The 56739-nt window shown below is 71.4% G+C and carries 50 protein-coding genes and 2 pseudogenes (1 of these 52 running past the window's edge); 23 read left to right on the plus strand and 29 right to left on the minus strand.

Annotated elements, in window-relative coordinates:
• Positions 1 to 570, minus strand: a pseudogene (locus tag AB0J66_RS15130) (hypothetical protein); the annotation flags it as partial.
• 52 nt (positions 571 to 622) lie between these two features.
• Here AB0J66_RS15130 and AB0J66_RS15135 point away from each other — a divergent pair.
• Positions 623 to 1228, plus strand: coding sequence for a TetR/AcrR family transcriptional regulator C-terminal domain-containing protein (locus AB0J66_RS15135; protein WP_364660062.1), 606 nt, complete (start codon positions 623 to 625; stop codon positions 1226 to 1228).
• A gap of 4 nt (positions 1229 to 1232) precedes the next feature.
• Here AB0J66_RS15135 and AB0J66_RS15140 read toward each other — a convergent pair whose 3' ends face one another.
• Entirely contained in the window at positions 1233 to 6167 is a 4935-nt protein-coding gene (locus tag AB0J66_RS15140) for an NAD-glutamate dehydrogenase (protein ID WP_364660064.1), read from the minus strand.
• A 211-nt stretch (positions 6168 to 6378) separates the two neighbouring features.
• Here AB0J66_RS15140 and AB0J66_RS15145 point away from each other — a divergent pair, with 211 nt between their 5' ends.
• Positions 6379 to 8289, plus strand: a complete 1911-nt coding sequence (locus AB0J66_RS15145; RefSeq protein ID WP_364660066.1) for a penicillin-binding transpeptidase domain-containing protein — start codon at positions 6379 to 6381, stop codon at positions 8287 to 8289.
• Between the two features lie 385 nt (positions 8290 to 8674).
• Here the strand turns inward: AB0J66_RS15145 and AB0J66_RS15150 are convergent.
• A pseudogene (locus AB0J66_RS15150) lies at positions 8675 to 9790 on the minus strand (arginase family protein); the annotation flags it as partial.
• 15 nt (positions 9791 to 9805) lie between these two features.
• On the minus strand, positions 9806 to 10753 hold the full coding sequence (locus AB0J66_RS15155; RefSeq protein ID WP_364660068.1) for a tetratricopeptide repeat protein: 948 nt from the start codon (positions 10751 to 10753) through the stop codon (positions 9806 to 9808).
• A gap of 96 nt (positions 10754 to 10849) precedes the next feature.
• Here AB0J66_RS15155 and AB0J66_RS15160 point away from each other — a divergent pair, with 96 nt between their 5' ends.
• On the plus strand, positions 10850 to 11425 hold the full coding sequence (locus AB0J66_RS15160; RefSeq protein ID WP_364660070.1) for a TetR family transcriptional regulator: 576 nt from the start codon (positions 10850 to 10852) through the stop codon (positions 11423 to 11425).
• Here the strand turns inward: AB0J66_RS15160 and AB0J66_RS15165 are convergent.
• Positions 11401 to 13074: a methylmalonyl-CoA mutase family protein gene (locus AB0J66_RS15165; RefSeq protein ID WP_364660072.1), complete on the minus strand. Its 1674-nt coding sequence runs from the start codon at positions 13072 to 13074 to the stop codon at positions 11401 to 11403. The genes AB0J66_RS15160 and AB0J66_RS15165 overlap by 25 nt on opposite strands.
• 31 nt (positions 13075 to 13105) lie before the next feature.
• Positions 13106 to 14278 carry an FAD-dependent monooxygenase gene (locus tag AB0J66_RS15170; RefSeq protein ID WP_364660074.1) on the minus strand — a complete coding sequence of 391 codons (1173 nt, stop codon included), beginning with the start codon at positions 14276 to 14278 and terminating at the stop codon, positions 13106 to 13108.
• A gap of 53 nt (positions 14279 to 14331) precedes the next feature.
• Between AB0J66_RS15170 and AB0J66_RS15175 the strand changes: the two genes are divergently transcribed.
• Positions 14332 to 14937 (plus strand): PadR family transcriptional regulator, encoded by a 606-nt coding sequence (locus tag AB0J66_RS15175; RefSeq protein ID WP_364660076.1) that lies wholly within the window; start codon positions 14332 to 14334, stop codon positions 14935 to 14937.
• Positions 14938 to 15674: 737 nt separating this feature from the next.
• Here AB0J66_RS15175 and AB0J66_RS15180 read toward each other — a convergent pair.
• The 3 genes from AB0J66_RS15180 to AB0J66_RS15190 form a co-directional block, all read right to left on the minus strand.
• Entirely contained in the window at positions 15675 to 16130 is a 456-nt protein-coding gene (locus AB0J66_RS15180; protein ID WP_364660078.1) for a hypothetical protein, read from the minus strand.
• Positions 16131 to 16414: 284 nt separating this feature from the next.
• Complete coding sequence (meaB, locus tag AB0J66_RS15185) at positions 16415 to 17368, minus strand: methylmalonyl Co-A mutase-associated GTPase MeaB (protein ID WP_364660080.1); 954 nt, start codon at positions 17366 to 17368, stop codon at positions 16415 to 16417.
• On the minus strand, positions 17365 to 18546 hold the full coding sequence (locus AB0J66_RS15190) for an acetyl-CoA C-acetyltransferase (RefSeq protein ID WP_364660082.1): 1182 nt from the start codon (positions 18544 to 18546) through the stop codon (positions 17365 to 17367). Before AB0J66_RS15190 ends, meaB begins: the two co-directional genes overlap by 4 nt.
• Positions 18547 to 18618: 72 nt before the next feature.
• On the opposite strand from AB0J66_RS15190, the gene mce reads away from it, so the two are divergent.
• The 5 genes from mce to AB0J66_RS15215 all read left to right on the plus strand — a co-directional run bounded on the left by mce (position 18619) and on the right by AB0J66_RS15215 (position 24741).
• Positions 18619 to 19107 (plus strand): methylmalonyl-CoA epimerase, encoded by a 489-nt coding sequence (gene mce, locus AB0J66_RS15195; protein ID WP_364660084.1) that lies wholly within the window; start codon positions 18619 to 18621, stop codon positions 19105 to 19107.
• Between the two features lie 180 nt (positions 19108 to 19287).
• The gene (locus AB0J66_RS15200) at positions 19288 to 20622 is read left to right on the plus strand and encodes a DivIVA domain-containing protein (RefSeq protein WP_364660086.1); all 1335 of its coding nucleotides are present in this window, start codon (positions 19288 to 19290) and stop codon (positions 20620 to 20622) included.
• A 253-nt stretch (positions 20623 to 20875) separates the two neighbouring features.
• Positions 20876 to 22279 carry a Laminin subunit beta-1 gene (locus tag AB0J66_RS15205; RefSeq protein WP_364660087.1) on the plus strand — a complete coding sequence of 468 codons (1404 nt, stop codon included), beginning with the start codon at positions 20876 to 20878 and terminating at the stop codon, positions 22277 to 22279.
• Between the two features lie 124 nt (positions 22280 to 22403).
• The gene (locus AB0J66_RS15210) at positions 22404 to 23495 is read left to right on the plus strand and encodes an AI-2E family transporter (RefSeq protein ID WP_364660089.1); all 1092 of its coding nucleotides are present in this window, start codon (positions 22404 to 22406) and stop codon (positions 23493 to 23495) included.
• A 52-nt stretch (positions 23496 to 23547) separates the two neighbouring features.
• On the plus strand, positions 23548 to 24741 hold the full coding sequence (locus AB0J66_RS15215) for a helix-turn-helix transcriptional regulator (protein WP_364660091.1): 1194 nt from the start codon (positions 23548 to 23550) through the stop codon (positions 24739 to 24741).
• Here AB0J66_RS15215 and AB0J66_RS15220 read toward each other — a convergent pair.
• Positions 24738 to 25535 (minus strand): alpha/beta hydrolase, encoded by a 798-nt coding sequence (locus tag AB0J66_RS15220; protein ID WP_364660093.1) that lies wholly within the window; start codon positions 25533 to 25535, stop codon positions 24738 to 24740. The genes AB0J66_RS15215 and AB0J66_RS15220 overlap by 4 nt on opposite strands.
• Before the next feature lie 50 nt (positions 25536 to 25585).
• Positions 25586 to 25924, minus strand: a complete 339-nt coding sequence (locus AB0J66_RS15225) for a hypothetical protein (RefSeq protein WP_364660094.1) — start codon at positions 25922 to 25924, stop codon at positions 25586 to 25588.
• A gap of 59 nt (positions 25925 to 25983) precedes the next feature.
• On the opposite strand from AB0J66_RS15225, the gene AB0J66_RS15230 reads away from it, so the two are divergent.
• Genes AB0J66_RS15230 through AB0J66_RS15240 form a run of 3 tightly spaced genes read left to right on the plus strand, consistent with a single transcriptional unit; the run spans position 25984 to position 29621 of the window.
• Entirely contained in the window at positions 25984 to 27474 is a 1491-nt protein-coding gene (locus tag AB0J66_RS15230) for an aldehyde dehydrogenase family protein (RefSeq protein WP_364660096.1), read from the plus strand.
• Between the two features lie 15 nt (positions 27475 to 27489).
• A complete protein-coding gene (locus tag AB0J66_RS15235; protein WP_364660098.1) occupies positions 27490 to 28128 on the plus strand; it encodes an ABC transporter ATP-binding protein in 639 nt (212 codons plus the stop codon).
• Positions 28125 to 29621 carry a DUF6297 family protein gene (locus AB0J66_RS15240; RefSeq protein ID WP_364660100.1) on the plus strand — a complete coding sequence of 499 codons (1497 nt, stop codon included), beginning with the start codon at positions 28125 to 28127 and terminating at the stop codon, positions 29619 to 29621. Before AB0J66_RS15235 ends, AB0J66_RS15240 begins: the two co-directional genes overlap by 4 nt.
• Positions 29622 to 30181: 560 nt before the next feature.
• Here AB0J66_RS15240 and nucS read toward each other — a convergent pair.
• The gene (nucS, locus tag AB0J66_RS15245) at positions 30182 to 30841 is read right to left on the minus strand and encodes an endonuclease NucS (RefSeq protein WP_364660102.1); all 660 of its coding nucleotides are present in this window, start codon (positions 30839 to 30841) and stop codon (positions 30182 to 30184) included.
• 52 nt (positions 30842 to 30893) lie between these two features.
• On the opposite strand from nucS, the gene AB0J66_RS15250 reads away from it, so the two are divergent.
• The 5 genes from AB0J66_RS15250 to AB0J66_RS15270 are packed head-to-tail and all read left to right on the plus strand — an operon-like array spanning position 30894 to position 37561.
• Positions 30894 to 31520: a DUF4126 domain-containing protein gene (locus AB0J66_RS15250; RefSeq protein WP_364660104.1), complete on the plus strand. Its 627-nt coding sequence runs from the start codon at positions 30894 to 30896 to the stop codon at positions 31518 to 31520.
• 9 nt (positions 31521 to 31529) lie between these two features.
• Positions 31530 to 32855, plus strand: a complete 1326-nt coding sequence (locus tag AB0J66_RS15255) for a hypothetical protein (RefSeq protein ID WP_364660106.1) — start codon at positions 31530 to 31532, stop codon at positions 32853 to 32855.
• Positions 32856 to 32913: 58 nt separating this feature from the next.
• Positions 32914 to 35514 (plus strand): FtsK/SpoIIIE domain-containing protein, encoded by a 2601-nt coding sequence (locus AB0J66_RS15260; protein ID WP_364660108.1) that lies wholly within the window; start codon positions 32914 to 32916, stop codon positions 35512 to 35514.
• Complete coding sequence (locus AB0J66_RS15265; protein ID WP_364660110.1) at positions 35501 to 36238, plus strand: hypothetical protein; 738 nt, start codon at positions 35501 to 35503, stop codon at positions 36236 to 36238. Before AB0J66_RS15260 ends, AB0J66_RS15265 begins: the two co-directional genes overlap by 14 nt.
• Before the next feature lie 36 nt (positions 36239 to 36274).
• A complete protein-coding gene (locus AB0J66_RS15270) occupies positions 36275 to 37561 on the plus strand; it encodes a hemolysin family protein (RefSeq protein WP_364660112.1) in 1287 nt (428 codons plus the stop codon).
• Here the strand turns inward: AB0J66_RS15270 and AB0J66_RS15275 are convergent.
• Together AB0J66_RS15275 and AB0J66_RS15280 are read right to left on the minus strand one after the other, a co-directional pair.
• Complete coding sequence (locus AB0J66_RS15275) at positions 37509 to 37865, minus strand: hypothetical protein (protein ID WP_364660114.1); 357 nt, start codon at positions 37863 to 37865, stop codon at positions 37509 to 37511. The two genes, AB0J66_RS15270 and AB0J66_RS15275, sit on opposite strands and share 53 nt — an antisense overlap.
• Before the next feature lie 49 nt (positions 37866 to 37914).
• Positions 37915 to 38763 carry a 3-hydroxyacyl-CoA dehydrogenase family protein gene (locus AB0J66_RS15280; RefSeq protein ID WP_364660116.1) on the minus strand — a complete coding sequence of 283 codons (849 nt, stop codon included), beginning with the start codon at positions 38761 to 38763 and terminating at the stop codon, positions 37915 to 37917.
• A gap of 127 nt (positions 38764 to 38890) precedes the next feature.
• On the opposite strand from AB0J66_RS15280, the gene AB0J66_RS15285 reads away from it, so the two are divergent.
• Positions 38891 to 39250, plus strand: coding sequence for a hypothetical protein (locus tag AB0J66_RS15285; protein WP_364660118.1), 360 nt, complete (start codon positions 38891 to 38893; stop codon positions 39248 to 39250).
• On the opposite strand, the gene murA is transcribed toward AB0J66_RS15285, so the two are convergent.
• Complete coding sequence (gene murA, locus AB0J66_RS15290) at positions 39247 to 40533, minus strand: UDP-N-acetylglucosamine 1-carboxyvinyltransferase (protein ID WP_364660120.1); 1287 nt, start codon at positions 40531 to 40533, stop codon at positions 39247 to 39249. The two genes, AB0J66_RS15285 and murA, sit on opposite strands and share 4 nt — an antisense overlap.
• 42 nt (positions 40534 to 40575) lie before the next feature.
• On the opposite strand from murA, the gene AB0J66_RS15295 reads away from it, so the two are divergent.
• The 3 genes from AB0J66_RS15295 to AB0J66_RS15305 all read left to right on the plus strand — a co-directional run bounded on the left by AB0J66_RS15295 (position 40576) and on the right by AB0J66_RS15305 (position 43071).
• A complete protein-coding gene (locus tag AB0J66_RS15295) occupies positions 40576 to 41154 on the plus strand; it encodes a cob(I)yrinic acid a,c-diamide adenosyltransferase (RefSeq protein WP_364660121.1) in 579 nt (192 codons plus the stop codon).
• A 2-nt stretch (positions 41155 to 41156) separates the two neighbouring features.
• Positions 41157 to 41546 (plus strand): VOC family protein, encoded by a 390-nt coding sequence (locus AB0J66_RS15300; protein ID WP_364660123.1) that lies wholly within the window; start codon positions 41157 to 41159, stop codon positions 41544 to 41546.
• Positions 41547 to 41712: 166 nt separating this feature from the next.
• Positions 41713 to 43071 carry a hypothetical protein gene (locus AB0J66_RS15305; protein WP_364660124.1) on the plus strand — a complete coding sequence of 453 codons (1359 nt, stop codon included), beginning with the start codon at positions 41713 to 41715 and terminating at the stop codon, positions 43069 to 43071.
• Here the strand turns inward: AB0J66_RS15305 and AB0J66_RS15310 are convergent.
• Positions 42987 to 43793 (minus strand): PhzF family phenazine biosynthesis protein, encoded by an 807-nt coding sequence (locus tag AB0J66_RS15310; RefSeq protein WP_364660126.1) that lies wholly within the window; start codon positions 43791 to 43793, stop codon positions 42987 to 42989. The two genes, AB0J66_RS15305 and AB0J66_RS15310, sit on opposite strands and share 85 nt — an antisense overlap.
• 76 nt (positions 43794 to 43869) lie before the next feature.
• On the opposite strand from AB0J66_RS15310, the gene AB0J66_RS15315 reads away from it, so the two are divergent.
• Positions 43870 to 44862 (plus strand): aldo/keto reductase family protein, encoded by a 993-nt coding sequence (locus AB0J66_RS15315; protein WP_364660128.1) that lies wholly within the window; start codon positions 43870 to 43872, stop codon positions 44860 to 44862.
• A gap of 1 nt (position 44863) precedes the next feature.
• Here AB0J66_RS15315 and AB0J66_RS15320 read toward each other — a convergent pair whose 3' ends face one another.
• The 13 genes from AB0J66_RS15320 to glyA all read right to left on the minus strand — a co-directional run bounded on the left by AB0J66_RS15320 (position 44864) and on the right by glyA (position 55846).
• Positions 44864 to 45328, minus strand: coding sequence for a DUF2550 domain-containing protein (locus AB0J66_RS15320; RefSeq protein ID WP_364660130.1), 465 nt, complete (start codon positions 45326 to 45328; stop codon positions 44864 to 44866).
• Positions 45329 to 45337: 9 nt separating this feature from the next.
• A complete protein-coding gene (locus tag AB0J66_RS15325; RefSeq protein ID WP_364660132.1) occupies positions 45338 to 45619 on the minus strand; it encodes a F0F1 ATP synthase subunit epsilon in 282 nt (93 codons plus the stop codon).
• A gap of 74 nt (positions 45620 to 45693) precedes the next feature.
• The gene (locus AB0J66_RS15330) at positions 45694 to 46788 is read right to left on the minus strand and encodes an LCP family protein (protein WP_364660134.1); all 1095 of its coding nucleotides are present in this window, start codon (positions 46786 to 46788) and stop codon (positions 45694 to 45696) included.
• A 197-nt stretch (positions 46789 to 46985) separates the two neighbouring features.
• Positions 46986 to 48428, minus strand: a complete 1443-nt coding sequence (gene atpD / locus AB0J66_RS15335) for a F0F1 ATP synthase subunit beta (protein WP_364660136.1) — start codon at positions 48426 to 48428, stop codon at positions 46986 to 46988.
• Entirely contained in the window at positions 48428 to 49357 is a 930-nt protein-coding gene (locus AB0J66_RS15340; protein WP_364660138.1) for a F0F1 ATP synthase subunit gamma, read from the minus strand. The genes atpD and AB0J66_RS15340 overlap by 1 nt, the downstream gene beginning before the upstream one ends.
• A gap of 2 nt (positions 49358 to 49359) precedes the next feature.
• Positions 49360 to 51009 carry a F0F1 ATP synthase subunit alpha gene (gene atpA / locus AB0J66_RS15345; protein WP_364660139.1) on the minus strand — a complete coding sequence of 550 codons (1650 nt, stop codon included), beginning with the start codon at positions 51007 to 51009 and terminating at the stop codon, positions 49360 to 49362.
• A gap of 88 nt (positions 51010 to 51097) precedes the next feature.
• Positions 51098 to 51919, minus strand: coding sequence for a F0F1 ATP synthase subunit delta (locus tag AB0J66_RS15350; RefSeq protein WP_364660141.1), 822 nt, complete (start codon positions 51917 to 51919; stop codon positions 51098 to 51100).
• Positions 51919 to 52479 (minus strand): F0F1 ATP synthase subunit B, encoded by a 561-nt coding sequence (locus tag AB0J66_RS15355; RefSeq protein ID WP_364660143.1) that lies wholly within the window; start codon positions 52477 to 52479, stop codon positions 51919 to 51921. The genes AB0J66_RS15350 and AB0J66_RS15355 overlap by 1 nt, the downstream gene beginning before the upstream one ends.
• Positions 52480 to 52508: 29 nt before the next feature.
• Positions 52509 to 52745: an ATP synthase F0 subunit C gene (locus AB0J66_RS15360; protein WP_364660145.1), complete on the minus strand. Its 237-nt coding sequence runs from the start codon at positions 52743 to 52745 to the stop codon at positions 52509 to 52511.
• Between the two features lie 67 nt (positions 52746 to 52812).
• On the minus strand, positions 52813 to 53607 hold the full coding sequence (gene atpB, locus AB0J66_RS15365; protein ID WP_364660147.1) for a F0F1 ATP synthase subunit A: 795 nt from the start codon (positions 53605 to 53607) through the stop codon (positions 52813 to 52815).
• 15 nt (positions 53608 to 53622) lie between these two features.
• Positions 53623 to 53856: a hypothetical protein gene (locus AB0J66_RS15370; protein ID WP_364660149.1), complete on the minus strand. Its 234-nt coding sequence runs from the start codon at positions 53854 to 53856 to the stop codon at positions 53623 to 53625.
• 209 nt (positions 53857 to 54065) lie between these two features.
• A complete protein-coding gene (locus AB0J66_RS15375; protein ID WP_364660151.1) occupies positions 54066 to 54560 on the minus strand; it encodes a hypothetical protein in 495 nt (164 codons plus the stop codon).
• A complete protein-coding gene (glyA, locus tag AB0J66_RS15380; RefSeq protein ID WP_364660153.1) occupies positions 54557 to 55846 on the minus strand; it encodes a serine hydroxymethyltransferase in 1290 nt (429 codons plus the stop codon). Before glyA ends, AB0J66_RS15375 begins: the two co-directional genes overlap by 4 nt.
• Positions 55847 to 55925: 79 nt before the next feature.
• Here glyA and AB0J66_RS15385 point away from each other — a divergent pair, with 79 nt between their 5' ends.
• Positions 55926 to 56739 carry the 5' portion of an SDR family oxidoreductase gene (locus AB0J66_RS15385; RefSeq protein WP_364660155.1) on the plus strand. Its footprint extends 644 nt past the window's final position, so only the first 814 of its 1458 coding nucleotides appear in the window; its start codon is at positions 55926 to 55928; the stop codon falls past the right edge of the window.

The following is a 56739-nucleotide window of genomic DNA, read 5'->3' on the forward strand; positions in this document are numbered from 1 at the left end:
GGAGGCGAGGGCCGCCGGAGAGGCGAGGGCCGCCGGAGAGGCGAGGGCCGCCGGAGAGGCGAGGGCCGCCGGAGAGGCGAGGGCCGCCGGAGAGGCGAGGGCCGCCGGAGAGGCGAGGGCCGCCGGAGAGGCCGAACTGGCCGGAGCGGCGGAGCCGGTTGCAGCCGCTGGAGAGCTGGCCGGAGCGGCGGAGCCGGTTGCAGCCGCTGGAGAGCTGGCCGGAGCGGCGGAGCCGGTTGCAGCCGCTGGAGTGGCTGAGCCGGCCGGGATGGTCCGGCTGGCCGGAGTCGAGCCGGTCGGAGCGGGCGAGCTGGTCGAGGCCGCTGCACCCGCTGCGGCCGCGTTGGTCGAGGGGGTGTGGCTGAGGGCGAGCGCGGCCTCGCGAACCTCGGCCACCTCGTCGGCGATGGTCACCTTGCGCGGCACATCGAGCCGATACTGCCGGCGGTGCAGCCGCACCGTGCGGAAGTGATCGCGCAGCCGGTCGGTCACCCGGGCCCAGCTGGTGAGATTTCCCATGCCGCCGTGCAGCACCAGGATCGGGCGACCCCGTCCCTCATCGATCATCATCGCATCCCCCTTAGCACCGTTAAGGAGAACTTAGCACTGCTAAGGTAGACCCGTGAAGGGCCTGTCGCGAGAAGTGCTGATCGATGCCGGTCTACGGCTGCTGGACGAGGTGGGTTTAGACGGCCTGTCCGTGCGGAAGTTGGCGGCCTCGCTCGATGTGCAGTCACCCGCGCTCTACTGGCACTTCAAGACCAAGCAGGAGCTGCTCGACGGGATGGCGAGCGCGGTCATCCAGCGCGCCGGGATGGGCCCGCCTCACGACAATGAGCCCTGGCCCGAGTGGCTTCGGCGGCGCGCCCGGGCGTACCGCCGATCGCTTCTCTCCCACCGCGACGGCGCCCGCCTGATCACCTCGGCCCGGCGGGCGCCGGATGCTCTGCACGGCTTCGAGGAGGAGCTGGCCGCCATGGTCCGGCTGGGTTTCACCCCGGCCGGCGCCCTCCTCACGATCATGACGATCGCCGACTACACGAACGGCTTCGTCCTGCAGGAGCAGGCCACCGTCGGGCCGCCGGGCGAGGCCGAGGTTTCGGCTCTCGCCCAGCTGCCCACTCTCACCGCGGCCTTCCAGTCGGGCGGCTACCAGCGGCCGGACGACGCTTTCGAGCACGGATTGGCCGTTCTCGTGGCCGGCACGGAAGCCGTCCTGGCGAAATAACGGGTCAGGCGGCCGAAGACGTCTTGACCAGGGTGCGGATCTGGCGGAGCAGGACAGACAGTGCCGCCAGCTCGGCCGGGGTGTCGCCCACGTCGCCCATGGCGTTGGCGGCCCGGGCGATGGAAGCTGCGTTGACACGTTCCCATTGCGACACCCGGTCGTCGGCCGAGGCGTCGGCCGGGGTCGACTGCAGGACCTCGGCGGTCAGGGCGGCCAGCGCCGCGTACAGGTCGTAGCGCAGCGCCATCCGGGCCAGCGTCTGCCAGCGGTCCCCGCGTGGGAGCTTGGAGATGTGCGACAGCAGCTGGTCGATGTGGAAGCGCTCGGACAGCACGTAGTAGACCGGGGCCACCTGTTCCGGGTCGCAGCCGGTGGCCACGCCCGTCTCCAGGATGTCGAGCAGGCCGAAGCCGTAGTTGACCAGCGTGACCCGCTCGGCCAGCTCCATCGGGACGCCCTTGTCGACCAGCCAGGCGATGTGCTCGTCCATCGACAGGCGCTCGTTGCCCTTGAGCGCGGCCGACATCCGCGGCATGAGCTCGCGCACGCCGGGGCCCAGCCGGGCCACCTCGCCGGCCACGTCGATCGGCGAGCGCCGGGTGCTGACCAGCCAGCGGACGGCCCGGTCGAGCAGCCGGCGCGACTCGAGGAAGACCAGGGTCTGGGCCGGCGTCGGCACCTGGTTGTCCAGGGCCTCGGCGTCGGCCCAGATCTCGGCCAGGCCGTACGTGTCGCGGATGACCACGTAGGCCCGGATGACGTCGGCCGCCGACGCGCCGCTCTCCTCCATGGCCCGGAAGATGAACGACGTGCCGCCCCGGTTGACCACCTCGTTGACCAGGGCCGTCGTGATGATCTCGCGGCGCAGCCGGTGACCGGCCATCCGGGTCGCGAAGCGTTCGCGCAGCGGCGTCGGGAAGTACTTGTGCAGCACCGACGTCGTCCACGGCTCGTCGACCAGCTCGTCGGCCAAGACCTCCCGTTCCGCGGCGATCTTGACGTAGGCCAGCAGCACCGCGAACTCGGGCGCGGTCAGGCCTTCGCCGTTCTCGTAGCGGGTGGCCAGCTCGGCGTCGCTGGGCAGGGCCTCCAGCTCGCGGTTGAGCTGGCCGCTCTCCTCGAGCCAGGTGAGCATGCGGCGGTGCACCGGCAGCAGCGAGTGGGCTTGCGACCGGGCGTTGCCCAGGGCCTGGGCCTGCTCGTAGTTGTCCCGCAGGACCAGCGCCGCGACCTCGTCGGTCATGGCCGCCAGCAACTCGTCCCGCTCGGGCAGGGTCAGCTCGCCGTCGGTGACGGCGCCGCCCAGCAGGATCTTGATGTTGACCTCGTGGTCGGAGCAGTCGACACCGGCGGTGTTGTCGATGAAGTCGGTGTAGATGCGGCCGCCGGTGCGGGCGAACTCGATGCGGCCGCGCTGGGTCAGGCCCAGGTTGCCGCCCTCGCCCACGACCCGGACCCGCAGCTGGCCGCCGTTGATCCGGATGGCGTCGTTGGTCTTGTCGCCGACGTCCGCGTGCGTCTCCGAGGCGGCCTTGACGTAGGTGCCGATGCCGCCGTTCCAGAGCAGGTCGACCGGCGCCCGCAGGATGGCCCGCATCAGCTCGGTCGGGCTGATCGCGGCGGCGTCGTCGAGCTCGAGCGCCGCCCGGATCTCCGGCGAGACCGGGATCGACTTCGCCGTACGCGGGTAGACCCCACCACCCGCCGAGATCAGCGACTTGTCGTAATCGTCCCAGGAGGAGCGCGGCAGATCGAAGAGCCGTTGCCGTTCCGCGAAGGACGCGGCGGCGTCGGGCGCCGGGTCGAGGAAGATGTGCCGGTGGTCGAAGGCCGCCACCAGCCGGATGTGCGGTGACAGCAGCATGCCGTTGCCGAACACGTCGCCGCTCATGTCACCCACGCCGACCACGGTGAAGTCCTGCGTCTGGGTGTCGACGCCGAGGTCGCGGAAGTGCTTCTTGACCGACTCCCAGGCGCCGCGGGCCGTGATGCCCATCTTCTTGTGGTCGTAGCCGGCCGAGCCGCCGCTGGCGAACGCGTCGCCCATCCAGAAGTCCTTGGCCACGGAGATCTCGTTGGCGATGTCCGAGAACGTCGCCGTGCCCTTGTCCGCCGCGACCACGAGGTACGGGTCGTCGCCGTCGTGCCGGACCACGTCGTCCGGCGGCACGATCTTGCCACTGTGGATGTTGTCGGTGACGTCGAGCAGCGCCGTGATGAAGCGCTTGTAGCACTCCACCGCCTCGTCGCGGTCGCCCGGCTTCTGCTTGAGCACGAAGCCGCCCTTGGCGCCGACCGGCACGATCACCGCGTTCTTCACCATCTGCGCCTTGACCAGGCCGAGGACCTCGGTCCGGAAATCCTCCCGCCGGTCCGACCAGCGCAGGCCACCGCGGGCCACGGCGCCGAAGCGCAGGTGCACGCCCTCGAACCGGGGCGAGTACACGAAGATCTCGTACTTGGGCCGGGGCTGCGGCAGGTCGGGGATGGCCTGCGGGTCGAGCTTGAAGGCGACGTACGACTTGGGCCGCCCGTCCGCCCCGCGCTGGAAGAAGCTCGTCCGCAGGGTGGCCTGGATCAGCGTGAGGTAGGACCGCAGGATCCGGTCCTGGTCGAGGCTGTCCACGTCGTCGAGCAGCCCGGTGATCCGGTCGACCAGCTCGTCCGCGAGCCGCGATCGATGCTCCTCACCGGCCTCCAGCTGCGGCGAGAACCGGGTCTCGAAGAGCCGCACCAGCAGGCGGGCGATCTCCGGGTAGGCGATGAAGGTCGACTCCAGGTAGCGCTGGGAGAAGACACTGCCGGTCTGCCGCTGGTACTTGGCGTACGCCCGCAGCACCACCACCTGCCGCCAGGTGAGCCCGGCCCGCAGGACCAGCTCGTTGAAGCCGTCCACTTCGGCCTCACCGCGCCAGGCGGCCGCGAACGCGTTCTCCACCTGCGGGCGCACCTCGGCCAGCTCGCGGTGGGCGGCCGGCGGCTGCAGCCCGAAGTCGTAGAGGTAGACCGTGCCGTCGCTGCGCCGGATCTCGTACGGCCGCTCGTCGACCACCTGCACGCCCAGCGAGTGCAGCACCGGCAGCACCGCCGAGAGCAGCATCGGCTCGCCGTAGCGGTAGACCTTGAACCGCACGTCGTGATCGTCCGGCTCGGGCTCGCCCGTGCGGCCAGGACGCCGCTTGCGGTAGAGGTGCATCTCCAGCTGGCCCTCCTCTTCGAGGAGTTCCAGCTTGGCCAGGTCCTGCATGCCCTCGTACGGGGTGTGGCCGTCCTTGTAGCTGTCGGGGTACGCGGCCGAGTAGCGCCCGAACAGCTCGCGCGCCGCCTCCTCGCCGAGCTTGCGCTCCAGCACCAGGGAGAAGTCGTCGTCCCACATCCGGGTCGCGTCGGCCAGCATCTCGGCCAGGGCGTTCGGGTCGACCTGGCCCGGCGGGTCGGCCGGGTCGGTCCGCACGATGAAGTGCACGCGGGCCAGCATCCGCTCGGTGACCCGGGTCGTGTAGTCGAGACCGACCCCGTTCAGCTCGCGCAGCAGGATCTCCTGCATGTGCAGCCGGTTGCCGGTCGTGAAGCGGTCGCGGGGCATGTAGACCAGGCACGAGATGAACCGGCCGTAACCGTCGCGCCGCAGGAACAGGCGCAGCTGCCGGCGGCCCGCCATGCGCAGGACGCCGATCACCGCCTCGTACAGGTCATCGGTCTTGATCTGGAAGAGCTCGTCGCGGGGGTAGGTCTCCAGGATCTGCAGCAGGTCCTTGCCCGAGTGGCCGCGCGGCGAGAGGCCCGAGCGGTCGAGCACCTCCATCACCTTGCGCTTGACCACCGGCAGCTCGCGGACGCTCGTGCGGTACGCCGACGAGCTGAACAGGCCCAGGAAGCGGCGCTCGCCGACCACCGCCCCGGACGCGTCGAACGTCTTGAAGCTGATGTAGTCGAGATAAGCCGACCGGTGCACCGTGGCCCGGGAATTGGCCTTGGTGATCACCAGGAGCCGTTTCTCCAGGGCCCGCTTGTACGCCTCGGGGGTCATCGTCGACAGCTTGCGGGGCTTGCTGTCGCCGCGCAGGATGCCCAGCCCGGAGCCGGGGACGGCCCCGAGCACGTCGCCGTCGAGCCGGTACTCCCGGTAGCCGAGGAAGGTGAAGTGGTCGTGGGCCAGCCACTTGAGCAGCTCGATCGAGTCGGTGACGTCCTTGTCCGGCACCGGCAGCTTGCCCTCGGACCCGCGGGCCGTGGCCAGCTCGTCGGCGATCACGATGGCCCGCTGGCGCATCCGCGGCCAGTCCTCGACCGCGTCGCGCACGTCGGTCAGCACCCGGCGGACCTCGTTGTGCAGCTGCTCGCGGGTCTCCTCGCTGCGGATCGGGTCGATCTCGATGCGGATCCAGCTCTCGACCAGGTCGCCCTCGATCGCGTCGTCCGGCTCGACGTCGGCCGCCAGCTCGGCCAGCGCGCCCAGCGGCTCGCGGCGCACCACGATCAACGGGTGCACCAGCAGGTGCACTTGCAACTGGTGGGCCGAGAGCAGGGCGATCACGGAGTCGACCAGGAACGGCATGTCGTCGGTGACGATCTGCACCATGGTGTGGCACTGCGAGCCGGACGGCGGCGTGATGGCCAGTTTCAGCTCGCCCGGCAACCGGGTGCGGGCGAGCTCGCGATGGGCGACCGCGGCGTCGTACATCTCCTGGGGCGTGAACCCGACCAGCTCCTCGTCGGGCGCGAACCGCCAGAAGCGGCCCACGAGCTGGGCGGTTGCGTGATCGTTGCCCGCGACCTCGACGGCCTGGGCCACCAGCCGCTCCCCGTTGGGCAGCGGCTCGTCGAGCTCGCCTTCCTCGGCGGAGGCGCCGAGGCGCCCCGTCAGGGCCAGCCCGGGTCCGGCGGCATAGTCCAGATCAACATCGGAATCGGTTGCGGCCTCATCGGCGACAGCCATGGTCTTACCGCTCCCCTCACCCACCACACTGTGGGTTCGAACGTGTCGAGGACAGCCTAGAACGCGCCCGCGGCGGCGATCACACTCGCGGTGTGAACGGGCCGATCGGCGGCGATTTTGACCTATCTCACCTTGGGCGGGTCAACGGGACGGGCATCGGTTGACTACCGTCACGTCTGATCCGTCCCAGTACCCCGCGAAAGGTGATGCCATGCGCCGGTACGTCGCCGTTGCCGCCACCCTGGCCCTGGCCGCTGGTCTGCTCGCCGGGTGCTCGAAGGACGGGCCCGACGGCACCCTCGACGACTTCCTGGCCGGCTGGCGGCGCAACGACCTGAGCAAGATCGGCTTCGTCAGCGCGGCCGGCGGCAAACTCGCCTCGGCCGACGTGCAGGCGCAGCTCAAGGAGCTCACCGGCGAGCTCGTCAACGCCCAGTTCACGGTGGCCAAGGCGGGCGACCCCAAGGAGTCCGGCGACGTCGCGACCAGCCCGATCAAGGTCGACTGGAAACTGGCCGACAACGTCACCTGGTCGTACCAGAGCACCGTGCGCCTGACCAAGAAGAACACCGACGGCTGGTCGGTGATCTGGGAGCCGTCGCTCGTGCAGGGTGACCTCGTGGCCGGCGACAAGGTCCGGATCAAGCGCGTCGGGTCGACCCGGGCCAGCATCCTCGACGCGGCCGGGCAGCCGATCGTCACCTCCCGCGACGTGGTGACCATCGGCGTCGTCCCGGAGGAGATCACCGACCTGGCCCAGCTCCAGAAGGCCCTCACCACCAGCCTGGCCAAGGTCGGCGTCACGGTCGACATGAACGACCTGGCCACCCGGGTGAAGGCCGCCACCCCCGACGCCTTCGTTGACGTGGTCACCCTCCGCCGCCCCGACTACCTCAAGATCCGCAACGAGGTACGCCCGCTCAAGGGCACCCGGTTCCAGGAGGCCAAGCGCGACCTGGCCCCGACCCGCGCCTTCGCCCGCGCCCTGCTCGGCACGGCCGACCAGGCCACCCGCGACGACATCGACGAGAACCCGAAGACCGTCATCCAGGGCGACATCGTCGGGCACGGCGGTCTCCAGGAGAAGTACGACGCCACGCTGCGCGGCACCCCCGGCCTGTCCGTGGTCGTCGCCCGCCCGACATCGGAGTCCGACGACACCCCCAAGGACACCGAGCTCTTCTCGGCCAAGCCGGTCGCCGGCCAGCCGGTCAAGACCACGATCGACGTGCAGACCCAGCTCGCGGCGGACGCGGCCCTCGCCCCGGTCAAGCAGCCGAGCTCGCTGGTGGCCATCAAGGTCAGCGACGGTTCGGTCCTGGCGGTGGCCAACGGCCCCGACGGCGGCTCGGTCGACACCGCGCTCACCGGCCAGGTCCCGCCCGGCTCCACCTTCAAGGCCGTCTCGGCGTACGGGCTGCTGCAGCGCAAGGCCGTCACAGCCGACACGGCCGTCGCCTGCCCGGCCAAGGCCACCGTCGCCGGCCGCGAGTTCAAGAACGCCGAGGGCGAGGTGCTCGGCACCGTCCCGTTCCACGTCGACTTCGCCAAGTCCTGCAACACGGCGTTCGTCGGCCTGGCCCCGAAACTCGGCGCCGACGGACTGCAGAAGGCCGCGGCCGACCTCGGCATCGGCGGCAAGTGGGACCTGGGCGTCAGCGCGTTCAGCGGCAAGGTGTCGCCCGCCGGCACCCCGACCGAGCTCGCCGCCGCCACCTTCGGCCAGGGCGCCACCGCGGTCAGCCCGCTCGCCATGGCGAGCGCCACCGCCGCCATCGCCCGCGGCCAGTTCAAACAGCCGAAGGTCGTGCTCGACCCGGCCCCCGCCGCCCCCGCCGCCGACGGCCCGAAACTCGACGCCGCCGCCGTCGGCCCCCTGAAGCAGATGATGCGCGAGGTGGTCACCGGCGGCACCGCGACGGCCCTCAAGTCCGTGCCGGGCGGCCCGGTCTACGGCAAGACCGGCACCGCCGAGTTCGACGAGAGCACCGAGGACACCCACTCCTGGTTCATCGGCTTCCAGGGCGACGTGGCTTTCGCCGTCATGGTGCAGAAGGGCGGCCTCGGCTCCGAAGCCGCCGTCCCGGCCGTCGGCCGCTTCCTGACGGCCCTGGCCAAGTAACCCCTCAGGCGATGTCGGCGGGCTCGCCCGGCCCGAGACCGATCTCGAAGGCCGGGCGCTGGGCCGGCAGGGTGAAGTTGTCCGGCGCCGGCTCCTCGTTGCCCCGGGGCCGCAGCATGCCGGGGCGGGTGGCCGGCAACGGGTCGGAGTCGAGCAGCGGCGCCTGACCGAGCGGCCTCGGCACCAGCCGCGCCGCGGCCGCCGCGTCGGACTCGTCATCCAAGGGCTCGGCCTCCGCGGGCTCCGGCTCGGCCGGCTCGGTCAGGTCGGTCGGCTCCGGGTTGGCGGGCTCGGCCGGCTCCTCGTCGTCGGCCGCGGGCTCGTCGTCGGCGTCCGGCTCCTCGGAGGGGACCTCCTGCTCCGGGTCGCGGGGCAGCGGCGGGGTCTCGTCACCCTCCTCGACCGCCAGGATCGTGGTGGCGGGGACTGCCGTCTCCTCCAGGGCCGGGCCGGTCGACATGCCGGCGGCGGCCAGGGTGACGCTGCCGGCCCCGGCGGCGGCCCGGCGGTGGGTGCGGTCGGCGTCCGGCGGGGTCGCCGCGGCGCCGTCCATGTCGGCGCGGGCGGCGATCAGGTCGGGGCGCGGGGTCACGTTGTGGGCGACCTCGAGGCCGGCCACGACCGCGTTGGTGATCTCGGCCGCGTACTGGCCGTCGGGGTCGTAGTCGGGGTCGAAGACGGTGATCTCGACGCCGAGGCAGTGCGGCGACTCGACCAGCCCGGAGAGCAGGATCTCGAGCTCGGGGAAGGCGATGCCACCGGGGGACGGGGCGTCGACCGCCGGCATGACCGCCGGGTCGAGCACGTCCACGTCGACGTGCACCCAGTAGCCGGCGCAGTCGACCAGTTGATCGCGGGCCCACTGGGCGCTGCGGGCCGCGCCCTCGGCCCGCAGGGCCGGCACTGGGCGGGTCACTATGCCCGCCGCCTGCAGGTCGAGGCGGTACTCGTCCTGGGCCCGGATGCCGAGCACGACCACGTCGACGTCGCGGAAGTACGGCCGGCGGCTCTCGATCGCGGCCAGCTCGGCCTGCCCGCGCCCGGTGACCAGGGCGAGGTCCTCCCCGGCGGCCGCGCCCACGTAGGACGCGTTGCCGGGGTGGCGGAAGTCGGAGTGACCGTCCACGAAGACCAGGCCGATGCGGCCGCCGACCGCCTCGCCGAGGCGGTGCATGGCGACGCCCGACCCGAGCAGGATCGAGCAGTCGCCACCGAGGATCACCGGGAACTCGCCGGCGTCGAGAATCGCGCCGATCCGGTCGGCCAGGGCCCGCGAGTACGCGTTGATCTGCTGCGCGTGGGCCACCCCGTCGCCGGGCCGCCAGTCGCCCGGGTCGTAGCGGGGCGGGGTGAGGCAGCCGGCGTCGCGGGCGTTCAGCTTGGTGATCAGGCCGTGGTCACGGAGTGCTCCGGGCGCCTTGGCGCAGCCCGGCACCGAGGTCTCGGTCGGCGGGCGCAGACCGAGATTGGACGGTGCGTCGAGGACAGCTATGCGGCGCACGGAGCGGCTCCCTGGCTAGAAGAGGGCGCTGGCCAGGGCGCGCCGGGCGCCGGCCACCGCGGGGTCGTCCGGCCCGGCCACGCTGAACAGCGAGAGCAGGTGCTTGCGTACGGCGTCACGCTCGTCGCCGGTGGTGCGCTTGACCAGGGCCACCAGCCGCGCGTAGGCCTGGTCGGCCTGGCCGCTGAGGACCTCGATGTCGGCCGCCAGCCGCTGCGCGTCGACGTCGTCGGGCGACGCCTCGGCCTTGGCCAGCGCCGCCTGCGGGTCGGCGCCCTGGATGCGGCGGTAGAGCTCGACCTGGGCCAGGCCGGACTCGGCGGCCGCGTCCTGCGGGGACTCGGCCAGGATCTTGCGGTACGCCGCCTCGGCCTCGTCGAGGTCGCCGGTCATGAGGGCGTCGTCGGCCGCGTCGAGCCGCGGATCCTCGGGGGCCTCGACGCTGATGCCGCCGGCCTTGAGCACCGCGTCCACATACTGCTTGACCTGGGACTCGGGGAGCACGCCGGTGAAGCCCTCGACGAGCTGACCGCCGACCACCGCGACCACCATCGGGATGCCCTGCACGCGCAGCGCCTGAGCGAGGCGCGGGTTGGCGTCCACATCGACCTTGCCGAGCACCCACGAGCCGCCGCCGGCCTGGGCGAGCCGCTCCAGGATGGGCGAGAGCTGCTTGCAGGGCTCGCACCAGTCGGCCCAGAAGTCGAGGATGACCGGCGTCGCGAGCGAGCGCTCGAGGACGTCCGACTGGAAGTTGGCCTCGGTGACGTTGATGATGGTCTCCGGGCCGGCGCCGCCGGGCAGCCCGCCCGGGATGGCGCCGGGGGGCGGCCCGCCGTGCTCGGCTGCCTGCGTGTTGCCGTCGGGCGCGGGGCGGCTCGGCGCCGGAGAGGGCGCGCGCAGCGCGCTGAGATCGACCGCGCCGCGGGTGAAGATCGACGGAGTGGTCCGTGGGTCGCTCATGGTTACCTAGTCTCGCACGCTGACAAGGCGCTCCGCCGCGCCGCGGCGGGCCTGATATCGGACGTCACAGCATAACGGATGAGTTATCCTTTTACCGTGCCGTCGCTCAATCCCGAGAAGCTGCGCGCCGACTCGGCCCGGGTGCGCGAGCGGATGCTCTCGGTCGCCCGCGAACGGCTGCTGGGCGGCGACACCGACCTGCCGATGAACGCGATCGCCAAGGCGGCCGAGGTCGGTGTCGGCACTGCGTACCGGCACTTCCCCAGCCATCAGGTGCTGCTCGAGGCGCTGGCCGCCGACAGCTTCGCGGCGCTGGTGGCCGACGCCCGCGCGGCCGAGCGGGATGCCGACGCGGCGGCCGGCTTCGCCCGGATCATGGGCGCCGGCCTGCGGCTGATGCTGGCCGACCCGGCGCTGGCGGCCGTGCTGGCCCGGCCCAGCTTCGCCTGTGACGAGACGGTCGAGCTCGGCGCCGAGCTGTTCGAGGCGTTCGGCGCCGTGCTCGAGCGGGCCCGGGCCGAGGGCGCCGTCCGGCCCGGCGTCAGCGGCGACGACCTGCGCCGGCTGATGTGCGGCGTGCAGCAGGCGGTCCGGATCGGCGACCCGGAGGCCGCCGACCGGTACCTCGACATCCTGTTGGCCGGTCTTCAGAACCGGGCCGGCTCGCGGTAGATCCCCCACTCCTGTTTGAGGGCGTCGCAGATCTCCCCCAGGGTCGCCTCGGCCCGGGCGGCCTCCAGCATCGCCGGGATCATGTTGGCCCCGCTGCGGGCGGCGGCCAGCATCCCGTCGAGGGCGGCCTTGACCCGTACGGCATCGCGCCCGGCCCGCCGGGCCCCCAGCTCGCGGTTCTGCGCGAGCTCGACCTCATGCGAGACCCGGAGGATCTCCAGCTCCTTGGCCACCGTGCCGGTGTGCGCGTTGACGCCGACGATGCGCTTCTCGTCCTTCTCCAGCGCCTGCTGGTAGACGAAGGCCGCCTCGGCGATGTTGGCCGTGAACCAGCCGTCCTCGATGCCGCGCAGGATGCCGGCCGTGATGCTGCCGTCCTCGCCGAGCTCACGGATCCGCGCGAAGATCTCCTCGGCCTCGGCCTCGATGCGGTCGGTCAGCTCCTCGACATACCAGGAGCCGCCGAGCGGGTCGGCCACGTTGACCACGCCGATCTCCTCCATCAGCACCTGCTGGGTGCGCAGGGCGATCTCGGCCGACTCGTCGGTGGGCAGGGCCAGGGTCTCGTCGAGGGCGTTGGTGTGCAGCGAGTTGGTGCCGCCGAGGACGGCGGCCAGCGCCTCCACGGCCGTACGGACGACGTTGTTGACCGGCTGCTGGGCGGTCAGCGAGACCCCGGCGGTCTGGGTGTGGAATTTCAGCCACAACGCCTTCTCGCTGGTCGCGCCGTAGTCGTCGCGAAGGTGCCGGGCCCAGATGCGGCGCGCGGCCCGGAACTTGGCGATCTCCTCGAAGAAGTCGAGGTGGGCGTCGAAGAAGAAGCTCAGCCCGGGCGCGAACTGGTTGACGTCGAGCCCGCGCGAGAGCCCGAGCTCGACGTAGCCGAACCCGTCGGCCAGCGTGTACGCCAGCTCCTGCGCGGCCGTCGAGCCGGCCTCGCGGATGTGGTAGCCGCTGACCGACAGCGGCTTGTACTTCGGGATCTCGCGGGCGCAGTACTCCATGAGGTCGCCGATCAGGCGCAGGTGCGGCTCGGGCTGGAAGAGCCACTCCTTCTGCGCGATGTACTCCTTGAAGATGTCGGTCTGCAGGGTGCCGTCCAACTTGTGCAGGTCGGCGCCCTGCCGCTCGGCCGCCACCAGGTACATGCAGAAGATCGGCACGGCCGGGCCGGAGATCGTCATGCTGGTGGTGGTCTTCTCCAGGTCGATCCCGCCGAAGAGCACCTCCATGTCGGCCGCCGAGTCGATCGCCACCCCGCAGTGGCCGACCTCGCCCAGCGACTGCGGGTCGTCGGAGTCGCGGCCCATCAGCGTCGGCATGTCGAACGCGACGCTGAGGCCGCCCCCGCCGGCGGCCAGGATCATCTTGTAGCGCTCGTTGGTCTGCTGCGCGTTCCCGAAGCCGGCGAACTGCCGGATCGTCCAGGTGCGCCCCCGGTAGCCGGTCGGATAGAGACCCCGGGTGTACGGGAACTCGCCCGGCCACCCGATGCGCTCGAAGCCGGGATAGGCGACGCCCGCCGGTGGCCCGTAGACGGGGTCGACCGTGGCGCCGGAAAGGGTGGTGAAGTCAGCGTCGCGCTTGCGAGCGGCGTCGTAACGGCGCTGCCAGCGCTCGCGCCCGGCCTCGATGTCGGCTGCGTCCATGCCGCCATCCTAGGGGAGAACTGAACGATCGCTAAGGCTTGAATTCGTGTATCCAGGCCTGCGGGTCCCCCTTGCGCTGCAGCAGCCGCATGACCAGCGGGAACATCGCGTCCCGGATCGCCGCCCCGACCGGCCCGGCGGTCTTCGAACTGCCACTTCGCTTGCCGTACGCCACCACGCGCTCCACGCGGTCCCGACGGCGCCGCTCATACTCGGCGAGCGTCCCTCCGGCTCCGATCACGCGGCCGAGGGTCACCGCGTCCTCGATCGCCATGGACGCGCCCTGCCCCGACGACGGCGACACGGCGTGCGCGGCGTCGCCCACCAGCACCACCCGCTCGCCGTGCCAGACCGGCACCCGCGGCAGGTCGTCGGTGTTCCACGGCCCGAGCGCCTCGCCGGTGGCCCGGATGATCGCCGCGGCCGGCAGGTCGTCATCCTCGAAGAGCCCGATCAGGTAGGCCCGCCACGACTCCGGCGTGAACTCCCCCGGCCGTACGGGCTGCTTGCGCGGCGGGTTGGCGAACCACCAGACGCTGCCGTCGGGTGCCGTGGCCCACCCGAAGAAGGCCCGCCGCCCGAACGCCATGTGCACCCTTCCCGGCGCTCGGTCGAGCGTCGCGCCGACCGGCCGGTCGGTGAAGCCGCCCGCGTTGAGCAGGCCCAGATAGCGCGGTTGGGGACCGCCCGGGTTGAGCAGCTCCCGGGTGCGCGATCGCAGTCCGTCGGCGCCGACCAGCAGGTCGCCGTGCTCCTCGGTGCCGTCGTCGAAGCGTACGGCCACGTGGTCTTGACCCTCGGCGAAGCCGCTCAGGCGTTTGCCGTGCTCGATCGGAATGCCGCGCTTCTCGGCCGCCGCGCGCAACGAGGCGTACAGGTCGGCCCGCTTGATGGTCGTCGTGACCGTGCCGTCCGGCGTGGGACCACCCAGCGGCAGCACGGCGAGCTGCCGCCCCTTGCCGTTGAACATGTTCAGCTCTGGCGTGGCAAAACCGGCGGCCAGCACCTCGGCCGGATCCTCACCGAGGGCGCGCAGGGCCGCGAGCCCGTTGACGGCCACCGTGAGCCAGGCGCCTTTTTCTCCAGACCCTCGGGGGTACGCCTCGTAGATGCGCGGCCGCCATCCAGCGCGCTCCAACGCGAGCGCGGCCACGGCGCCGGCGATGCCCCCGCCGGCGATCAGTGCAGTCTTTGCTTTAGTCATACTCTGACTATGCATACTATGACTATGGCCGGTCAACCCCTTACGCTGATCCGGTGCCTTCCTCCGAACCGCGCCGCTCCACGCTGGGCATGGTGCTGCTGGCGCTGCTCATGGAGGCGCCCATGCACCCGTACCGGATGCAGCAGATGATCAAGGAGCGCGGCCAGGACCAGCTCGTCAACGTGGCCCAGCGCAACAGCGTCTACCAGGCCCTCGACCGCCTCGTCCGCGACGGCCTGGCCCGCGCCGGCAGCACCACCCGCGAGGCGGGCCGCCCGGAACGCACGATCTACGAGATCACCGATGAGGGCACGGCCACGATGCGCCGCTGGCTGACCGGCATGCTGCCCACCCCCGCCCGCGAATTCCCGGAGTTCCCGGCCGCGCTGGCCTTCCTGCCGGTGCTCCCACCGGCCGAGGTGCGGGAGCTGCTGGAGAAACGCGTCGAGGCGCTGACCGAGAAGGTCAGCGCCATCCGCGCCCAGGCCCCGGCGGGCCTCCCCCGCTTGTTCCTCATCGAGGACGAATACCGGGTGGCCATGCTGGAAGCGGAGCTCACCTGGCTCCGCAGCGTCATCAGCGACCTGGCTCGGGGCACTTTGACCTGGAGCGCTGAGATGATTGCCGAGACTCTGGAGCACTTCCCACCGAGTGCGTGACGCTCGCCGGTCTGGCAGTCGCCCGGAGACGCCCGAGACACGCGCCGGAGCTGCGGACCAGATCAGACCGCTCGCCATGTGAGCCAGCGCCGCCGCCTGATCGCGCCAGCTCGTCATGATCCAGAGCTGCCACCCAATCGCGTCGACTCGTCACGAGCCGCAGCCACCCACCGGGGTAGTTCCCACCACCCGAGCGGAAGCCGCCACCCACTCGCGCCGGCCCGTCACGAGCCGGAGCCGCCACACACCGGGGTAGTTCCCACCATGCGGGGGGAGCCACCGCCCACTGGCGATCCGCCCCGTCACGCGAACCGGACCGCCGTCCACATCCGGCTGCTCATCACACGGGCCGGGGCCGTCGCACTCTCGCGCCGCTCGCCACACGAGCCGGGGCTGCCGCCCACTCGGACCGCTCGCCACACGAGCCGGGGCTGCCGCCCACTCGGACCGCTCGCCACACGAGCCGGAGCCGCGCAGGCCGAGAGTCGGCCCGTCACCTGCCCCGGCGCGGCCCTTCTCGCGCGCTCGCGTCAGCTGGAGCGCGCACGGGAGGAGCATCAGTCACGCGGGCCGGAGCCCGGCCGTCGCGTCAGCCGATCCGCCCGGCCTCGCGTCGCCGGAGCCCGGCCTCGCGTCGCCGGAGCCCGCCCTCCCAAGGGGGCCGCCCCGGATCCATTCTCCCGGAGGTCGCAAGATCGTGCTGGCGAGCTGTGGATGGCGGCGGGGGGTGTGGACAACTAAGCGGTCAGGTCCAGGGCGTGGTAGAGGCGCGACGTGGTCGAGTTGAGGTCGGCCAGGCGGGAAGCCGGGACGCCGCTCATGAGGGCTACGCGCCGTTCGCCGGCGGCGCGGTTGAGCAGGACGCCGACCTGGGACGAGGCGCGCTCCATGACGATCTGGCGGGCCAGGACCGTGGTCGGGTCGGTCTCGTCGGCCGTGGGGGCGACCTTGGCGGTGGCCTTGACCGAGTTGACCGCGGCGGCGGCGTCGCGGGCCAGGCCGGCGCTGTAGGCGGCCGTGCGGTCGATCGAGGTGACGGCGGGGATGGCCGGCATCTCGAGGGTGGGCGCGAGCACCTGCGGCTGCGCGTCGGCCACACGGGCGCTCTGCTGCAGGGCGGCGCTCTGCAGGAGCGGGTGCAGGTAGGTGGCGGTGGTTCCGGTGACCCGGGGGAAGGTGATCGGCGCAATCATGCTGCACCCCGGCTGCTGCCCATGTGACTGATCATGTCCGCTATCCTTTCCGGCGCTGACCTAATGAGCTTATGCCGGAAAAATCAGGACGTCATCGGGCGCTTGGGCGAGATCCGGGGTTGGCCGCGCGTGCCGATTCGGTCAGACCGACAGTCAGATCCCGAGCCGCCCGAAGCTGCCGGGAGCAGGCCAGACAAGCCGATCGCGGCCAAGCGCCGAGTCAACCCGGCATGCCGAGCAACCCGGAGGCCGAGCAGACCGAAGCCCAGCATGCCCGAAGGGTCTCAGAGGCCTTTGATCAGCTCGTCGGCGGCGGCGTAGGGGTCCAGCTCCCCCGCGGCCACGGCGGCGGCCAGGGTCGTCAGAGCGGTGCCCTCACGCAAGCTGCCGATGCGGGACCGGAGGGTGCCGAGCGCGATCGCCTCGATCTCGACTGCGGCGCGCCTCTCACGGCGTACCGCCAGGTTGTCGGTCTTGACCAGCCACGCGTGGTGCTTGTCGATGGCCGCGAGCACGTCCTCCACGCCCTCGGCCTTGACCGCGGTCGCCTTCACCACCAGCGGCCGCCAGTCGCCGGGGCCGCGCTCGCCGAGGCCGAGCATGCCCTGGATGTCCCGGTACGTGGCGTCCGCGCCCGGCCGGTCCGCTTTGTTGATCACGAAGACGTCGGCGACCTCGAGAACCCCGGCCTTCACCGCCTGGATAGCGTCGCCCATGCCGGGGGCGAGCAGCACCAGCGTCGTGTCGGCGAGGGAGGCGATCTCCACCTCGGCCTGGCCGACCCCGACCGTCTCGACCAGGATCACCTCGCAGCCGGCGCCCTCCAGGACGCGTACGGCCTGAGGGGTCGCCGCCGAGAGGCCACCCAGCTGGCCGCGGCTGGACATCGAGCGGATGTAGACGCCCGGATCGGTCGTGTGCTCCTGCATCCGCACCCGGTCGCCGAGGATGGCGCCGCCGGTGAACGGGCTGGACGGGTCGACCGCGAGCACGCCGACCCGGCGGCCGGCCTTGCGCAGCACCCGCACCAGCTCGTTGGTCGTCGTCGACTTGCCGACGCCGGGCGAGCCGGTCAGGCCGATGACCTGGGCGTGCCCGGCGTACGGGGCCAGCGCCGCCGCGACGTCGGGCAGCGCCGGGTCACCGTTCTCGACCAGGCTGATCAGCCGGGCCACCGACCGCGGATCCCCCTCGCGGGCCTTCGCGACCAGGGTGGGGACGTCACGGGATCTGCTCAAGGGGCCACCTTGATGATCAGCGCGTCGCCCTGACCGCCGCCGCCGCACAGGCCGGCCGCGCCGTAGCCGCCGCCGCGGCGGCGCAGCTCCAGGGCCAGGGTGAGGACCAGGCGGGCGCCGGACATGCCGATCGGGTGGCCGAGGGCGATGGCGCCGCCGTTCACGTTCACGATCTCGTCGTCGACCTTGAGCTCGCGCATCGACTGGATGACCACCTGGGCGAAGGCCTCGTTCATCTCGATCAGCGACAGGTCGTCGACGGTGAGGCCGGCCTTGTCCAGGGCGTGCCGGATCGCGTTGGCCGGCTGGGACTGCAGCGAGCTGTCGGGGCCGGCCACGTTGCCGTGCGCGGTGATCTCGGCCAGCCAGCGCAGGCCGAGCTCCTCCGCCTTGGCCTTGCTCATCACCACGACCGCGGCGGCGCCGTCGGAGATCGGCGAGGAGCTGCCGGCCGTGATGGTGCCGCCGGCGGTGAAGGCCGGGCGGAGCTGGGACAGCGACTCGGCGGTGGCGTCGGGCCGCACCCCCTCGTCGACCTCGACGAACGCGTCGTCGGCGCGCTTGCCGGTCTTGATCGGCACGATCTCCTCGGCGAAGCGGCCCTCGCGCTGGGCCGCGGCCGCCCGCTGGTGGCTCTGCGCGGCGAACGCGTCCTGCTCGGCCCGGGTGATGCCGAGGCGGACGCCGCTGCGCTCGGTCGACTCGCCCATGGAGATGCCCTCCCAGGGGTCGATGAGACCGTCGTACGCGGTGTGGTCGCGCACCAGCACGTCGCCGAATTTCGTGCCCTGGCGCTGGGTCATCAGCAGGTGGGGCGCGTTGGTCATCGACTCCATGCCGCCGGCCACCACGATGTCGAACTCGCCGGCCCGGATGAGCTGGTCGGCCAGGGCGATCGCGTCGAGCCCGGACAGGCACACCTTGTTGACGGTGACGGCCGGGGTGGTCATCGGGATGCCGGCCGCCACCGCGGCCTGGCGGGCGGTGATCTGGCCGGCGCCGGCCTGCAGGACCTGGCCCATGATCACGTACTGCACCTGGTCGGGGCGCACGCCGCCGCGGTTGAGGGCGGCCTCGATGGCGTAGCCGCCGAGGGCCGTGGCCGGCACGTTCTTGAGGTTGCCGAGCAGGCGGCCCATCGGGGTGCGGGCGCCACTCACGATCACCGAGCTGGTCACGTCATCTCTTCCCATCTGCTGCGCGGGGTCCCCGCTGTAGCCTTAACGGGCGTTCAGGCAAAGACTAATAGGATGACCACTCCTCCTCCTAGTGTCGCCGGGCCCGAGAATCTCACAAACCCCGAGGTCGGCCTCCTCCGTATAGATCACGTCGGAATCGCCGTGGCCGATCTCGACGCTGCCCTCGCCTTCTACGCCGAAAACTTCGGCTTGCGATGTGTGCACGAAGAGACCAATGAGGAGCAGGGCGTACGCGAGGCCATGCTCGCCGTGGGCGACGGCAGCGGGCCGCGGCTGCAGCTGCTGGCCCCGGCCCGGCCCGACTCGGCCATCGCCAAGTTCCTCGACCGCAGCGGTCCCGGCCTGCAGCAGCTGGCCTACACGGTGGCCGACGTGGAAGCGGCCTCGGCCGCGCTGCGGGCCCGCGGGCTGCGACTGCTCTACGACACCCCGCGCCGGGGCACGGCCGGGTCGCGGATCAACTTCGTTCACCCCAAGGACGCTGGGGGCGTTTTGGTGGAGTTGGTCCAGCCTGTCAGCCCTTCGGATGAATCATCCTGACGTAATCGTCTCCGCCTGGCAGGATCGGGAGGACACGGAGGGCCCTCGCCCGAATCGCGGATGAGCAGCGATCCCCACGCCGAACGGCCGGGTTTCGGGCAGCTCAAAGGTGATCTAACGTGTCCTTTCCGATGCCCGTCCGCTCTTGCGATGGCGGGGCGTCTTCGCCAGGATGGCCCAATGCCCCAGCAGCAGGATCAAAACTTGGCATTCTTCGACGGCGCGAACTCCCAGCACGACTTCACCGTGGTGCTCCGGGGTTATGACCGCGGGCAGGTGGACGCTCATCTCGGCCGGCTGGTCGCCGCGATCAACCAGACGACCCAGGCCGCCGGCGAGGCCGAGCAGCGGATGAACGACGCGCAGCGCCGCCTGCGCCAGGCCGAGCAGCGGCTGGTCGCGCTCGAGCAGAAGCTCGCCGACAGCAACAAGCTGCTCGAGGAGAACAACCGGCCGACGCTCTCCGGGCTGGGCACCCGGGTCGAGCAGATCCTGCGGCTGGCCGAGGAACAGGCGAACGATCACCGCAGCGAGGCCAAGCGAGAGTCCGAGGGCATCCTCTCCGCGGCCCGCCTCGAGGCGCGGGAGATCACCGACAAGGCGCGGGCCGAGGCCGCCGCGATGAAGGCGACCGCCGAGCGCGAGGCCGGCCAGGTGCGCACCCACGCCGAGCGCGAGGCGGCCGAGGCCCGGGTGCAGGCCCGCCGCGAGGCCGACACGCTCCGGTCGGACGCCGACCGGGAGACCAAGCAGCTGCGCACGGTCACCGCGCACGAGGTGGCCGAGCTCAAGTCGACCGTCGAGCGCGAGGTCGCGTCGCTGCGGGCCACCGCCGAGCGCGAGATCACCCAGCTCCGGGCCAAGGCGTCGCGCGAGGCCGAGGAGAAGCGGGCCGAGGCGACCAAGCTGCTGACCGACGCGCGCGACAAGCGCGACAAGGACCTCCAGGCGCTGGCGCTCGAGATCGCCGAGCGGCGGGAGAAGGCCGAGCGCGAGGAGTCGCAGCGCCACGCGGCCCAGGTCAGCGCCACCCAGAAGATGGTGGCCGAGGCCGAGGAGCGCGCCCGCGCCGCCGAGGACCGCGCCAAGGAGATCGAGCAGCGGGCCGAGCAGCGCCGCATCGAGTCCGAGCGCAACGCCGCCGAGACCACCGAGAAGGCCCGCGCCCTGTCCGAGAAGACGGTCAGCGAGGCCCGCTCCGAGTCGCAGCGACTGCTCAGCGAGGCCCGGACTGAGGCGGAACTCACCACGCAGGCCGCCAAGCGCGAGGTGGAGGACCTGACCCGCCAGAAGGACGCGGTCACCAACCAGCTCGGCCAGATGCTCTCGGGCCTGTCCGGCCTGGTGCCGGGGGTCGGCGCGGCCAAGCCGGCCGACGCCGCCGCGGCCGCCCCGGTCGTGGCCGCAGCCGCCGCCGCGGCCGCCGCCAAGGAGGCCACGCCGACGCAGCGAGCTGCGGAAACGCCCCAGCCGGCCGAGGCCGAGGCCAAGCCGGAGCCGGCCAAGACCAACTGAGTTGTCAGCCCTTTCCCAGGGCCTCTCCGGTTGCACACCTTGCACGGGTACGCAACGGTGGGAGCCGGCCGGTGGGCGACTTCGTGAAGATCGACGCGGGCCGTGCCGGAGTTGCTCCGGTGCGGCCTCGCTCGTTTCTCGCTGGGGTCGTCTTGGCAAGCCGGCACTGACAAATCACAACTAGGCGCATACTCCGGCCGACAGGGTGTGTATCCCCCCGGGGCCGGACGATGCGTATGTGAGGATGGACAGCATGTCGCACGGCGAAATCTTCGGTCTCGGCTCTGACGCGGCTACCGAACCCAGCTTCGAGACCGCCCTCCGCGGTTATGAGAAGAAGCAGGTCGAGCGGTACGTGGCCCGGGCCGAGAACGAGATCGCCGCGTTGGCGGCCGAGCGCGAGCAGGCGTACACCCAGATCCAGGCCATGTCGGCCCAGATCGAGCGCCTCCAGCAGGAGGCCGTGCAGGCCCGCCGCCAGGGCGGTCTCAGCCCCGAGGCGTCCTTCCGTCACCTGGGCCCGCGGGTCGAGCAGATCCTCGCGCTGGCCGAGGAGCAGGCCGAGGCGATCAAGCAGTCGGCCACCGACGACATCGCGGCCCGGCTGGCCGAGGCCGAGCGGGTCCGGGCCGAGGCCGAGGCGCACGCCCACAACGGCATCCGTGACTTCGAGATCGCGCTGGCCGCCCGCCGCGCCGAGGAGGAGCGGGCCGACGCCGCCAAGCGCGCCGCGACGGAAAAGGCGCTGGCCGCGGCCCGGCAGAGCGCCGAGCAGATGCGGGCCGAGGCGGAGACGACGCTGACCCGGGCCCGGGCCGAGGCCCAGCAGCTCACCGAGCAGACCGCGCAGCAGGCCCACCGTGTCCGCGCCGAGGCCGACGGGTACGCCCAGTCCACGCGCATGCAGGCCGATCAGGAGATCAAGGCGCTGCGCGACAAGAACCAGCAGGAGATCGCGGCCCACCGGGCCGCCGCCGAGCGCGACGCCGGTGAGAAGCGGGCCGCGCTCGACAACGAGCTGGGCCAGAAGCGCGCGGCCGTCGCGCAGGAGCTGACCCAGATGCGTACGGCCGTCGAGAAGCAGTGCGCCGACCTGCGCAGCGAGGCCGACAAGTATGCGGAGGAGATCCTGCGCCGCTCGGAGGAGCAGGCCACCGCCGTCCGCAACGAGATCGCGGCCCAGCAGGAGAAGATCGCCGAGGCCGGCCGCCGGCTCGAGGCGGCCAACGCCAAGGTCGCCGAGGCCGAGCGGGAGCTGGCCGCGGCCCAGGAGCGGGCCCGGGCCGGTGAGCGCGAGGCCGAGCAGGTCCAGCAGGATCTGGCCGAGGCCCACAAGGCGCTCGAGGCGGAGCTCAAGCGGGTCGTCGACGCCAAGAAGGCGGGTGAGGCGGCCGAGCGGCACGCGACCGACGTCCGCCGCCAGGTGCAGAAGGAAGCGAAGCGGGTGGCCGAGCTCGCGGCGGCCGCGGTGCTCGCCGCCGCCAGCTCCCCGGCCGACGACAACGACACCGACACCGACGAGCCGGCCGAGGAGAAGTCCGTGGCCGGCGGCCCGGTCGGGGCGCACGCCGCCGAGGCGCCGGCGCCCGGCAAGGTGACGGCCTCGGCCAAGGTGACCGTCCCGCCTTCGACCCGGGTCGGCGCCGACGCGGAGTGACGCTCGCGATCTTGCCGCCTGACGGGTGGCGGTCATTGCGGCGCAGCGATAACGTCGCGGCCGAGATGAGCGCGGCGGGCAAGTAGCAGCACCCCGGCTCTACCACCACTGTGGAGGACGCCGGGTGACGCAGGAGATAGAGCCGGACGAGCCCGAGATCCCGCCGCACCGTTTCGGCCGCCCCGGCCCGCCGCTGAACAAGCGCAACCCGTTCATGATGGGCCTGCTGGGCGGGTTCGGCGCCCTCCTGGCGTACGCGATCTATCAGGGTGTCCGCAACGCGGCGTCCATCCTGGTGCTGATCTTCATCGCGCTCTTCCTGGCCATCGGGCTCAACCCGGCGGTGACCCGGCTGCGCAAGTGGGGCCTGCCCCGCGGCCTCGCGGTGACGATCGTCGCGCTGGCGGTGGTGGGTCTCATCACGGGCGGGATCATCGCGCTGATCCCGCCGCTGGTCAGCCAGACCACGCAGCTGGCCGAGAACGTGCCCGACTACATCCAGCAGCTGCAGCGCAACGAGACGATCAACGAGCTGGTCCAGCGCTACGACATCGTCGAGCGGGTCAGCACCGCGCTGAACGCGGGCACGGTGACCAACGCGCTCGGCGGGGTGGTCGGGGCCGGCCGGGTGATCGCGGGCACGGTGTTCAACGTGCTCACCGTGCTGGTGCTCACGATCTACTTCATGGCCTCGTTCGACCGGATGCGCGAGACCGCTTACAGCCTGGTCCCGGCCTCCCGCCGGGTGCGGGTGCGGCTGTTGACGGACGAGATCCTGACCAAGGTCGGGGCGTACATGGTGGGCGCCATCTCGATCGCCGTGCTGGCCGGCGCGAGCAGCTGGCTGCTGGCCGTGATCCTCGGCCTGGGCTACCCGTTCGCCCTGGCCGTGGTGGTCGCCGTCTGCGACCTCATCCCGCAGATCGGGGCCACGCTCGGCGCGATCGTGGTCAGTCTCGTCGGCTTCGCGTCGTCGCTGACGGACGGCATCGTCTGCGTCGTCTTCTTCATCATCTACCAGCAGGTGGAGAACTATCTGATCTACCCGAACGTCATGCGGCGCTCGGTGAAGGTCAGCGACGTCGCCGCGGTGGTGGCGGCCCTGCTCGGGGTGGCCCTGTTCGGCGTGGTGGGCGCGCTGGTGGCGATCCCGATGGTGGCCGGTGTCCAGCTCATCGTGCGGGAGGTCGTGCAGCCGAGCCAGGAGGCCCGCTGACAGCGGTACAGGTCTGTACCGCCCGGGGCCCGGCCGCGATTACGGTCGTGTCATGAGCCCGCGACCGCTTGCCGACCCCACTGTGGGCGAACGCATCCGGGCCCGCCGCCTGCTGCGGGGGTGGAGCATCCGGTACGCGGCCAGCCGCGCCGGGATCTCGCACGCCACCTGGGGTCGTATCGAACGGGGGCTGCAGGCGGCCAACAACCGTTTCATGCTGGCCGACATCGCCGAGGCCCTGGAGTGCTCCTCCGGCGATCTGGCCGGCACCCCGGTCCCCGGCGCCGACCGGGCGGCCGCGATCACCCGGGCCGGGGTGCACGCGCTGCGGACCGCCCTGATCGACATCGACCTGGCCGAGCCGGGTCTGGAGGACGCGCCGCCGATGGCCGAGCTCGACCGGGCTCTGTCCCTGGTCGACACGCTCCGGCAGGCGTGCGACTACGCCGGGACGATGCGGTTGCTGCCGGGCCTGCTGCACCATCTGCACGCCGAGACGGCCGGGCCCGATCGGGGCCGCGCCCTGCGCCTGCTCTGCGAGGCCACCTTCATCGCCTCCTCGGTGCTGCGCAACCTGGGCCACCCGGGCGACGCCTGGCTGGGCGCCGAGCGCTGCCGGGACGCGGCCGAGGCGGTCGACGAGCCGGTGCTGCTCGCCTACGCGGCGTACGCCCTGGCCACGGCGGCCACGGCCAGCGGGTCGTACCAGAGGGGACAGACCCTGGCCGAGCGGGCGGTCGACGACCTGCGCCGGCACCTGGGCCGGCCGGGCGGGGCCGAGATCCTCGGCTCGCTGCAGCTCATCTCGGCCAAGGCGGCCCGCGGCCGCGACCACCCGCAGGACAGCGAGGCCTGGCTCAACGAGGCCCACGACCTGGCCCGGCGCACCGGCGAGACCACCACCATGGGCCTGTTCTTCGGTCCGACCAATGTCGACATCTGGCGGATCAGCATCGAGGTCAACGAGGGCGATCCGGGCCGGGCGGCCGCGGTGGCCCGGCGCCGGTCCCCGACGGCCATCGCGGCCGGCTTCCGCCAGGTCTTCTACTACGCCGACACGGCCCGGGCGCTGACCCGCATGCCCGGCCGCGAGCGCGACGCCATGCGTTACCTGCTCACCGCCGAGCGGATCGCCCCGCAGCACGTGCACACCACCGCCGACCTGCGCCACACGACGCAGGAGCTGCTGGAACGCCTGGGCGCGAGTGAGCTGCGGGGCCTCTCCGAGCGGATGTGGACGCCCTAGTCGCCCGGTTTCGCCATCGGGACGTCGCGGAAGGCCGAGGTCGTACGGTCGGCGTAGGCGTTCATGTCGCCGGTCTCCATCGGGCCGTCCCACGTGCGCGGCAGCGGCACCTCGACCGACGGGGCGACCCGCTGCACGATCTCGTCGAGCACCGTCTCGGCGTCACCGACCCACAGGTGCTTGCCGCCCTCGACCGGCACCACCTCGCACTGCGGCACGGCGGCGAACCGGTCGGCCGCCTCGGCCGGGCGCAGGTAGTCGTCGAACTCCGGGATCAGGGCGGTGACCGGCTTCCCGGAGGCGGCCCACGCCTCCAGGTGGGCGGGTTGCGAGAACCGCAGCGGCGGGGACAGCAGGATCGCCCCCTGGACGGCCGGGTCGAGGCCGTGCATGAGGGTCAGGTCGGTGCCGAACGACCAGCCCACGAGCCAGATGTTGGGCAGGTCGGCGAACTCGGCGTACTCGATGGCGGCGGCCACGTCGTACTTCTCGTCCACCCCGGCCGAGAAGGTGCCCTCGCTGGTGCCCCGCACGCTGCTGGTGCCGCGGGTGTTGAACCGCAGCACGGCGATGCCGGCCAGCGCCGGCAGCCGCCAGGCAGCCTTGCGGAAGACGTGGCTGTCCATCATCCCGCCGTGCGTGGGCAGCGGATGCAGGCAGACCAGCGTGGCTACCGGCTCCCGGTCGAGCGGCGTGGCCAGCTCGCCGACCAGGGTCAGGCCGTCGGCGGTCTCCAGCTCGATGTCCTCCCGCTTGGCGGGCAGGATCGAGTTGGCACGAATGGGGTTACTCACGAGAAGAGCCTTCAGTCGATCTCAGGGCGGCGGCGGGGTGGTCGGACGGGTCAACCATAACGAGGAGCATTGCGGGAACGCTCGACTCCTGGGGCGCGTCGGTCCCGCGCCTTCCAACACCCGGTGTGCCAGTGCCGCCGGTCCGACTCGTCCCCGCGCCCGTCGATGGGCCACGCCACCACGTGCGCCACGCCGGGCCGGATCTCCTGGACACATCCAGGGCAGCGGTACGTCTTCACGGCCGCCCCGCCGAAGATCGAGCGCACCATCCACTCGCCGTCCTGCCACTGCTGGACGCCCTCGATGCCCTTGCGGACCCGCTCGTCGGTCAGCCCACGGGGCTCGTCGGGCTCGCCACGACGGCGGGGACGGTTGCGGCGAGGGCTCACATGTTCAAGCGTACAAACAAGGGCTGACTCGCCGGTAACAACGGTCATAGACTGCTGTGATGACCGCTACTCGCGTGCCCGGCCTTCCGGTCGTCGAAGACGGTGTGCTGATCTCCACCAACCCGGCCACCGGGGCCGAGGCGGGCCGCGTGCCGGTCGCCGACGCCGACGCGGTCGGCACGGCCACGGCGCGGGCCAAGGAAGCCGGCCTGTGGTGGCAGTCGCTCGGCTACGACGGGCGCAAGGAGCGGCTGCTGCGCTGGCGGTCGCTGATCGCCCGCCGGGTCGAGGAGCTGGCCGAGCTGACCGGCCTGGAGGCGGGCAAGCCCCACGCCGACGCGGTGGTCGAGGCCGCCGCCGCCACCGAGCACCTCGACTGGATGGCCCGGCACGCCAAGGCCGTCCTCGGCCCGCGCCGCACGGCCAGCCGGCTGCTGCTCATGGAGCACTCCGGGCATCTGGAATACCAGCCGTACGGCGTGGTCGGGGTGATCGGCCCCTGGAACTACCCGATCCTGACCCCGATGGGCCCGATCGCCGGCGCGCTCTCGGCCGGCAACGCGGTCGTCTTCAAGCCCAGCGAGTACACGCCGGTCGTCGGGCAGTGGCTGGTCGACACGTTCGCCGAGATCGTCCCCGAGCACCCGGTGCTGCAGGCCGTGCACGGGCTGGGCGACGTCGGGGCCGCGCTGTGCCGCTCCGGGGTCGGCAAGGTCGCGTTCACCGGCTCCACCGCCACCGCCAAGAAGGTGCTGGCCGTCTGCGCCGAGAACCTCGTGCCCGCGGTCATCGAGGCCGGCGGCAAGGACGCCATGATCGTCGACGCGGACGCCGATGTCGCCGCGGCGGCCGAGGCCGCGGTCTGGGGCGCGATGACCAACGCGGGCCAGACCTGCATCGGCATCGAGCGGGCGTACGCGGTCGCCCCGGTCTACGACGCCTTCGTCGCGGCCGTGGTCGAGAAGGCCGGCAAGCTGCGCACCGGCGAGGAGATCGGCCCGATCACCATGCCCAAGCAGATCGACATCATCCGCGACCACATCGACGACGCCCTGGCCAAGGGCGGCAAGGCGGTGCTCGGCGGGGCGGGCGCGGTGCAGCCGCCCTACGTGGCCCCGACGGTGCTGGTCGACGTGCCGGCCGACTCCCGCGAGATCCGCGAGGAGACCTTCGGGCCGACGTTGACGATCACCAAGGTGGCCGACGCGGAGGAGGCGCTGCGGCGGGCCAACGACACCTCGTACGGCCTGGGGGGTGCCGTCTTCGGCAAGAAGAACGCCATCCGCCTGGCCCGGCGGCTGCGCTCGGGCATGGTCGCCGTCAACGGCGCGCTGACCTTCTCGGGCATGGGCAACCTGCCCTTCGGCGGGGTCGGCGACTCCGGCTTCGGCCGCATCCACGGCGAGGACGGGCTGCGCGAGTTCGCCCGGGCCAAGTCGATCACGGTGCGCCGGGGCCCGTCGCTGCTGCCCTCGATGACCTTCGAGCGCACCCCGGCGCAGGTGGGAACGATCATCAGGGCGTTGAAGATTCTGTACGGGCGGAAGTGAGCTAGGGTCCTCGACGTGGAAGCGGTCGAGGTCGAGGGCCTGCACGCCGGTTACGGAGCCACGCCGGTGCTGGTCGACGTGCACCTCACCGTGCCGACCGGCCGGGGCGTCTGCGTCGTGGGCGAGAACGGGGTCGGCAAGTCCACCCTGCTGCGCTGCGTGAGCGGCCTGCAAGAGGTGGAGAGCGGCAAGATCACAGTGTTCGGCGGCGACCCCGGCGCCACGCCCGAGTTCTGGCGGGCCGTCGTCACCACCGTCGAGCCCCCCACCTGGTACCCGGGTCTGACCGCCCGCGAGCACGCCGAACTGGTCTGCCGCGCCCACGGCCAGGAGCCCGGGGAGGCCGGCATCGACGAGGCGCTGGAGCGCTTCGGCCTGGCCAAGCACGCCGACGCCATCCCGCCCTCGCTCTCCTCGGGCCAGAAGCAGCGGCTCGTGCTGGCCATCGCCCTGCTGCGCCCCAGCTCGCTGCTGATCCTGGACGAGCCCGAGCAGCGCCTCGACCGTGAGGGCCGGGCCGACGTGGCCGGCCTGCTCGCCGACTACATGGCGGGCGGCGGCTCGCTGCTGATGGCCAGCCACGACGACGATTTCGCCATCGCGTCGGGCGCGGCCATCACCACGATGGAGTCGCTGAGCGCGGTCGCCGGATGACCACGGTTCCGCTCGCACCCGTACGGCGCTGGATCCTCCGCACCCAATCCGCCCACCGCGAGCGCGGCGCCACCCTGAGCAGCCTCTACATCGGCGCCCTGACCGTCGCCATCATCGGCGGCATGCTGCACCGGCAGCTGGCCGAGGTCTTCTGGCCACCCCACCCCGACGCCTCCGGCCTGGCCGGCGCGTCCCTCACCGCGCTGCTGTACGGCCTGCTCTACCTGGCCCTGCGCCGCTTCGGCCCGCTCGCCCTGAGCCGGGCCGCCGCGTCCTGGCTGCTCACCGCCCCCGTCAGCCGGCGCAGCCTACTCATCCCCTCGCTGCGCATCGCCGCCCTGGTCGCCGCCGTGATCGGCGCCCTCGCCGGCGTAGCCATCGTCGGTCACACCGCTCCCCGTACCCCTCCCGTTGCTTTATTGGTAACGGCCGGCGCCCTCCTCGGCCTGGTCCTGCTCCTGATCGCGGCGGCCGCGCAGGCGGGTGGCCGCTGGGGCGTCGCCGTCGACACCCTGATGAGCCTGGTCTTCGCCGCCGGTTTCGCCGGCCTGGTCACCGACACCACCCTCGACCAGCCCGTCGCCGTCACCGCCTGGCCCCCGGCGAGGACGCTGGTCCCCCTGATCGCGGGCGTCGCGCTGGTCGTCCTGATCGCTTCGGCCCTGGTCGTACGGGGTCTCGCCCGCACCCCGAGCGATCACATCCTGGACGCCTCCCGCACCGCCGGCACCCTGTTCGACACCGCCTTCGGCATGGAACCCTCGTTCCTCACCGACATGATCGAACGCCGCTACTGGTCCCGCCGCCGCCTGCGCTCGGTCGCCCTCCCGTTAGCGTCCCGCCTGCCGGTCCTGACCGCCCAGGACGTGCTGCTCACCCTCCGCCGGCGCCGCCGCCTGCTGACCCTGGTCTTCCTGGCCGCGTTCCCCTTGCTGCTGGGCAACGCCCCCGCCTGGCTCCTCGGCGCCGCCGTCCTGCTCGGCACCCTGACCGCCGCCATGACCGCCACCGGCAACGTCCGCACCGACGCCGGCAACGCGGTCCTGCTGCGCCTGCTCGGCCTCTCCTCCCGCCAGGCCGTCCTCCAGCGCCTGTGGGTCCCCGGCGTCCTGGCCGCCCTCTGGTCGGCCGCCGCCCTGACCGCCCTGGACCTGCTCGGCGACCTCCCCCCAGGCCCGTGGTGGGCCCTGGGCCTGGCCCTGGGCCCGGTCGGCGCCGCCGCCGCCGTCCACCGCGCCCGGGCCGGCTTCGTCCGCAACGACCTGCTGCCGCTCGACACCCCGATGGGCACCCTCTCCACGGGCCCGCTGGTCAACGCCGTGATGGGCCCCGACCTGCTGCTCCTGGGCCTGCCCGCCCTCCTGGAGATCGCCCAGCACAACCCCCTGTCCTGGACCACCGTCCTGGTCCAGGCCGTCGTCGGGGTAATCGGCGCCCGCGCCTACGTCTCCGGAACCACCGAGACAACCCGCACCGAACTACACGCGAGCTAAGTGCCAGGCGCAGCACTGAGCCGGCGTGACGTCGAGTCGTGGTGGTCTTGCCGCAGCGCGCGAGCCAACGACCAGGACGGCGGGATGGGCAGCCAGGACCGCATCGAGTTCAGAGTCGAGGAGGCGCGGAAGTTGGCACCTCACCCATTCACTATTTAGCCCACCACCCAGTCACGATCCAGCACAGTCGAAAGGGCGGCTCTACACGACCGGGGACATAGCTGTCCGGCTCGGCGGAGGGACCCGCCAGTACGCCGCCTCGATCGCCGGGCGCAAGGGCTTCCCCGACTTGTACGAGGATTGGGGTCCCGGCCAGCTGAAAGTCTGGCGCGTCGGGCCAGCCCACCACCCAGATCAGCCCGGGTGACCCGGCCCCCTCCCCGCACCCCAGCGCGGCAGCGAACAACAACCCCCACCCGACCGCACGGGAACCGCTGAGCCCAGCCCAGCGCTCAGAGACCGGCGACCACCCACCTGGCCGTAGCGTGACACCCGGCCGTCGTGCGCAAGCAAGCCCAACCCACAGCCTCTCGCCCACCCCGCAAAGCGCAAGCAAGCGGTCAGAACAGAGTCAGCTCGTCCCGCTCCATGCCGCGCAGCTTGTCGTAGTCGACGACGACGCAGCGGATGCCTCGGTCGGTGGCGAGCACTCGGGCCTGGGGCTTGATCTCCTGGGCGGCGAAGACCCCCTGCACCGGCGCCAGCAGCGGATCCCGGTTCATCAGCTCGAGGTACCGGGTCAGCTGCTCAACCCCGTCGATCTCGCCGCGCCTCTTGATCTCCACCGCCACCGACTTGCCGTCGGCGTCGCGGCACAGCAGATCCACCGGCCCGATCGCCGTCATGTATTCGCGGCGGACCAGGGTCCAGCCCTCGCCGAACGTCTCCGGGTGGGCCGCGAGCAGCTCCTGCAGGTGGGCCTCGACCCCGTCCTTCTGCAGACCCGGGTCGACACCCAACTCGTACGACGTGTCCTGGAAGATCTCCTCCAGGGTGATCCGCAGCTCCTCGCCCGCCTTGTTGACGACCTTCCACACGCCGGGCTGTTCGTGCAGCTTGCAGGGTGGGCTCATCCAGTTCAGCGGCTTGTAGGCGCGGTCGTCGGCGTGGATGGAGACCGACCCGTCGGCCTTGACCATCAGCAGCCGGGTGGCCGGTGGCAGGTGGGCGGACAACCGGCCGACGTAGTCGACGGAGCATTTCGCGATGACCAGGCGCACCGTAGGACCGTACCGGAAGGCGCCGTTGGCGCCCCAATGCCATCCTTGAGTCGTGCTCGAAGCCCTCACCGGCACCGGCCTCGCCGCCTCCGCCGGGTTGAACGCCTACATCCCCCTCGTCATCATGGGCGGCCTCGCCCGGTACACCGATCTGATCGATCTCCCGACCGGCTGGTCCTGGCTGTCCAACGGCTGGACCTTGTTGATTCTCGCCCTGCTTCTGGCCATCGAGGTCGTCGCCGACAAGGTGCCGGTGGTCGACCACTTCAACGATGTGGTGCAGACCGTTGTCCGCCCGACCGCCGGTGGTCTCGCGTTCGGCGCGGGCTCGGCCTCGGAGACGGTCACGGTCAGCGATCCGGGTTCGTTCTTCGGCTCGCATCAGTGGGTGCCGATCGCGGCCGGCGTGATCATCGCGCTCGGCGTGCACGGTGTGAAGGCCGCTTCCCGGCCGGTGGTGAACACCACCACGGCCGGTTTCGGGGCGCCGGTGGCGAGCACGGCCGAGGACATCGGCAGTGTCCTGATGTCCGTGCTGGCCATCGTCCTGCCGGTGTTGGTCCTGGTCGGACTGCTGTTGATCGTGCTCGGCGGATTCTGGGTGTTCCGTCGCCGTCGCCGCAAGAGGGCGAAGCGCACACAACTGTCGGGTTCCGGCACCCCGCACTCGTTTGGTTGACTCTCAGCCGTGCCCGCGATCGCCGTTCCCGTCTTCGCTCTCGCGTGGTGGGCCGCCTGCTATCTGCTCGGCCGTGATCCGGTGCGGCAGGCGACGGGGCGGGCGGCCGCCGCGCTGATGGCGTACGCGGTCGGGGTGGCGGTGTGGACGGTCGCGCCCGGCTCGATGCCGGCCCAGGTGCTGTTCTGCGCCCCGGCCCTGCTCTGGGCCGGCAGCGCGGTGGCATTGTTGCCGTCGTCGCTGCCGGAGCGGCGGCCGATCGATCTGGGCTGGCTCACCCTGTCGGCCGCGTTCCTGGTCACGGTGGTCGCGCTGCCCGAGGCGGGCCGGCTGGTGGTGCTGGCCCCGCTGGCCGGCGGGGTGGTGCTGCTCTGGCGCTTCCGTGATCAGGTGCGGCCGCCGATGCTGCCGGCCGCCCTGGTGGTCGCCGCGGTGCTGTACGGCGTGACGCTGACCGCGCTGCTGCTGCCGCTCAGCCTCGGGGCGCCGGTCCTGGTGATCGCCGCGCTCGGGCTGGACCTGCTGATTCTCGGTTTCCTGGTCGCGGTCAACGACGCGATGGGGGCCGGCGAGCGGCTCCGGCCCGACCTGACCCGGTCGGTGCTCGGCGCGCTGGCCGCGATCGTGCTGCTGGGGGGCCCGTCGGCCCTGACCATGCTCGCGGTCGACTCGGACGCCGTGCTGATCCTCCAGTTCGCCCTGATCGCCGTGGTGATGACGCTGGCCGGGCTGTCCGGCGCGGTGCAGCGGGCGCTCGACGCGATCGCGTTCCGCCGGGACGGGCGGCTGCGGGCCGAGCGGTCGGCGCTGCTGATGCTCATCGAGGCCCTTCCGCGGCAGCGCCACCGGCCCCCGTTGCCGAGTGTGCCCGAGGACGACTTCCGGCGCTTCACCGAGCAGGCGCTCGACCACTACGGCGACCTGGGCCGGTTGATGCGCAGCCCGCTGATCGACCTGCCCGCGATCGACCGGCGGCTGGGCCGGCGGGACCAGCCGTGGGCCCGGGCCGCCGAGTTGCGCAAGGTGCTGCACGAGGGCGTGGACCGGCTACGGCCGGCCGGGGCTTTCGACACGACGGACGCCTGGCGGTCGTATACCGTGTTGCACTACTGCTGCGTGCTCGGCCTCGATCCGTACGCCCGCCGGCTGAAGACCGACGGCCTGGACCGGGACGCCCGCCGGGCCCTGGACTGGATGCGGCGGCAGGTGCCGCGCCGCCGCCTACGGCGCTGGCAGGCCGAGGGCGCGGCGGTGATCGCGGGGCGGCTGCGGGCGGAGATGGCGGGCGGGCAGCCGCAGTGGAGTGTGCGGACGGCACCGACACGCAGCACGTAATTGTCCGTTTCGTGCCAAAAATGAGTAAAATCCCCCAGCGTGATTTCCAGGGGGTCAGGTGGGTAGCCACCGCAACGCGCTGGTCGCCGTCGTCCGGCAGGAATTGGCCGAGGCTCGGGGGGCGGCGCGGGCGGTGCTGGCCGAGGCCGAGTCGGCCCGGGGCGAGGCGCAGAACCGGCGGCGGCTCGTCCGGGAGGCGTACGCGACCTGCCTGAACCAGCTCGCCGAGGCCCGCGACGCCGCCCGCCGCGACATCCAGCGCCGCTTCCAGCACGAGTCGACCCGGCTCGCCGGCAACGTGCGCCGGCTGGCCGCGGTCACCGCGACCGGCGCGGCCGGCCTGCCGTGGCGGATGTGGGCGCCCACCGAGCCTGCCCCCGGCGCCCGCCCCGGGCTGCTGCGCATCGGCTCGCTCAATGTGGACGACACGGCCGCCCTGCCCGCGCTGGTGCCGTTCCTGGACGCCGCGCACCTCCACTTCGAGGGCACCCAGCCGGTGGTCGACGGCGTGATAACCGGTCTGTTGCTGCGGGCCCTGGGCAGCATCCGGCCGGGCGAGGTCGAGCTCACCGTCTACGACCCCGAGCACCTGGGCGGCACGCTGGCGCCGTTCGCCCCGCTCGGCATCTCGTTCGTGGCGCCCGGGTCGCTGGGATCCACCCTGGACGATCTGGTCGAGCACATCTGCCGGGTCAACGAGACCGTGCTGGCCGGCGAGTACCAGTCGCTGGCCGATCTCACCGCGGCCACCATCGGCCCCCGGCCCGAGCCGTGGCGGGTGGTGGTGCTGCTGGCCGACCCGGCCACCGCCGAGGAGCTGACGAACGCCCAGCGGGCCCAGCTCGACCGGATCGTACGGACCGGGGTCGCCTGCGGCGTGCATCTGGTGGTACGCGGTCTCGAGCTGGGCGACCATCCGACCGTACGCCGCCTGGTCGTCGGCGATCAGACGGCGACCTGCGACATCACCGGCGACCTGGAGATCCGCCTCGATCCACCGCCGCCGGCCGAGCGGGTCACGTCGTTCTGCCGGGCCACCGCCGAACGCCTGAAGGCCGGCCCGCCACCGGCCCGCTTCGCCGATCTGGAGCCGCGCGAGCTGTGGGCCGAGTCGTCGGCGCACGGGCTGAGCGCGCCGATCGGCGACGCCACCGACGGCACGCTGATCGAGGTCCCGCTCGGGGACGACCCGCCGCACGCGCTGATCGGCGGCCCGTCGGGCTCGGGCAAGACCAACCTGCTGTACGCCTGGCTGGCCGCCCTGGCCACCCGCTACGGCCCCGAGGAGCTGGCGTTCTACCTGCTCGACTTCAAGGAGGGCGTGTCCTTCGCCCGGTTCGTGCCGGGGCCGCGCGACCCGGCCTGGCTGCCGCAGGTGCGCCTGGCCGGCATCAACGTCAACGGCGACCGCGAGTTCGGCCTGGCCATGCTGCGGCACCTGAGCGAAGAGCTGCGGACCCGGGCCCAGGCGGCCAAGCGGGTGGACGCGACCAAGCTGGCCGAGCTACGGGCCGAGGACCCGGCCGGGCACTGGCCGCGCATCGTGGCCGTGATCGACGAGTTCCAGGTGCTGCTGGCCGGCCGGGACGCCGTGGCCGACGAGGCCGTCACCCTGCTCGAGGACCTGGCCCGGCGCGGCCGCTCGCAGGGCATCCACCTGATCCTGGCCAGCCAGGACGTCTCCGGTATCGAGGCGCTGTGGGGCCGCGGCGGCCTGATCGGACAGTTCACGTTGCGCATCGCCCTGCCCAAGGCCCGCCGCATCCTAGCCGAGGACAACCTGGCGGCGGCGGTCATCCCGCGCTTCCACGCGGTGGTCAACACCCAGTCCGGCGCGTCCGGGGCCAACCAGGTGGTCCGCCTGCCCGACGCCGGTGACCGGCTGGTCTGGCGCAGCCTGCAGCGCCGGCTGTGGCGCGACCGGCCGGAGGGGTGCGAGCAGCCGCGGCTGTTCGACGGCGACGCCGTCCCCCGGCTGCCGGAGAGCTGCCGCCCGGCCGGCCCGGTGCCGGACGCCGCCTCCCCGGTCGGCTCCTCGCCGGGGGCGGTGCTCGGCGAGCGCATCGACGTGGCCGCCCGCCCGGCCCGGCTGCGGCTGGGCCGGATGCCCGGGCGCAACCTGGCCGTGCTCGGCACCCGCACGTCCGAGGCGTGCGACGTGCTCGCCGCGGCCGCGCTGTCGCTGGCCGCGCAGGGGCCGGCCCATTTCAGCATCGTCTGCCTGGACCCGGACGCGGCCCACGCGGCGGCCCGGCTGATCGCCGAGCTGCCCTCGGCCGACTGGTGCGAAGAGCTGCCCACGGAACCGTTCGGGACCATCCCGCACTACGTGATGGGTTACGCCCTGGACGCCGGGGCCGACCCCGCCGCGCTGCGCCGACTGCTGGTCGAGGGCCCGGAGCACCGTACCCACGTGCTCGGCTGGTGGCGCTCGGTCGGGCGACTCCGCGACAGCCTAGGCGGGCCGGGGGCCCGGCTCGACCCGATCGGGGCCTGGGTGGCGCTCGACGTGCAGGGGGCCGACCTGGCGCCGCTCTATCCGCAGCCGGGCGGGCCGTCCTGGTACCCGCGCGACCGCCGGGCCCTGTTCTTCGACCGCTCGGTGCACCGCACCCCGGAAGTCATCGTCCCGTATGAGGTGAACAGTGACCACACGTGACCGCCAGCCCATCGGGCGCGACTACCAGCTCATGGTGAGCGCCCTGGCCGAGGCGACCCGGCGGCGGGACGCCGAGATGGGCAACGCCGAGCACGCGTACCAGGAGAGCGCGGCCCAGGCCGCGGGCGAGCTGTCCCGGGCCGAGGGTGACGCGCTGTCGGCCGACCGCTGGGCGGGCGCGGCCGCGGCCCAGGTGCTCGACGTGGACCGGGAGGCGGCCCGGCTCTGGGACCAGTTGCGGCGGGCGCGAGGTCTGCGCGTACGGGCCCTGGGCGAGATGCCCGAGCCGGTGCCGGTCGACGCCGTGCCCCGCGCCGCGCTACCCCGCAGCCCCGAGTCGCCGCAGATCAAGGCCCCGCGCTCGCTGCTGGCCCAGGCGGCCGAGCGGATCGACCACACCATCCATCCGGCCGGCCGGCGCTCCCTGCCGCGCTGGGCGCTGCCGTTGCTGCCGGTGCTGGGGGCGCTGGTGGCGACGCTGGCCGGGCTCGTCGGCTCGGGCATGGTGACCTTCGGCAGCACCGGGGTGTGGGGCGGCACGGCCCTGCGCGGGCTCGGCTGGCTGGCCTTCCTGGTGGCGCCCTCGGCCGGGGTGCCGGTGGCCGCGCTGGTCGCCCACAAGCGGCTCCAGGCCCGGCTCGACATCGGCGGCATCGGGCTCACTCTGTTGGGCGGCATGATCGCCGCCACCCTGATGTCGCTGGCCTTCGCGGCCAAGCACTGAGGCTTGACCGGACGGTTGAGGGGGTAAACCGGGCGCGTGGGCGGATATGTGTGGCAAATCGTTCTGGTCGTCGTGCTCGTGCTGCTCAACGCCGCCTTCTCCGGCAGCGAGATGGCCCTCATCTCGCTGCGCGAGAGCCAGCTGCAGCGTCTCGAGCGCCAGTCACGGGGCGGCCGCACGCTGGCCCGGCTGGCCCGCGACCCGAACCGGTTCCTGGCCACCATCCAGATCGGCATCACGCTGGCCGGCTTCCTCGCGTCGGCGGCCGCCGCGACCTCGCTGGCCAGACCGCTCACCGGGCCACTCGGCTTCCTCGGCACGGCGGCCGAGCCGGTCGCGATCGTGCTCGTGACCATCGTGCTGACCTTCTTCACGCTGGTCATCGGCGAGCTGGCGCCCAAGCGGATCGCCATGCAGCGGGCCGAGGGCTGGGCCCTGCTGGCCGCCCGGCCGCTGGACCTGATGGCGTCGCTCTCCCGGCCGGCCATCTGGCTGCTGGGCAAGTCGACCGATCTCGTCGTCCGCCTGGCCGGGGTCGACCCCACCGCGACGCGGGAGGAGGTCAGCACCGAGGAGATCCGCGACATGGTCACCCAGCAGCAGGAGTTCACCCCGGAACAGCGCACGATCATCAGCGGCGCCTTCGAGATCGCCGAGCGGATCCTGCGCGAGGTGCTGGTGCCCCGCCGCGACGTGCTGATCCTCCCCGGCGACCTGCCGGCCAAGGAGGCGCTGACCCGGCTGGTGGCCAGCGGGCGCTCCCGGGCCCCGGTGACCGGGCCGATGGGCCTGGACGACGTGCTCGGCGTGGTGCACCTGCGCGACCTGATCGACGCCGAGGGGCCGGTGCGCGACCACCTGTACACCGCGCTCTTCCTGCCCGAGACGCTCAAGGTCTCCGACGCGCTGCGCCAGCTGCGGATGCAGCACCAGCAGTTCGCGTTCGTGGTCGACGAGCGGGGCGCCATCGACGGCATCGTCACCATGGAGGACCTGGTCGAGGAGATCGTCGGTGAGATCTACGACGAGACGGACCGGGACGTGCAGTCGGTGGTGCGCGAGCCGGACGGCGCGATGCTGCTGCCGGGCACCTTCCCGATGCACGACCTGCCCGACATCGGCGTCGACGTCGAGCGGGAGGACGAGGGCGACTACACCACCGTCGCCGGGCTCGTGCTGGCCCAGCTCGGGCACATCCCCAGCAAGCCCGGCGAGGTGGTCGAGGTGGACGGGCACACGGCCGAGGTGGTCGAGGTGACCGGGCGGGCCATCACGCAGGTGCGGGTGCGGCCGGCACCGAAACCGGACCCGGAGTTCGACTAGGACCATCGGGGGCGTACGCGACGGAGAGCACCGCGTGCGCGACGAGCACCGCGTGCTCCTTGGCGTCGTACGGCCCGACCCGCAGCTCGACCGCGTGATCACCGAAGACGGCCCGGACCGTCCAGCTGTTCGGGTGGCGGTCGTCCTCGCGGCTGTGGTTGACGATCACCTGGGTCGCCGAGCGCACGTTGACCGCCGACCACTTCTCGTCCGAGGTCCCCCACGACCGGAACCAGCCGGGGGCGACCGCCAGGGCGCCCTTGCGGGCCTCGGCGAGCGCCCACTCCATCTGCTCCGGCGTCATGACCAAATGGTAGGGGGACGCTACGCTCCGCGACCCCCGGACGCACCGATCAGTACGCGTAGAAGCCCTTGCCGCTCTTGCGGCCCAGGTCGCCCGCCTGGACCATGCGCTGCAGCAGCTCCGGCGGGAAGAACTTCTCGTCCGCGGTGTCGCGGTAGATGTTGCTCGCCGCGTTGAGCATGACGTCCAGCCCGGTTAGGTCGACGGTGGCCAGCGGGCCCATCGAGTGCCCGAAGCCCAGCTTCATCACCGTGTCGAGGTCGGCCGCGCTGACCACGCCGGTCTCGACCAGCTTGATCGCCTCGACCAGCAGGGCCGAGAAGAGCCGGTTGGAGACGAAGCCGGCCACATCACGCTTGACCTCGACGCAGGTCTTGCCGACCTCCTCGGCGTAGGCCCGGGCCGTGGCCAGCGTGTCGTCCGAGGTCTGGTAGCCGCGGACCAGCTCGACCAGCTTCATCATGGGCACCGGCGAGAAGAAGTGGATGCCGACGACCGACTCCGGCCGCTCGGTCACCGTGGCGATCTGGGTGATCGGGATGGCCGAGGTGTTGGTGCCGAGGATCGCGCCGCCCTTGCAGATCTTGTCCAGGGCCCGGAAGACCTCGTGCTTGGCCTCCACCTTCTCGTAGATCGCCTCCACCACGACGTCGGCGTCGGCCACCGCGTCGAGGTCGGTCGTGGTCGTGATCCGGCCGATGGTGGCCTCCACGTCCTCGTCGGAGATCTTGCCCTTGGCCGCGAACCGGCCGAGCGAATCCCGGATCGCCGTCATGCCCCGGAACAGCGAGGCGTCGTCCACGTCCCGCATGGTGACCTGCCAGCCCGCCTGCGCCGAGACCTGCGCGATGCCGGAACCCATCAAGCCGGAGCCGATGACCGCGAGTCGACCCGCCATGTGCCACTCCCCTGAGTAAATGTGTGTCCTCGGCCTCACCCTACTTAACGGAAATTCAGGAGCGGGAGGGCGTCTCTATCGGGGCAAATCCGGGTAAAGGGCTAGGTTGCGGTGCCAGACTATGCCCATGGCCACAGGCAACGGCTGGTATCTCCTCGGGCCCCTCATCGCCGTCGGTCTGGTCGGCTTCCTCGGTGCGATCTTCTGGCGCATGGGCCTGGGGTGGACCCTGTCCCACGAGGCCGGGGCGAGCGATCCGTACGCCGCCGGTCTCGCCATCTTCGGCGAGCCGGACGACTACGGTCTGCTCTGCCCGGCCGCCGTCACGATCGACACCGAGATCGCCGACGAGATCCGGCAACTGCTCGGCGACGCCGGCATCCGCGCCACTCAGGCGATCGGCCGCGACGGGCGTACGGCCGTGCTGGTCTTCCCCGAACACGTCGAGGAAGCCCGTCGCCTGGTCGGCGGCTCGCCGGCCCTTTAGAAGTCGAAGGTCGGCTCGGGCACGTCGGCCCGCTCCACCTCGGCCCCCAGCGCGGCCAGGTCGGACACGAAGTCGGGGTAACCGCGGTCGATGTGGTGCACCTCGCCCACCTCGGTCACCCCGTCGGCGCACAGACCGGCGATGACCAGCCCCGCCCCGGCCCGGATGTCGGTCGCCCGCACCGGCGCCCCGGACAGCCGCGGCCGGCCGTTGACCACGGCGTGGTGCCCGTCGGTCCGGATGTCGGCGCCCAGCCGGACCATCTCGTTCACGAACATGAAGCGGCCGTCGAAGATGTTCTCGGTGATCAGCGAGGAGCCCTCGGCCACCGAGGCCAGGCCGATCGCCATCGGCAGCAGGTCGGTGGCGAAGCCCGGGTAGGGCAGGGTGACGATGTCGACGGCCCTGGGGCGGTCGTCCATCCGCACCCGGAACTGGTTGTCGCCGGGGTCGACCGTGGCGCCGGCCGTGACCAGCTTGTCGAGCGCGATGTCGAGGAACTCGGGCCGGACGCCCTGGACGGTCACGTCGCCACGCGTCATGGCGGCGGCGAACGCCCAGGTGCCGCCGACGATCCGGTCGCCCACCGTGGTGTGGTGCACCGGGTGCAGCTCGTCGACGCCCTCGATGGTCAGCGTGGAGGTGCCCGCGCCCTCGATGTGGGCGCCCATGTCGGTCAGCATCTCGCAGATGTCGACGATCTCCGGCTCACGGGCCGCGTTGTCGATCTCGGTCGTGCCCTTGGCCAGGACGGCCGCCATCAACAGGTTCTCGGTGGCGCCGACGCTCGGGAAGTCCAGCCAGATCTTGCTGCCCCGCAGGCCGTGCGGGGCCGACGCGATCACGAAGCCGTGCTCGCCCGAGATCTCGGCGCCCATCCGGGCCAGACCCGAGACGTGCATGTCGAGCCCCCGGGAGCCGATCATGTCGCCGCCCGGCAGGGCCACCCGCACGTAACCGCGGCGGGCCAGCAGCGGACCGAGCACGCAGATCGACGCCCGCAGCCGGCGCACCAGGTCGTAGTCGGCCTCGCTGCCCGGCTCGGCCGGCACGTCGATGGTCGCCTCGCCCCCGTCCAGGGTGACCTGGCAGCCCAGCCGCCGCAGCACCTCGGCCATGATGGCGATGTCGGTGATGCGCGGAACGTTCGCGACCACGCTGCGGCCCTGCGCGAGCAGCGCGACCGCCATCAGCTTGAGCGCCGAGTTCTTCGCCCCACCGACACCGACCTCGCCGGTCAGCGCGGTCCCGCCCTTCACCCTGATCACATCCACGCGGGCCATGGTATGAGTCGCCGCCGAACCGCCGCTCCGTAGGGTGGGGGCATGGCCGTACACCTCACCCGTATCTACACCCGCGCCGGCGACGGCGGGCAGACCCGTCTGGGCAACAACGAGGTCGCCGCCAAGACCGATCCGCGCATCGCCGCCTACGCCGACGCCGACGAGTGCAACGCCGCCCTGGGCGTCGCCCTGGCCCTCGGCGACCTGCCCGACGACGTGAAAGCCGTGCTCACCGTCGTCCAGAACGACCTCTTCGACGTCGGCGCCGACCTCTGCAACCCCGAGTCGGAGGACCCGCCCTACCCGCCGCTGCGGATCACCGAGGAGTATGTGACGCGGCTCGAGGGCTGGTGCGACGAGTTCCTGGAACGCCTCCCGGCCCTCGACAGCTTCATCCTCCCGGGCGGCACCCCCGGCGCGGCCCTACTGCACGTGGCCCGGACGGTGGCCCGGCGGGCCGAGCGCTCGGCGTGGGCCCTGATCGAGGCCGATCCGGGCCGTACGGGTGAGATGCCCGCCAAATACCTCAACCGCCTCTCGGATCTCCTCTTCATCCTGTCCCGCGCGGCCAACCCCGGCGGCGACGTGAAGTGGGTGCCGGGCGCCGGAACGGCGAAGTAGACGTGCTGCACCACGTCGAGCTGTGGGTGCCCGACCTGACCGGCGCGCTGCGCCCCTGGGGCTGGCTGCTGGGATCGCTGGGCTGGAAGCAGTACCAGGACTGGCCCGGCGGCCGCTCCTGGAAATACGGCGACGTCTATCTGGTGCTGGAGCAGTCGCCGGCCCTGTCGAGCTCGGTGCACGATCGGCTGGCCCCCGGCCTCAATCACCTGGCCTTCACCGTGGGTGGCGAGACCGAGGTCGACCGGTTGACGGCCGCGTCGGCGGAGCACGGGTGGGCGCTGCTCTTCCCCGAGAAGCACCCGCACGCCGGCGGCCCGGAGTCGTACGCGGCCTACCTGGAGGACGAGTGGGGCTTCGAGGTCGAGCTCCAGGCCGGCCCGCCGGACTAGAAATTCGCTTCCCCCGTTCTGCCACCATGGAGACATGACCACACGCGCGAGCGTCTTTACCCGGCCCCCGGCGGCCGGCTGACTCTGCGCGTTCCTGGCCGCCCCACGCGGGCGGCCATTTTCTTTGTCCCGGCCTCCCGCTTCCTGCTCGAAGAGGGAGAAGCCAATGACCAAGACCGAAGACCTGGCCGTACGCGACCTGACCGACCCGGCCGAGGGGCCGCACGCCATCCAGGCGATCGTGGCGGCCGTGCTCGACGCCGCCACCACCCGCTGGCCCGCAGCCGAGTTGCTCGTCCACCGCGGCGAACGCATCGTCGACGTGGCCGACAACTACGACCGGCTCGGCTACAGCCCGTCGGCGACAGCGCGGGACGCGCGATATACCCGGTATGTGGATGAGCGGCGGATGCTGCGCTCTCAGACATCCGCTCTCATACCCGGCGCACTACGACAACTGCCGTCACTAGGCGAGCCCGGGACCCCAGGCGCGGCGCGGACCGCTCCAGGCGAGGCACCGACCGCTGCGGGGGAGATTCTCGTCGCGTGCCCAGGCATCGTCTACCGCCGCGACTGCATCGACCGCCTGCACACCGGAACCCCGCACCAGCTCGACCTGTGGCACCTCACCTCCACCCCAGCGAAGCCCGGCCCAGCGGGAAGCGGCCCAGCGGGAAGCGGCCCAGCGGGAAGCGGCCCAGCGGGAAGCGGCCCAGCGGGAAGCGGCCCAGCGGGGAACGGCCCAGCAGGGAGCGGCACGGCAGGGACCGGCGCGGCGGAGCAGGGCCGGGAGCGGGACGAGCTGCTTGAGCTGGCCGGTCTTGCCGTTGAGGCGGCTCTGCCCGGGGCGCGGTGGCGGGTCAACCCCGCGACCCACCCCTACACCACGGGCGGGCTCGAGATCGAGGTCTGGGCCGGGGACGCCTGGGTCGAGGTGGGCGAATGCGGGGTGGCCGCGCCGCACGTCGTCGGCCCCGGGCGGGCCGGGCTGGCCCTGGGGCTCGGGCTGGATCGGCTGCTCATGCTCCGCAAGGGGATCAGCGACATCCGGCTGCTGCGGTCGGCCGATCCGCGGGTCGCGGGCCAGATGCTCGACCTCAGCCCGTACCGGCCGGTCTCGGCGCAACCCGCCGCCCGCCGGGACGTCTCGGTGGCGCTGCCGGCCGGCGTGACCGCCGAGGAGATCGGCGACCGGGTGCGCGAACTGCTCGGCCCGGACGCCGACCTGGTCGAGGAGGTGAGCATCTTGTCGGCGACCCCGCCGGGTGAGCTCCCACCGGCCTCCCGCGAACGCCTGGCCCTGCGCCCCGGCGAGGTCAACGTGCTGGTCCGGATCGTCCTGCGCGATCTGCACGCCGCCCTCCCCCGCCAGCGGGCCAACGCCCTGCGCGACCTCATCTACGAGGGTCTGCACCACCCCGCGGGCCGCGCGGTGGTGGATCAGGCGTGCAAAGAGCCGTCGATGACGGTGACGGCCTTGCCTGTGAGCAGGGTGCGGTCGTCGCGGAGGGTGACGCGGACGTAGCCGCCGCGGGGGGAGGCCTGGTAGCCGGTGAGCTGGGTGCGGCCGCCGAGCTTGGCCGACCAGAACGGGGCCAGGGCGGTGTGGGCGCTGCCGGTGACCGGGTCCTCGGCCACGCCGGCGGCCGCGCCGAAGAAGCGGGAGACGAAGTCGTAGTCGCCGTCGGGGTCGTCGGCCCGGGCGGTGACCACGACGCCGCGGTTCTCCACGCTCGCCAGCGCAGTCACGTCGGGGGTGAGATCCCGTACGGCCGCCTCGTCGAGCAGCTCGATCAGCAGGTCGTCGGTGTTGGGCCCGGTGTGGTGCACTGAGACCGCGGTGACCCCGAGCGCGTCGAGCACCCGCGGGTCGGCCTGGACCGGGCTCAGCGGCGCGGTCGGGAAGTCGAGGGTGATCCAGCCCTGCGCATCGGTGGAAGCGGTCAGGACGCCGCTGCGGGTTGCGAAGCGTACGAGCCCTGGGCTTTGCAAAGCGTGAGCCGTCGCCAGCGTGGCGTGCCCGCAGAGCGCGACCTCGACGGCCGGGGTGAACCAGCGCAGCGCGTAGTCGGCCTCCCCACCGGCCTCGAGCGGGTGCAGGAACGCCGTCTCGGAGAGGTTGACCTCGGCCGCCACGGCCTGCATCCAGGGTTCATCGGGGAAGTCCGGCCCGTCCAGCACGACCACCCCGGCCGGGTTCCCGCCGAACGGCTGATCGGTGAAGGCGTCGATGATTCGAATCCGCATGCCCTCGACGCTAGGGGGCACAGACCAGGACGGCGAGAGCCACCTGGAAGGCAATGGACCGACGAGAGGGACCACCATGCGTTACCGCAAGCTCGGCAGCTCCGACCTGGAGGTCTCCGAGATCTCCCTGGGCTCCTGGCTCACCTACTCCGGCGGGGTGGCGGCCGAGCAGACCCGCGCCTGCACCGAGGCCGCCTTCGACGCCGGGATCAATTTCTTCGACACCGCCAACGTCTACGGGCGGGGCGCGGCCGAGTCGGCGTGGGGCGAGATCCTCGCCGGGCACCGCCGCGACTCGTACATCCTGGCCACCAAGGTGCAGGGCCGGATGTCGGACACCGACGCCGGGCTGTCGGCGGCGCAGATCGGTAAGCAGATCGACGCCTCGTTGAGCCGGCTGCGCACCGATTACGTCGATCTCTACCAGGCGCACCGGTTCGACGTCGACGTGCCGATCGAGGAGACCATCGAGGCGTTCCAGAAGGTCGTCGAGCAGGGCAAGGCTCGCTATCTCGGCTTCAGCGAGTGGACGCCGGAGCAGATCCAGGCCGCCATCGACATCGCCGGGCCGGAGCTGTTCGTCTCGTCGCAGCCGCAGTACTCGATGCTCTGGCAGGCCCCGGAGACCGAGGTCTTCCCGCTCAGCGTGGCCAACGGCATCTCGCAGATCGTGTGGTCGCCGCTCGCTCAGGGGGTGCTCACCGGCAAGTACAAGCCGGGCGAGCCGCTGCCGGCCGGCTCCCGGTTCGCCAGCGACGAGATGGGTGGCGCCAAGGACCTGGTGCTCACCGAGGACAAGATCGAGGCCGTGCAGCGCCTGGTGCCGATCGCCGGGGATCTGGGCGTCAGCCTGGCCACTCTCGCGCTGGCCTGGGTGCTGCGCCGGCCGGAGGTGGCGTCGGCCATCACCGGGGCCTCACGGCCGGAGCAGGTGCACGCCAATGCCGCCGCGTCCGGCGTCGAGCTGAGTGATGAGGTGGTGCGGCGCATCGACGAGGCCCTGGGTGACGCCCCGGTCCGTACGCCGACTCTCGCGCCGTTCGCCCAGGAGGGCGTCAAGCACCGCTGAGTTACTGCTCGATCGTGCGCGGGCGGATCACCGGGCGGGCCACGCTGCCCGGTGGGCCGGGCGGGGCCGCCTCGAGCCAGGAGAGGAAACCGGTCACGGTGGACTCGGCCATCGCGATCTCAAGGTCGTCGGTGGCCGTGGCCAGCCGGAGCACGACCCAGTGGCCGGGGATGGTGAGCCGCTCCGGGCCCTCGGGGCGGCGGCGTTCCTCGATGACCAGGTGGCCCCGGTCGAGCACCCGCTTGGGGCGGAAGGCGTAGCTGAACATGCGGTGGATGCGCAGCTCACCGCCGACGAACTGGCCGATCGCGGTGGACCAGCCCCGCCCGGGGACCAGGGTGCTGAGGTGGATCTGAAGCCGAATGGTTCCGCCGCCGACCATGAGCAGGCGGCGGCGGAAGAAGATGCCCAGGAGCAGGACGAGCGCAGCGATGAGGCAGATTCCGACGATTTCCAGAACCTGCATCGCCGGTCGTCAGTGGGTCTCGGGGGTGGCGGGGGTCGCGCTCTCGGCGAGGACGGTCACACCGTCCGCGTCGATGGAGAGGAAACCGCCGGTGACGTCGTAGGTGAGCTGTTCGCCGCCGGCGAGTTTCACGCGGACCTGCGAGGGCTCCTTCAGCAGGCCCAGCAGCGGGGAGTGACCCGGCAGGACGCCGATCTCACCCTCGGTGGTCCGCGCGACGAGCATCTCGGCCTCGCCGGACCAGATGCTTTGCTCGACGGCTACGACCTTGACGGGCAGCTGGTTGGCCACGCTGTCCTCCTGTTGAGCCAGTAATACCTAATGGGTGAAGTCTAGACGGCGCCCTTCCGAGCGATGGCACCAGGTCAGACGTTGGAGTTGATGTACTCCGGGTTGCGGAAGATGAAGTTCTGCACCTGGTCGCTGCGGACCGCCTTGAAGAAGTCGCTCGCGGTGGGCGCCAGCTCCTCGCCCCGGTAGTCGCCGTTGACGATGACCGAGCTGCCCGGCAGCTTGATCAGGGTCATGTCGTCCGAGCGCAGGTTCTTCAGGGCGAAGGCCCAGTCGACCACGTTGTGACCGTTGCCGTCGAAGATGAGCGCCTTGCCGGCCGCCTTGAGCACCGCGTCGAGCTTGGTCGGGCTGGTCACCACGTTCTTGCTGAGCGCCTGCTTGGCCATGGCCTTGATGAACTGCTGCTGGTGGCGCTGGCGGTCGTAGTCACCCTTGGGCAGGCCGTAGCGCTGGCGCACGTAGTCCAGGGCCTGCCAGCCCTGCAGGTGGTACGTGCCCGGCTTGTACTCGGCCTGGGGGCCGTAGTACGGGTGGGCGCAGCTGTTGTCGGCACAGCGCGCGTACCGCGGGCGGGCCTTGCCGTTGGGCTGGAGGTGCTCCGACTTCACGTTCTGGTCGATTTTCATGGTGACGCCGCCCATGGCGTCGACGATCGCCTTGAAGCCGTTGAAGTTGAGGATCACGCCGGCGTCGAACTTGTCGATGCCGGTGAGCTGGCCGACCGTCTTGGCCAGCAGGTCGAAGCCCTGGACGACGTCGTGCTTGCCGTTGCCGACGGCACTGCCGTAGCCCATGGCGGCGTTGATCTTCGAGCGGCCGCCCTTGAAGCCGGTCTTCTCGAAGGCCGGGATGTCGACGATCAGGTCCCGCGGCACCGAGAACAGGTACGCCTGGTTCATGTCCTTCGGGATGTGGGCCACGATGATCGAGTCGGAGAGCGGCGTCTGCGTGTCCTTACGGGGGTCGACGCCGACCAGCAGGATGTTCAGCGGGCCCTTGATGTCGGACTTGGCCTCCTTGGTGGCGCCGGCCGCGGCGTTGCCGAAGAGGTCCTGCGTCTCGACGGCGCCGGCGTAGCGGGCCACCAGCACCTGCTGGGTCACGATGGCGCCCCCGCTGACCACCATGAGGACGCAGCCGAAGATCGCGCACAGTCGCGCCCACATGGGCGCGCGCCGTTTCCTCGCCACAGGTCTCCCCCAAAGGTCATCGATATCGGCCGGCCGACGAACGACAAGAGTACCCAGATCGCGCTCGCGTTTCCGCGACTCACAGAGCGCTCATATCGGACAAAACTGACGGAGATACGACGAAGCCGCGCCCACCATTACGGTCGGCGCGGCTCCCTTGTCGCTGAGTGAGATCAGCCCTTCATCAGCTCGTGCGCGTTCTTCTCGAGGTCCTCGAGGCCACCGCACATGAAGAAGGCCTGCTCGGGGAAGTTGTCGTACTCCCCCTCGCTGATCTTCTTGAACGCCTCGATGGTCTCCTTCAGGGGGACCGTCGAGCCGGGAACGCCGGTGAACTGCTCGGCGGCGTACGTGTTCTGCGAGAGGAAGCGCTCGATGCGGCGGGCCCGCTGCACCGTGACCTTGTCCTCCTCGGAGAGCTCGTCCATGCCGAGGATGGCGATGATGTCCTGCAGGTCCTTGTACTTCTGCAGGATCCGCTGCACCTCGCGGGCGACCGCGTAGTGCTCGGCGCCGACGAACTCGGGGGCCAGGATCCGCGAGCTGGAGGCCAGCGGGTCCACGGCCGGGTAGATGCCCTTGTCGGAGATCGACCGCTCGAGGTTCGTGGTCGCGTCCAGGTGGGCGAACGTGGTGGCCGGCGCCGGGTCGGTGTAGTCGTCGGCGGGCACGTAGATCGCCTGCAGCGAGGTGATCGCCTTGCCCCGGACCGACGTGATCCGCTCCTGGAGCTCGCCCATCTCGTCGGCCAGCGTGGGCTGGTAACCCACGGCCGACGGCATGCGGCCGAGCAGCGTCGACACCTCGGAACCGGCCTGGGTGAACCGGAAGATGTTGTCGATGAAGAGCAGCACCTCCTGGTTCTGGACGTCCCGGAAGTACTCCGCCATGGTCAGCGCGGACAGGGCGACCCGCAGGCGGGTGCCCGGCGGCTCGTCCATCTGGCCGAAGACGAGGGCGGTCTTGTCCAGAACGCCACCCTCCTCCATCTCCAGGATGAGGTCGTTGCCCTCACGGGTGCGCTCGCCGACGCCGGCGAACACCGAGGTGCCACCGAAGTTACGGGCCACGCGGATGATCATCTCCTGGATGAGCACCGTCTTGCCCACGCCCGCGCCGCCGAACAGGCCGATCTTGCCACCGCGCACGTACGGCGCGAGCAGGTCGAGCACCTTGATGCCGGTCTCCAGCATCTCGGTCTTGGGCTCGAGGTCGGCGAACGCCGGGGGCTTGCGGTGGATCGACCAGCGCTCCTGGATGTCCAGGGTCGACGGGTCGGCGTTGAGCACCTCGCCGAGGGCGTTGAACACGTGGCCCTTGGTCACGTCACCGACGGGCACCGAGATCGGCGAGCCGGTGTCGGAAACCTCGGCGCCTCGGATCAGGCCGTCGGTCGGCTGCATCGAGATGGCGCGGACGATGTTGTCACCCAGGTGCTGGGCGACCTCGAGCGTCAGCGTCTTGGTGCCCTCGGAGAGGGTCACCGACACGTGCAGCGCGTTGAAGATGTCGGGCATGGCGTCCCGGGGGAACTCGGCGTCGACGACCGGGCCGATGACCCGGACGACGCGGCCGACACCGGTCTCCGCCTTGGTGGGCTCAGCTACAGCAGTCATCACATATCACTTCCTGCCGAGGACAGCGCCTCGACGCCGCCGACGATCTCACTGATTTCCTGGGTGATCGCGGCCTGCCGCGCGGAGTTCATCTCGCGCGTGTACCGCTTGAGCAGGTCGTCCGCGTTGTCCGACGCGCTCTTCATCGCCCGCCGCCGGGAGGCCGACTCGCTCGCCGCCGAGGACAGCAACGCCGCGTAGATCCGCGTGTTGAGGTACTTCGGCAGCAGCGCGTCGAGCAGCTCGTCGGCGTCCGGCTCGAACTCGTAGGCCGGGCGCAGACCCGGCTCGACCTCGCGCTCCTCGACCTGCATCGGGGCCAGGAAGTGCGCCTCCGCGGTCTGCGTCATCAGCGACTTGAACTGCGTGCTGACGATGTGCAGCTCGTCGACGCCCTGGATGCCGTCCGGGCCGTAGGTGGCGTCGGTGTCGTCCGCGCCGGCGACGAACGCCTCCAGCAGGGCGTCACCGATCGTCTTGGCGTCGGAGAACGCCGGGCGCTCGGAGAAGCCGGACCAGCTGGCCTCGATCGGCCGGTTGCGGAACCGGTAGTAGCCGACGCCCTTGCGGCCGACGACGTAGAGCACCGGCTCCTTGCCGTCCGCCTTGAGGCGCGAGATCAGCTGCTCGGCGGTGCGGATCGCGTTGGCGTTGTAGGCGCCGGCGAGGCCGCGGTCGCTGGTGATGAGCAGGACACCCGCCCGCCGGACCCGCTCGCGCGGGACCAGCAGGGGGTTGTCGATCGTCGCGTTGGACGCCAGGGCGGTCAGGACCTGGGTGATCGCCTCGGCGTACGGCTTGGAGGCCTGAACGCGCTCCTGGGCCTTGGCGATGCGGCTGGTGGCCACCAGCTCCTGCGCCTTAGCGATCTTCTTGGTCGACTTGACGGTGCGGATGCGCCGCCGGAGAGCCTGTACCTGACCGGCCATGACTACTGGCCTTCGGCCGGACGGGGAACCTCGCGGGTCACCGTCTCACGCGTCTGGCGGCCCTCTTCGAGCGGCTCGGCCGGGGTCTCGTTGACCGAGGAACCGGTCTCGCCGCGCTTGAAGAGCTCCTTGAACTCGGTCACGCCGCTCTTCAGGTTCTCCACGTCGTCGTCCGACAGCAGGCCGGTCGATTCGATCGCGGTGTAGGTGTCGCTGCGGTGCCGCTTGACCCAGCCCAGGAAGTCCTGCTCGAAGCGGCGCACGTCGGCCACGTCGATGTCGTCGAGCTGGCCGGTGGTGCCGGCCCAGATCACGATGACCTCGTCGACCACCGAGTACGGCGAGTACTGCGGCTGCTTGAGCAGCTCGACCAGGCGGACGCCCTTCTCGAGCTGGGCCCGCGACGCGCGGTCCAGGTCGGAGGCGAAGGCCGAGAAGGCCTCCAGCTCACGGAACTGGGCCAGGTCGAGGCGGAGACGGCCGGAGACCGAGCGCATTGCCTTGACCTGCGCCGAGCCACCCACCCGGGACACCGAGGTACCGACGTTGATCGCCGGGCGGACACCCGAGGCGAACAGGTCGGTCTCCAGGAAGATCTGGCCGTCGGTGATCGAGATGACGTTGGTCGGGATGTAGGCCGAGATGTCGTTGGCCTTCGTCTCGATGATCGGCAGACCGGTCATCGAGCCCCCGCCCAGCTCGTTCGAGAGCTTGGCGCAGCGCTCGAGCAGGCGGGAGTGCAGGTAGAAGACGTCACCCGGGTAGGCCTCGCGGCCCGGCGGGCGGCGCAGCAGCAGCGACACCGCGCGGTAGGCCTCGGCCTGCTTGGTCAGGTCGTCGAAGACGATCAGGACGTGCTTGCCGTTGTACATCCAGTGCTGTCCGATGGACGAGCCGGTGTACGGGGCGATGTACTTGAAGCCGGCCGGGTCGGAAGCGGGAGCCGCGACGATCGTCGTGTACTCCAGCGCGCCCTGCGCCTCGAGGGTGCCCCGGATCGACGCGATGGTGGTGGCCTTCTGGCCGATCGCGACGTAGATGCAGCGGACCTGCTTCTCCGGGTCGCCGGACTCCCAGTTCGCGCGCTGGTTGATGATCGTGTCGATCGCGACGGTGGTCTTGCCCGTCTTGCGGTCGCCGATGATCAGCTGCCGCTGGCCGCGGCCGATCGGCGTCATGGCGTCGATGGCCTTGATGCCGGTCTGCAGCGGCTGCTTCACGGGCTGGCGCGCCATGACGTTCGGCGCCTGCAGCTCGAGCTCGCGGAAGCCCTCGTTGGCGATCTCACCGCGGTCGTCGATCGGCCGGCCCAGCGGGTCGACCACGCGACCGAGGAAGGCGTCGCCGACCGGAACCGAGAGGACACGGCCGGTCCGCTTGACCTGCTGGCCCTCTTCGATGCCGGTGAAGTCACCCAGGACCACGACGCCGATCTCGCGGACGTCGAGGTTCAGGGCGACACCCAGCGTGCCGTCCTCGAACTCGAGCAGTTCGTTCGCCATCGTCGAGGGCAGACCCTCGACGTGCGCGATGCCGTCGCCCGCATCGGAGACGATGCCGACCTCCTCGCGGGAGACCTCGGGCGTGTAGGACGAGACGTAGCGCTCTAGCGCCCCCCGGATCTCGTCCGAGGAGATGGTCAGCTCGGCCATCCTCTGCCTTCTCTGTCTAGCTCGGGACGTCGCCGCCACCGAGGGGCCTGCTCAGCCCCGCGCGCGAACGCGCGGGCCGAGAGAAAAGTTACTTGGAGAACGCCTGCTTCGCGGCGTTGAGCCGCCGCAGGATCGTGCCGTCGTAGAGGTCGGAGCCGACCCGGACGCTGACGCCGCCGATGATCGAAGGATCGACGTCGACCTTCAGCGAGACCTGCCGGCCGTAGATGTCGGACAACTTGGCAGCCAGCGCCTGCTCGTCGGCGTCGGTGAGCGGCTTGGCGACCGTCACGTACGCGACCTCACGATCGCGCTTGGCGGCGGTCAGCTCGACCAGCCGGGTCAGCGATCCCTCGAAGCTACGGCCCCCGAAGCCCTCGAGCGCCACCTCGATGAGCCGCACCGTGGCCGGCTGGGCCTTGCCCTTCAGCAAGTCCCCCACCAGCTTAACCCGGCGCTCGGTGGCCGCACCGGGGTCACTGAGCGTGACCGCCAGCTCGGCGTTGCCCGAGACGATCTGCCCGAAGCGGAACAGCTCGTCCTCGACCTCGGCCAGGCTGCCCGCCTTGGCGGCGCTGGAGAGCACCGTGTCGGCGCCGAGCCGCTCGATGACATCGAGCAGCTCGGTCGGCCGGGAGAACCGGCCGGCGGCCAGCGTGGCCAGCGAGTCGAGGGTGACGGCGGTGACCTTGCCCGAGAGCAGCGAGCGGAGCAGCTCGGCCCGCTCGCCGCCCGAACGCGACGGGTCGGTCAGCGCCCGGCGGAGCCGGGCCTGGTTGCGGAGCAGCCCGGCCACCGACAGGATCTCGTCGGCCACCGTGGCCACCTGCGCCGCCGAGGCCGAGGCGGTGGCCGTGCCGAGCTTCTCGACCGCCTCGGCGTAGGCCTTCTGGCTGACGCTCGACGCCATCAGCGCCGCCCGCCCGCCGAGCCGGTCGCGCCGAGCTCGTTGATGAACCGCTCGACGGTGCCGCGGCTGCGCGCCTCGTCGGCGAGCGCCTCGCCCACGATCTTGCCGGCCAGGTCGACGGCGAGCGTGCCCACCTCGGAGCGGAGCTCGCGGACGATGCTCTCGCGCTGCGCGGCGAGCTGCTCGTTACCGGACGCGATGATGCGGTCCGACTCCTCGCGGGCCTTGGCCAGCACGTCCTGACGGATGCCCTCGGCGTCCGCCCGGGCCTCGTCCCGGATCCGGGCGGCCTCGGTGCGGGCCTCGGCCAGCTGCGCCTTGTACTGCTCGAGCAGCTGGTTGGCCTCGGCCTGAGCGGTCTCGGCGCGCTTGATGCCGCCCTCGATGGCGTCCACCCGCGCCGCGAAGGTCTTCTCCATCATCGGGAAGACGAACTTCATCAGCACGAAGCAGAGGATGCCGAACGCGATGATGCCGAGCACGACCTCCTGCCAGAGCGGGACGATCGGGTTGTGCTCGGTCTCAGCCGCCTCAGCCGCGAGTTGGTAATAGGTGATCATTCAGACCTCCGCTGCGCGGGAAGGGCGGCTTAGACGTTGCCGGCCCAGATGAAACCGAAGGCGATGCCCAGCAGGGCGAGCGCCTCGATGACGGCGAAGCCGATCCAGACGTACGGGAGGGTCAGACGCGACGACTCCGGCTGGCGGGCGGTCGACTGGATGTACGCCGAGAAAACGAGACCCACACCGATGCCGGGGCCGATCGCGGCGAGGCCGTAGCCGATGGCGGCGGTGCTGCCCTCAACGGCGGCAAGAACGTCAACCATTGCAATTTCCTCCTGGTATCTCGCGTGACTGTCACGCGGGACGATGACGGGGTGTTACCAGTACTGCTCAGTGCTCGTCGGCGAGCGCGCCCTGGACGTAGCTCGCTGTCAGCACCGTGAAGACGTAGGCCTGGAGGCAGATGACCAGGAACTCCAGGAAGGTCAGGGCGATGGTCATGGCCCAGGACACGACGGAGAACGGCGCGAACCAGACGTTGGCGTTCAGCATCGCGAAGCCGCCGAGCGTGAACACCAGCAACAGCATGTGGCCGGCGAACATGTTGGCGAACAGACGAACCGCGAGCGAGAACGGCCGGACGAGGAAGGTCGAGAAGAACTCGATCGGAATCAGCAGCGGCAGGATGAACCACGGCGCCGGCGGGATCAGGGCGTGCTTGAAGTACTTCAGGCCGCCGTGGTGCTTCATGCCGATGTAGATGAACATCACGTAGCTGATCACCGCGAGAACCGCCGGGAACGCGATGTGCGAGTTCGGCGAGATCTGCGCGAACGGCACGATGGCCCAGAAGTTCATCAACAGAATGAAGACGAACAGCGTCGTGAGGTACGGCGCGAAGTTGATACCCCGTTTGCCGAGCATGTCGACCGCGATGTTGTTCCGCACGAAGCCGTAGATGCTCTCGGCGATCCACTGCTTCTTGGTCGGAACGAGCTTGGGCTTCCGGTACGTGACCAGGAAGAAAATGATGATCAGCGCGACCGAGATCCACAGGAGCGCAGTGATCTTGGTAAACCAGTAGCTGTCGTGCCCGCCCCACGGCACGATGCTGGGCAGGTAGAAATCCTCGACGCTCGGCGGGAACGGAACGTCCGCCGCGAGGATCGTCGTCTGACCGGTCACCGTAGCCCTTTCCTGTCAGGCGCCGAGACGGCGCACGATGAGGTAGACACCGCCGCCGATACCAACGACCGCGCCGATGCCGGCGAAAATGCCCTTGGTCCCGACCCAGTGGTCGACCAGCAAACCGATCCCTCCCCAGACCAACATCCCGGTGATGAGGTAGGCGACGGCCGTCATTCCCATGCCCGTGTCGGGTGGCGGGGGACCGTCGTCATCACTGGGACGCTTGGGGGGTTCTTGACCGGTCATGACGGCCCGAACGATATCAGCAGGAAAGACGAGGCTAAGCGCGGCCCCCCGCACAACCGCAGTTGTCCAGGCGTCAGGGGTCGCGCAACTGGAAGGACACGGTACTCCCCCTTCGCCATAACCGGACAAGCGCCGAGCGTTCACGTCACCGTTTCGTGGTCAACAAACCACGAAAGGGACGCTGACGAGGCCAAACGGCCTCTAGACGATCACTTTGAGCGACTCACCCGGTGAATCCACCACGCCTGCACGGCCGTCCACACCACCACGCCCGCGACGATCCCCCAGCCGAGCGCGTCCTTGCCCGGCCAGTCACTGGAGACCCCGAACGCCAGGACCAGGCCGAGCACCGAGTACTTGAGCACGTACGTCACCAGCGCGAGCGGCATCAGCAGCGCCGGCCGCACCGTGTCGGCCCAGGCGATCACCAGTGTCGACATCGTATAGCTGATCGTCACTATAAGCACGCCGATTGCGGCGCCCAGAGCGGACGGGGCGCCGTCGACCAGGAAGCCGGCCGAGGCCGCGAACAGCAGCAGCGCGAAGGCGACGGTGGTCAGGAAGGGCAGGTGGGCCACCCGCCAGCGCGGGTCGGCGGGCAACGGCGGGAGGTCGGGCAGCGGCCGGTCGTCCTCGTCGTCCTTCAGCGTCGGGTCGAGCGCCGGATCGTACGGCTCGACCTCGAGGTCCTCGGACCGCTTCATGCCATCACTTCCTGCCGCGCGTAGGCCGGGAACCGGCCGACGAGCTCGGCGACCTCCCCGGCCACGCCGGCCAGCCGTGCCGCACCCGCGCCCGTGCCCGGGTCGCTGCGCACCGCGACGCCGATCAGCCCGGCGATCTGCCGCATCTCGCCCTCCCGCATGCCCTGGGTGGTCACGCTCGGCGAGCCGACCCGGATGCCCGACGCGATCGCCGGACGCTGCGGATCGTACGGGATGGCGTTCTTGTTGAGGCTGATGCGGGCCTGGTCGCAGCGGGCCTCGGCGTCCCGGCCGGTCACCGCGAGGCCGGTCAGGTCGGCCAGCGCGAGGTGCGTGTCGGTGCCGCCCGAGACCGGCCGCATGCCCTCGGCGGCCAGACCCGCGGCCAGCGCTTTCGCGTTCTTGACGACCTGGGCCGCGTACCCCTGGAACTCCGGCAGCCCGGCCAGCCGCAGGGCCACCGCCTTGCCGGCGATGGCGTGCATCATCGGGCTGCCCTGGCTGAACGGGAAGACCGCCCGGTCGACCCGCTCGGCCAGCTCCGAGCGGCAGAGGATCAGGCCGCCGCGCGGGCCCCGCAGGACCTTGTGGGTGGTGCAGGTGACCACGTCGGCGTACGGGACCGGCGAGGGTACGGCCCGGCCCGCCACCAGGCCGATGAAGTGCGCGGCGTCGACCATCAGGTAGGCGCCGACCTCGTCGGCGATCTCCCGGAAGGTGGCGAAGTCGATCGCCCGGGGATACGACGTGGCCCCGCAGATGATCAGCTTGGGGTGGTGGGCCCGGGCGAGATCGCGGACCTCGTCGTAGTCGATCTCCTCGGTGTTCGGCGTGACCCGGTACCCCACCGGGCGGAACCATTTGCCGGAGAAGTTGACCCGGCTGCCGTGGGTGAGGTGCCCACCGTGCGGCAGCTCCATGGCCAGCACCGTGTCACCGGGCTCGGCCAGCGCCGCGTACGCCGCGAGGTTGGCCGCCGTGCCCGAGTGCGGCTGCACGTTGGCGTGATCGGCCCCGAACAGGTCACGGGCGCGCTGGACGGCCAGCTCCTCGGCCCGGTCGGCCTCGGCGCAGCCGCCGTAGTAGCGCCGTCCGGGGTAGCCCTCGGCGTACTTGTTGGCCAGGGTCGAGCCGAGCACGGCCAGCACCTCGGGCCAGGTGTAGTTCTCGCTGGCGATCAGCTGCAGCCCGGCCCGCTGCCGGTCGAGCTCGCCGAGGACGACACCGGCGATCTCCGGATCGGCCCGGGACAGCGCGGCGAAGTCCGGCCCCCAGAACGTGTCCACGCGCCCTCCCCGACTAGGCAACGCTGCCGAAATCGAGCATATGGCTTACCCGGCCCCTTCGGCGGGCACAGTTTGAGTTATGCGCTGCTTGGTGACCGGTGCGACCGGATATATCGGCGGGCGGCTGGCCCCGCGGCTGCTCGAGGCCGGCCACGACGTGCGGTGCCTGACCCGCGGACCGGGACGGCTGCGGGACGTGCCGTGGGCCGGCCGGGCGGAAATCGTCCAGGGCGACCTGGAGGACCCGGAATCGCTCGAAAAGGCATTCGAGGGCGTCGAGGTCGCTTATTTCCTGATGCATTCGCTGGGCCGGCGCGATTTCGAGAAACGCGACCGGCGGGCGGCCGAGAATTTCGCGGCGGCGGCCCGGGCGGCCCATGTGTCACGAATCATCTATCTGGGCGGCCCCGAGCCGCCGGCCGGTGACAAAGTGAGCCCGCACCTGCGCTCGCGGGCCGAGGTGGCGCAGATCCTGCTGGCCAGCGGGGTCCCGACCACGGTCCTGCGGGCGCCGGTGATCATCGGGTCCGGCTCGGCCTCGTTCGAGATGCTGCGCTACCTGACCGAGCGCCTGCCGGTCATGGTGACGCCCCGCTGGGTGCGTAACCGGATCCAGCCCATCGCCGTCCGGGACGTGCTGCGCTACCTCGTGGTGGCGGCCGGCATGCCCCCCTCGGTCAACCGGGCCTTCGACATCGGCGGGCCGGACGTGCTCACCTACGCCGAGATGATGCAGCGCTACGCGAAGGTGGCCGGGCTGCGCCGCCGCGTCGTGGTGCCGCTGAGGCCGCTGAGCCCGTGGCTGTCCGCCCACTGGGTCGGGGTGGTCACCCCGGTGCCCAACGCGATCGCCCGGCCGCTGGTGGCCAGCCTGGTCCACGAGGCGGTGGCCC

This window comes from Actinoplanes sp. NPDC049598 (assembly GCF_040675435.1).
GTDB lineage: Bacteria > Actinomycetota > Actinomycetes > Mycobacteriales > Micromonosporaceae > Actinoplanes.

Excerpts from the sequence above, each read along its gene's own strand:
- AB0J66_RS15295 (WP_364660121.1), top strand. The coding sequence starts at position 40,576 with ATGGCCGTACACCTCACCCGTATCTACACCCGCGCCGGCGACGGCGGG.
- AB0J66_RS15320 (WP_364660130.1), bottom strand. The coding sequence starts at position 45,328 with ATGCAGGTTCTGGAAATCGTCGGAATCTGCCTCATCGCTGCGCTCGTC.
- AB0J66_RS15140 (WP_364660064.1), bottom strand. The coding sequence starts at position 6,167 with ATGGCTGTCGCCGATGAGGCCGCAACCGATTCCGATGTTGATCTGGAC.
- AB0J66_RS15355 (WP_364660143.1), bottom strand. The coding sequence starts at position 52,479 with ATGATCACCTATTACCAACTCGCGGCTGAGGCGGCTGAGACCGAGCAC.
- mce (WP_364660084.1), top strand. The coding sequence starts at position 18,619 with ATGACCACTCCTCCTCCTAGTGTCGCCGGGCCCGAGAATCTCACAAAC.
- AB0J66_RS15170 (WP_364660074.1), bottom strand. The coding sequence starts at position 14,278 with ATGACTAAAGCAAAGACTGCACTGATCGCCGGCGGGGGCATCGCCGGC.
- AB0J66_RS15240 (WP_364660100.1), top strand. The coding sequence starts at position 28,125 with ATGACCACGGTTCCGCTCGCACCCGTACGGCGCTGGATCCTCCGCACC.
- AB0J66_RS15285 (WP_364660118.1), top strand. The coding sequence starts at position 38,891 with ATGGCCACAGGCAACGGCTGGTATCTCCTCGGGCCCCTCATCGCCGTC.
- AB0J66_RS15230 (WP_364660096.1), top strand. The coding sequence starts at position 25,984 with ATGACCGCTACTCGCGTGCCCGGCCTTCCGGTCGTCGAAGACGGTGTG.
- AB0J66_RS15330 (WP_364660134.1), bottom strand. The coding sequence starts at position 46,788 with ATGTGGGCGCGACTGTGCGCGATCTTCGGCTGCGTCCTCATGGTGGTC.
- AB0J66_RS15370 (WP_364660149.1), bottom strand. The coding sequence starts at position 53,856 with ATGACCGGTCAAGAACCCCCCAAGCGTCCCAGTGATGACGACGGTCCC.
- AB0J66_RS15215 (WP_364660091.1), top strand. The coding sequence starts at position 23,548 with ATGAGCCCGCGACCGCTTGCCGACCCCACTGTGGGCGAACGCATCCGG.
- AB0J66_RS15375 (WP_364660151.1), bottom strand. The coding sequence starts at position 54,560 with ATGAAGCGGTCCGAGGACCTCGAGGTCGAGCCGTACGATCCGGCGCTC.
- AB0J66_RS15155 (WP_364660068.1), bottom strand. The coding sequence starts at position 10,753 with ATGAGCGACCCACGGACCACTCCGTCGATCTTCACCCGCGGCGCGGTC.
- atpA (WP_364660139.1), bottom strand. The coding sequence starts at position 51,009 with ATGGCCGAGCTGACCATCTCCTCGGACGAGATCCGGGGGGCGCTAGAG.
- AB0J66_RS15275 (WP_364660114.1), bottom strand. The coding sequence starts at position 37,865 with ATGACGCCGGAGCAGATGGAGTGGGCGCTCGCCGAGGCCCGCAAGGGC.
- AB0J66_RS15305 (WP_364660124.1), top strand. The coding sequence starts at position 41,713 with ATGACCAAGACCGAAGACCTGGCCGTACGCGACCTGACCGACCCGGCC.
- AB0J66_RS15205 (WP_364660087.1), top strand. The coding sequence starts at position 20,876 with ATGTCGCACGGCGAAATCTTCGGTCTCGGCTCTGACGCGGCTACCGAA.
- AB0J66_RS15180 (WP_364660078.1), bottom strand. The coding sequence starts at position 16,130 with ATGATTGCGCCGATCACCTTCCCCCGGGTCACCGGAACCACCGCCACC.
- AB0J66_RS15280 (WP_364660116.1), bottom strand. The coding sequence starts at position 38,763 with ATGGCGGGTCGACTCGCGGTCATCGGCTCCGGCTTGATGGGTTCCGGC.
- AB0J66_RS15360 (WP_364660145.1), bottom strand. The coding sequence starts at position 52,745 with ATGGTTGACGTTCTTGCCGCCGTTGAGGGCAGCACCGCCGCCATCGGC.
- AB0J66_RS15165 (WP_364660072.1), bottom strand. The coding sequence starts at position 13,074 with ATGGACGCAGCCGACATCGAGGCCGGGCGCGAGCGCTGGCAGCGCCGT.
- AB0J66_RS15315 (WP_364660128.1), top strand. The coding sequence starts at position 43,870 with ATGCGTTACCGCAAGCTCGGCAGCTCCGACCTGGAGGTCTCCGAGATC.
- AB0J66_RS15310 (WP_364660126.1), bottom strand. The coding sequence starts at position 43,793 with ATGCGGATTCGAATCATCGACGCCTTCACCGATCAGCCGTTCGGCGGG.
- atpD (WP_364660136.1), bottom strand. The coding sequence starts at position 48,428 with ATGACTGCTGTAGCTGAGCCCACCAAGGCGGAGACCGGTGTCGGCCGC.
- AB0J66_RS15145 (WP_364660066.1), top strand. The coding sequence starts at position 6,379 with ATGCGCCGGTACGTCGCCGTTGCCGCCACCCTGGCCCTGGCCGCTGGT.
- AB0J66_RS15350 (WP_364660141.1), bottom strand. The coding sequence starts at position 51,919 with ATGGCGTCGAGCGTCAGCCAGAAGGCCTACGCCGAGGCGGTCGAGAAG.
- murA (WP_364660120.1), bottom strand. The coding sequence starts at position 40,533 with ATGGCCCGCGTGGATGTGATCAGGGTGAAGGGCGGGACCGCGCTGACC.
- AB0J66_RS15200 (WP_364660086.1), top strand. The coding sequence starts at position 19,288 with ATGCCCCAGCAGCAGGATCAAAACTTGGCATTCTTCGACGGCGCGAAC.
- AB0J66_RS15340 (WP_364660138.1), bottom strand. The coding sequence starts at position 49,357 with ATGGCCGGTCAGGTACAGGCTCTCCGGCGGCGCATCCGCACCGTCAAG.